Origin of the sequence: Mesorhizobium comanense (assembly GCF_005503535.1) — a bacterium.
Lineage (GTDB): Bacteria > Pseudomonadota > Alphaproteobacteria > Rhizobiales > Rhizobiaceae > Mesorhizobium > Mesorhizobium comanense.
In genome coordinates this window covers 114,314-158,845 of the sequence record NZ_SCNN01000015.1, presented here as the reverse complement: position 1 = coordinate 158,845, position 44,532 = coordinate 114,314, and the positions used below count along the sequence as shown (strand labels likewise).

47 protein-coding genes (1 of these 47 running past the window's edge) are annotated in these 44,532 nt (G+C 65.0%); 26 read left to right on the top strand and 21 right to left on the bottom strand.

What is annotated here, in order from left to right; all coding sequences use genetic code 11:
* From FFS37_RS23965 to FFS37_RS23955, 3 genes are all read right to left on the bottom strand, one after another.
* Positions 1 to 439, bottom strand: a 439-nt coding sequence (locus tag FFS37_RS23965; RefSeq protein ID WP_232375748.1) for an SH3 domain-containing protein, incomplete at its 3' end; no start/stop codon positions are given.
* Between the two features lie 512 nt (positions 440 to 951).
* Positions 952 to 1,710 carry a metallophosphoesterase family protein gene (locus FFS37_RS23960; RefSeq protein ID WP_137933440.1) on the bottom strand — a complete coding sequence of 253 codons (759 nt, stop codon included), beginning with the start codon at positions 1,708 to 1,710 and terminating at the stop codon, positions 952 to 954.
* 238 nt (positions 1,711 to 1,948) lie between these two features.
* Positions 1,949 to 2,305, bottom strand: a complete 357-nt coding sequence (locus tag FFS37_RS23955) for an ArsR/SmtB family transcription factor (protein WP_137933439.1) — start codon at positions 2,303 to 2,305, stop codon at positions 1,949 to 1,951.
* A gap of 208 nt (positions 2,306 to 2,513) precedes the next feature.
* Here FFS37_RS23955 and FFS37_RS23950 point away from each other — a divergent pair, with 208 nt between their 5' ends.
* On the top strand, positions 2,514 to 3,692 hold the full coding sequence (locus tag FFS37_RS23950; RefSeq protein ID WP_137933438.1) for an MFS transporter: 1,179 nt from the start codon (positions 2,514 to 2,516) through the stop codon (positions 3,690 to 3,692).
* Positions 3,693 to 3,838: 146 nt separating this feature from the next.
* Here the strand turns inward: FFS37_RS23950 and FFS37_RS23945 are convergent, their stop codons facing one another.
* On the bottom strand, positions 3,839 to 4,294 hold the full coding sequence (locus FFS37_RS23945; protein ID WP_137933437.1) for a MarR family winged helix-turn-helix transcriptional regulator: 456 nt from the start codon (positions 4,292 to 4,294) through the stop codon (positions 3,839 to 3,841).
* A 211-nt stretch (positions 4,295 to 4,505) separates the two neighbouring features.
* On the opposite strand from FFS37_RS23945, the gene FFS37_RS23940 reads away from it, so the two are divergent.
* A complete protein-coding gene (locus FFS37_RS23940) occupies positions 4,506 to 5,300 on the top strand; it encodes an SDR family NAD(P)-dependent oxidoreductase (RefSeq protein ID WP_137933436.1) in 795 nt (264 codons plus the stop codon).
* Between the two features lie 222 nt (positions 5,301 to 5,522).
* On the opposite strand, the gene FFS37_RS23935 is transcribed toward FFS37_RS23940, so the two are convergent.
* On the bottom strand, positions 5,523 to 6,122 hold the full coding sequence (locus FFS37_RS23935) for a LysE family translocator (RefSeq protein WP_137933435.1): 600 nt from the start codon (positions 6,120 to 6,122) through the stop codon (positions 5,523 to 5,525).
* Positions 6,123 to 6,179: 57 nt separating this feature from the next.
* Here FFS37_RS23935 and FFS37_RS23930 point away from each other — a divergent pair, with 57 nt between their 5' ends.
* Positions 6,180 to 7,088: a LysR substrate-binding domain-containing protein gene (locus FFS37_RS23930; RefSeq protein ID WP_171026386.1), complete on the top strand. Its 909-nt coding sequence runs from the start codon at positions 6,180 to 6,182 to the stop codon at positions 7,086 to 7,088.
* A gap of 48 nt (positions 7,089 to 7,136) precedes the next feature.
* Here the strand turns inward: FFS37_RS23930 and FFS37_RS23925 are convergent, their stop codons facing one another.
* Both FFS37_RS23925 and FFS37_RS23920 read right to left on the bottom strand, forming a co-directional pair.
* Positions 7,137 to 7,976, bottom strand: coding sequence for a protein-L-isoaspartate O-methyltransferase family protein (locus FFS37_RS23925; protein ID WP_137933434.1), 840 nt, complete (start codon positions 7,974 to 7,976; stop codon positions 7,137 to 7,139).
* A gap of 62 nt (positions 7,977 to 8,038) precedes the next feature.
* Complete coding sequence (locus FFS37_RS23920) at positions 8,039 to 9,403, bottom strand: Nramp family divalent metal transporter (protein WP_137933433.1); 1,365 nt, start codon at positions 9,401 to 9,403, stop codon at positions 8,039 to 8,041.
* 232 nt (positions 9,404 to 9,635) lie between these two features.
* Here FFS37_RS23920 and mntR point away from each other — a divergent pair, with 232 nt between their 5' ends.
* Together mntR and FFS37_RS23910 are read left to right on the top strand one after the other, a co-directional pair.
* Entirely contained in the window at positions 9,636 to 10,088 is a 453-nt protein-coding gene (mntR, locus tag FFS37_RS23915; RefSeq protein ID WP_137933432.1) for a manganese-binding transcriptional regulator MntR, read from the top strand.
* A 121-nt stretch (positions 10,089 to 10,209) separates the two neighbouring features.
* A complete protein-coding gene (locus tag FFS37_RS23910) occupies positions 10,210 to 10,398 on the top strand; it encodes a hypothetical protein (protein ID WP_137933431.1) in 189 nt (62 codons plus the stop codon).
* Positions 10,399 to 10,413: 15 nt separating this feature from the next.
* On the opposite strand, the gene FFS37_RS23905 is transcribed toward FFS37_RS23910, so the two are convergent.
* From FFS37_RS23905 to FFS37_RS23895, 3 genes are all read right to left on the bottom strand, one after another.
* Positions 10,414 to 11,301, bottom strand: a complete 888-nt coding sequence (locus tag FFS37_RS23905) for a polysaccharide deacetylase family protein (RefSeq protein ID WP_137933430.1) — start codon at positions 11,299 to 11,301, stop codon at positions 10,414 to 10,416.
* A gap of 139 nt (positions 11,302 to 11,440) precedes the next feature.
* Positions 11,441 to 12,079, bottom strand: coding sequence for a polysaccharide deacetylase family protein (locus FFS37_RS23900; protein WP_171026385.1), 639 nt, complete (start codon positions 12,077 to 12,079; stop codon positions 11,441 to 11,443).
* 174 nt (positions 12,080 to 12,253) lie between these two features.
* Complete coding sequence (locus tag FFS37_RS23895; protein WP_232375747.1) at positions 12,254 to 14,365, bottom strand: hypothetical protein; 2,112 nt, start codon at positions 14,363 to 14,365, stop codon at positions 12,254 to 12,256.
* 198 nt (positions 14,366 to 14,563) lie between these two features.
* Here FFS37_RS23895 and ypfJ point away from each other — a divergent pair, with 198 nt between their 5' ends.
* The 3 genes from ypfJ to FFS37_RS23880 all read left to right on the top strand — a co-directional run bounded on the left by ypfJ (position 14,564) and on the right by FFS37_RS23880 (position 17,983).
* Positions 14,564 to 15,502, top strand: a complete 939-nt coding sequence (gene ypfJ / locus FFS37_RS23890; protein WP_137933428.1) for a KPN_02809 family neutral zinc metallopeptidase — start codon at positions 14,564 to 14,566, stop codon at positions 15,500 to 15,502.
* A 298-nt stretch (positions 15,503 to 15,800) separates the two neighbouring features.
* On the top strand, positions 15,801 to 17,066 hold the full coding sequence (locus FFS37_RS23885; RefSeq protein ID WP_137933427.1) for a TCR/Tet family MFS transporter: 1,266 nt from the start codon (positions 15,801 to 15,803) through the stop codon (positions 17,064 to 17,066).
* Entirely contained in the window at positions 17,063 to 17,983 is a 921-nt protein-coding gene (locus FFS37_RS23880) for an aldo/keto reductase (RefSeq protein ID WP_137933426.1), read from the top strand. Before FFS37_RS23885 ends, FFS37_RS23880 begins: the two co-directional genes overlap by 4 nt.
* A 226-nt stretch (positions 17,984 to 18,209) precedes the next feature.
* On the opposite strand, the gene carA is transcribed toward FFS37_RS23880, so the two are convergent.
* Positions 18,210 to 19,415 (bottom strand): glutamine-hydrolyzing carbamoyl-phosphate synthase small subunit, encoded by a 1,206-nt coding sequence (gene carA / locus FFS37_RS23870; RefSeq protein ID WP_137933425.1) that lies wholly within the window; start codon positions 19,413 to 19,415, stop codon positions 18,210 to 18,212.
* Between the two features lie 282 nt (positions 19,416 to 19,697).
* Here carA and FFS37_RS23865 point away from each other — a divergent pair, with 282 nt between their 5' ends.
* From FFS37_RS23865 to FFS37_RS23850, 4 genes are all read left to right on the top strand, one after another.
* Positions 19,698 to 20,147 (top strand): GatB/YqeY domain-containing protein, encoded by a 450-nt coding sequence (locus tag FFS37_RS23865; protein WP_137933424.1) that lies wholly within the window; start codon positions 19,698 to 19,700, stop codon positions 20,145 to 20,147.
* A gap of 43 nt (positions 20,148 to 20,190) precedes the next feature.
* Complete coding sequence (locus FFS37_RS23860; RefSeq protein ID WP_171026384.1) at positions 20,191 to 20,973, top strand: helix-turn-helix domain-containing protein; 783 nt, start codon at positions 20,191 to 20,193, stop codon at positions 20,971 to 20,973.
* 76 nt (positions 20,974 to 21,049) lie between these two features.
* Positions 21,050 to 21,403: a VOC family protein gene (locus tag FFS37_RS23855; protein ID WP_137933422.1), complete on the top strand. Its 354-nt coding sequence runs from the start codon at positions 21,050 to 21,052 to the stop codon at positions 21,401 to 21,403.
* Positions 21,400 to 21,774: a DoxX family protein gene (locus FFS37_RS23850; protein ID WP_232375746.1), complete on the top strand. Its 375-nt coding sequence runs from the start codon at positions 21,400 to 21,402 to the stop codon at positions 21,772 to 21,774. Before FFS37_RS23855 ends, FFS37_RS23850 begins: the two co-directional genes overlap by 4 nt.
* A gap of 26 nt (positions 21,775 to 21,800) precedes the next feature.
* On the opposite strand, the gene FFS37_RS23845 is transcribed toward FFS37_RS23850, so the two are convergent.
* A complete protein-coding gene (locus FFS37_RS23845; RefSeq protein ID WP_137933421.1) occupies positions 21,801 to 22,397 on the bottom strand; it encodes a TetR/AcrR family transcriptional regulator in 597 nt (198 codons plus the stop codon).
* A gap of 134 nt (positions 22,398 to 22,531) precedes the next feature.
* On the opposite strand from FFS37_RS23845, the gene FFS37_RS23840 reads away from it, so the two are divergent.
* Positions 22,532 to 23,236: a DUF4336 domain-containing protein gene (locus FFS37_RS23840; RefSeq protein WP_137933420.1), complete on the top strand. Its 705-nt coding sequence runs from the start codon at positions 22,532 to 22,534 to the stop codon at positions 23,234 to 23,236.
* Between the two features lie 30 nt (positions 23,237 to 23,266).
* Here FFS37_RS23840 and FFS37_RS23835 read toward each other — a convergent pair whose 3' ends face one another.
* Positions 23,267 to 24,247 (bottom strand): hypothetical protein, encoded by a 981-nt coding sequence (locus FFS37_RS23835; RefSeq protein WP_137933419.1) that lies wholly within the window; start codon positions 24,245 to 24,247, stop codon positions 23,267 to 23,269.
* A gap of 381 nt (positions 24,248 to 24,628) precedes the next feature.
* On the opposite strand from FFS37_RS23835, the gene FFS37_RS23830 reads away from it, so the two are divergent.
* The 4 genes from FFS37_RS23830 (at position 24,629) to FFS37_RS23815 (ending at position 27,938) form a co-directional block, all read left to right on the top strand.
* Complete coding sequence (locus FFS37_RS23830; RefSeq protein WP_137933418.1) at positions 24,629 to 25,339, top strand: DNA helicase; 711 nt, start codon at positions 24,629 to 24,631, stop codon at positions 25,337 to 25,339.
* 136 nt (positions 25,340 to 25,475) lie between these two features.
* Positions 25,476 to 26,405, top strand: coding sequence for an AraC family transcriptional regulator (locus FFS37_RS23825; protein ID WP_137933417.1), 930 nt, complete (start codon positions 25,476 to 25,478; stop codon positions 26,403 to 26,405).
* 97 nt (positions 26,406 to 26,502) lie between these two features.
* A complete protein-coding gene (locus FFS37_RS23820) occupies positions 26,503 to 27,246 on the top strand; it encodes an SDR family oxidoreductase (protein ID WP_137933416.1) in 744 nt (247 codons plus the stop codon).
* Between the two features lie 134 nt (positions 27,247 to 27,380).
* On the top strand, positions 27,381 to 27,938 hold the full coding sequence (locus tag FFS37_RS23815) for a GNAT family N-acetyltransferase (protein WP_137933415.1): 558 nt from the start codon (positions 27,381 to 27,383) through the stop codon (positions 27,936 to 27,938).
* Between the two features lie 2 nt (positions 27,939 to 27,940).
* On the opposite strand, the gene FFS37_RS23810 is transcribed toward FFS37_RS23815, so the two are convergent.
* Complete coding sequence (locus tag FFS37_RS23810; protein ID WP_137933414.1) at positions 27,941 to 28,972, bottom strand: DmpA family aminopeptidase; 1,032 nt, start codon at positions 28,970 to 28,972, stop codon at positions 27,941 to 27,943.
* A 3-nt stretch (positions 28,973 to 28,975) separates the two neighbouring features.
* A complete protein-coding gene (locus tag FFS37_RS23805; RefSeq protein WP_137933413.1) occupies positions 28,976 to 29,392 on the bottom strand; it encodes a MerR family transcriptional regulator in 417 nt (138 codons plus the stop codon).
* A 109-nt stretch (positions 29,393 to 29,501) separates the two neighbouring features.
* On the opposite strand from FFS37_RS23805, the gene FFS37_RS23800 reads away from it, so the two are divergent.
* Positions 29,502 to 31,799: a heavy metal translocating P-type ATPase gene (locus tag FFS37_RS23800; RefSeq protein ID WP_137933412.1), complete on the top strand. Its 2,298-nt coding sequence runs from the start codon at positions 29,502 to 29,504 to the stop codon at positions 31,797 to 31,799.
* Between the two features lie 10 nt (positions 31,800 to 31,809).
* Here FFS37_RS23800 and FFS37_RS23795 read toward each other — a convergent pair whose 3' ends face one another.
* The 4 genes from FFS37_RS23795 to FFS37_RS23780 all read right to left on the bottom strand — a co-directional run bounded on the left by FFS37_RS23795 (position 31,810) and on the right by FFS37_RS23780 (position 35,538).
* On the bottom strand, positions 31,810 to 32,994 hold the full coding sequence (locus tag FFS37_RS23795; RefSeq protein WP_137933411.1) for an MFS transporter: 1,185 nt from the start codon (positions 32,992 to 32,994) through the stop codon (positions 31,810 to 31,812).
* A 98-nt stretch (positions 32,995 to 33,092) separates the two neighbouring features.
* Positions 33,093 to 33,302: a DUF2061 domain-containing protein gene (locus FFS37_RS23790; protein WP_137933410.1), complete on the bottom strand. Its 210-nt coding sequence runs from the start codon at positions 33,300 to 33,302 to the stop codon at positions 33,093 to 33,095.
* 277 nt (positions 33,303 to 33,579) lie between these two features.
* Positions 33,580 to 35,244, bottom strand: a complete 1,665-nt coding sequence (locus FFS37_RS23785) for a Na/Pi cotransporter family protein (protein ID WP_137933409.1) — start codon at positions 35,242 to 35,244, stop codon at positions 33,580 to 33,582.
* Positions 35,245 to 35,355: 111 nt separating this feature from the next.
* A complete protein-coding gene (locus FFS37_RS23780; RefSeq protein ID WP_137933408.1) occupies positions 35,356 to 35,538 on the bottom strand; it encodes a hypothetical protein in 183 nt (60 codons plus the stop codon).
* A gap of 84 nt (positions 35,539 to 35,622) precedes the next feature.
* On the opposite strand from FFS37_RS23780, the gene FFS37_RS23775 reads away from it, so the two are divergent.
* From FFS37_RS23775 to FFS37_RS23740, 8 genes are all read left to right on the top strand, one after another.
* A complete protein-coding gene (locus FFS37_RS23775; RefSeq protein WP_137933407.1) occupies positions 35,623 to 35,988 on the top strand; it encodes an RcnB family protein in 366 nt (121 codons plus the stop codon).
* A 144-nt stretch (positions 35,989 to 36,132) separates the two neighbouring features.
* Positions 36,133 to 38,073 (top strand): DNA primase, encoded by a 1,941-nt coding sequence (gene dnaG / locus FFS37_RS23770; RefSeq protein ID WP_137933406.1) that lies wholly within the window; start codon positions 36,133 to 36,135, stop codon positions 38,071 to 38,073.
* A gap of 433 nt (positions 38,074 to 38,506) precedes the next feature.
* Complete coding sequence (rpoD, locus tag FFS37_RS23765) at positions 38,507 to 40,534, top strand: RNA polymerase sigma factor RpoD (protein WP_137933405.1); 2,028 nt, start codon at positions 38,507 to 38,509, stop codon at positions 40,532 to 40,534.
* Between the two features lie 206 nt (positions 40,535 to 40,740).
* Complete coding sequence (locus FFS37_RS23760) at positions 40,741 to 41,034, top strand: GYD domain-containing protein (protein WP_137933404.1); 294 nt, start codon at positions 40,741 to 40,743, stop codon at positions 41,032 to 41,034.
* A gap of 108 nt (positions 41,035 to 41,142) precedes the next feature.
* Positions 41,143 to 41,412: a putative hemolysin gene (locus tag FFS37_RS23755; RefSeq protein ID WP_137933403.1), complete on the top strand. Its 270-nt coding sequence runs from the start codon at positions 41,143 to 41,145 to the stop codon at positions 41,410 to 41,412.
* A gap of 26 nt (positions 41,413 to 41,438) precedes the next feature.
* Positions 41,439 to 42,503 carry a DMT family transporter gene (locus tag FFS37_RS23750; RefSeq protein ID WP_137933402.1) on the top strand — a complete coding sequence of 355 codons (1,065 nt, stop codon included), beginning with the start codon at positions 41,439 to 41,441 and terminating at the stop codon, positions 42,501 to 42,503.
* Positions 42,504 to 42,872: a DCC1-like thiol-disulfide oxidoreductase family protein gene (locus FFS37_RS23745; RefSeq protein ID WP_137933401.1), complete on the top strand. Its 369-nt coding sequence runs from the start codon at positions 42,504 to 42,506 to the stop codon at positions 42,870 to 42,872. It abuts the gene before it with no gap.
* 163 nt (positions 42,873 to 43,035) lie between these two features.
* Positions 43,036 to 43,728, top strand: a complete 693-nt coding sequence (locus tag FFS37_RS23740; RefSeq protein WP_137933400.1) for a PadR family transcriptional regulator — start codon at positions 43,036 to 43,038, stop codon at positions 43,726 to 43,728.
* 88 nt (positions 43,729 to 43,816) lie between these two features.
* Here FFS37_RS23740 and FFS37_RS23735 read toward each other — a convergent pair whose 3' ends face one another.
* Together FFS37_RS23735 and FFS37_RS23730 are read right to left on the bottom strand one after the other, a co-directional pair.
* Entirely contained in the window at positions 43,817 to 44,077 is a 261-nt protein-coding gene (locus FFS37_RS23735; RefSeq protein ID WP_137933399.1) for a YiaA/YiaB family inner membrane protein, read from the bottom strand.
* Positions 44,078 to 44,132: 55 nt separating this feature from the next.
* Positions 44,133 to 44,532: the 3' portion of a PspA/IM30 family protein gene (locus tag FFS37_RS23730; RefSeq protein WP_137933398.1), read on the bottom strand. The gene runs 278 nt beyond the window's last position; 400 of the gene's 678 nt are visible here — the last part of the coding sequence; the start codon falls outside the window, past its right edge; it ends in the stop codon at positions 44,133 to 44,135.

Below are 44,532 nucleotides of genomic sequence, written 5' to 3'. Positions count from 1 at the left end.
GGCCATCGGCGGGGGGCGCGGCGTCCGGCTTGGGGCCGGGATCCGTTTTGGGGCCGGCATCCGCGACGGCAGCGGGCGCTTCCGCCGGCTGGTCGGTGCTGGATATCACGGCCGGGTTGACCGGATTGAGGTAGCGGGCAGGCGTCCAGCCGCTGGCCTTGGGATTGTCCGATTCGACCTTGCACCAGGAGTGCCCGTCGACATCGCCGCAGCCGAGATTCCTGACGCTGGCGCCGGCGGCCAGGCGCGCCTCGGTCTTGCCGATCGGCGAGGGCTTGGCGCGGACATTGAGCAGATCGTCGGGAGCAAGCCCGGTGACGATGGAGATGAAGGGGGTGTCCTCGGCATGGACCGGCAAGACGACCGGCCGGGCCGCCAGAATGAACGGCACGGCAATCAGCGCGCAAAGCGTTGTCCTGAGCGTAACTCGGCGCCTCATCACTCGGCCGTGGGCGATCAATTGCATTACCAATGGCACCGCCAGACCCAAAAACGCTGCCGCACGCGAAGCCGGTTTATAAGCTGGGCTGCCGCGCCATGTCCAGAAGCGAGATGATCGCCCGCGTCTCGGGGCCATCGCTTATGGCAGCGCCTACACCTCTGCGAGCGTTGCGCGGCCACCTCTCGCCCAAGAAAGTGACTAAGGTATGCCGCATCTCCAAGCATCTGGTCCTTGGCGACAGCGTGCATGGCGGCTCGGCGCATTCGTTGTCTCACGTTGCGCTGGTCGACCCCCACTCCGTCTCGGCTTCGGCGAGCCACCTCTCCCCCGATCGACGGGGGAGAGGAAAGGCGCCAGGCTTTTTTTGCGCTCAACGCTTGTCCAGAAAAGCTCCCTTCCTTTCCCTCCGGAGGGGGAAAGGTGGCGCTGCGAAGCAGCGACGGATTGGGGGAACCACATCGCAATCACGCCCCGCGCCGATCTGTCACGCCAGTCACATCTCGCTTTGCTCAGTCCGACATGAACCCCGTCCTCAGCGCGTGGGCCCATTCCGGACGTCCCGCCTGTTCGGCCTGGCGGGCCGCCGCCTCGTGGTCGTAGTCGACCGCGATCATCTCGAAGCGGTCGGGCTGGCCGCCATCGCCTAATGTGACGATGCCGTAGCGGGCATGCGCAGAGCCCTGTTCGGAGACATGCGCCGGCGGCGTGTCGTCGTCATAGGCGGGACAGCCGATGCTGCCCGGGTTGAAGATGACGGGACCATCGGGAAGGCGGACCAATTCGGGGCGATGGCTGTGGCCGCACAGCACGATGCGAGATTCTGCGTCCAGCCCGCCCAGCCGGCGGCGGATCGCGCCCAGCGGCGCGCGCACCAGACGGCCGTCGGCGACCGCGTCGAGCAGGTACTTCTCGTCATGATCGGGCCGGGCGTGGAAGGCGACGATGCCGGGCGCGATCTCCAGGGTGAGCGGCTGGGCGAAAAGCACCGCGCGCTGCGCTTTTGTCAACCGCTCCTGCGCGTAGACGTCGGACGCCCACATGGTCTCGTCGGCGCGGTCCACCGCGACGCGGCGATCATGGTTGCCGCGCACCGTCGGCAGGTTCAGCGCCTCCAGCCGCTCGAACGTCTCGCGCGGCCACAACGGCCCGGAAACGCTGTCGCCGAGATTGACGGTGAGATCGGCGCCACCACGCCACGCCAGGTCTTCGAGCACGGCATCCAGCGCCAGGACGTTGCCGTGGATGTCGGCGAGGACGGCGATGCGCATTTTTAGGGGCTCCGTGGATTGGCGAGCGACTGGTCGGAAGAGCGACCTTGGCAGGACTTGGGTTCCTCGCCCCCATGGAAATGGGGGAGAGGTGGCTCGGCGAAGCCGAGACGGAGAGGGGGCTGCGGAGACGGTGACCAGGTGGACGGTGTCCGCGCCTTACGAAGCCCCCTCTCCGACCGCTTCGCGGCCACCTCTCCCCCGCTTTGCGGGGGCGAGGAACCCAAGTCCTGTCAGGTCAGGCCGTCACTTCCAGATCATGCCCGCCGACCGCCGGCAAAGCGGGATCATCCGCCGACGCCGCGATGACGCTGTCGAGCAGGCCGGGGAAGCGGGCGTCGAGGTCGGCGCGGCGCAGCGTGATCATGCGGTTGGTGCCGACCACTTCGGCGCGGGTGACGCCGGCCTCGCGCAGCTTGGCGAGGTGGTAGCTGAGGTTGGTCTTGGAGCCGAGATCGAGGAACTGGCTGCAGTTCAGCGGCACGCCTTCCTTGCTGGCGAGATAGCGCACGATGGCGAGCCGCGTCGGGTCGCCGAGCACGCCGAGCACGATGGGCAGGCTGATCTGGTCCGTATTGGGGTGCGGTAACGTCATGGCACGAACCTAAGCACAGTTCCGGCCGATTTCAACGCATCCGGTCTCGCCTGCCGATGCACGCTCCGTCTCCCCTTCGCGAGCCGCCGCGACCGTTCGTGCTGACATAGGGCTGTCAGCATGGGTCAGCTATTTTCGCCTGGCTTCATTGACATCATGCCCTGTTATGTCCAATTGTTCAATAACTTTTGAACTAAGGACATTCCCCATGGACAAGCGGATCTACTGGCTTGCGCTCGGATCGTTCGCGATCTCGACCGAAGGCTTCGTCATCTCCAGCCTCCTGCCTGACATCGCCAGGGATGCTGGTATCTCCATTCCGCTCGCGGGCTCGCTGATCACCGCCTTCGCGATCGCCTATGCGCTGGGCACGCCAATCCTGGCGACACTGACCGGGGAGTGGGACCGGCGCCGCGTCATCCTGTGGACGCTGGTGTTCTTCGTCGTCGGCAATGTCGTGGCCGCGCTCAGTTCATCCTTCGAGGTGCTGCTTGCCGCCCGCATCATCATGGCGCTGTCCTCGGGCCTGTTCGCGGCGACCGCGCAGGGCACGGCAGTGGCGCTTGTCGATGACCACCACCGGGCGCGCGCCATCGCGGTCGTCGTCGGCGGCACCACCGTGGCTGTCGCGGTCGGCGCGCCGCTGGGCGCGCTGGTGGCGGCCTTCGCCGGCTGGCGCGGCACCTTCTACGCCATAGCCGGGCTTGGCGCGCTCGCCGGCGCGATCCTGTGGCACCGGTTGCCGCGCGGCATCGTCGGCACCCGGCTGCCGCTCCGGCGCCGGCTGGCGGCGGCCATGCGGCCGGGCGTGATGCCGATCCTGCTGACCACGCTGCTGGCGCTGACCGGCGCCTTCACCGTGTTTGCCTATGTCGCGCCGCTCGCCATCGAAGGCGCGGGGCTCGGCCAGATCGCGCTGCCCGGCATGCTGCTCGCCTTCGGCGTCGGCGCCGTCATCGGCAACATCGCCGGCGGCCAGGCGGCGGACCGTTTCGGCGCCACCCGCACCGTCGGCTGGTCGCTGGCGCTCAGCGCCGCCATGCTGGTGATGTTGTCGGTGGTGCCGACCTTCCTGCCGCAGCATATAGCCGGGCCGGCATTGATGGCGATGATGGTGCCGTGGGGCATTGTCGGCTGGGCGTTCCCGCCGGCGCAGGCCAGCCGCATCATCAAGCTGGCGCCCGACGCCGCGCCGATCGTGCTGTCGCTCAACGGTTCGGCGCTCTATCTGGGCGTGGCGCTGGGCGCCGTCGTCGGCGGCGAGGTGCTGCGCTACGGCGCGCCGGCCGATCTCGGCCTGATCGCCGCGGCCTTCCCGGTCATCGGACTGGGCATCGTGCTGGCCGGGCGGATGCTGGCGCGGCCAGTGGCGATGCCGGCGGAATAGTGTCATCAAGTGCAGTCGGCTGCTTCAGAGCGGTTCACCGTTTCATGGAAACGGCGAACCGCTCTGACTCGTTTTGACGCAATTCCCAAGGGAAAGCGCTTTGCGCTTTTCCCGGGAAAACCGCTGACACTTTTCCTGGAATTGCTCTAGGCAGCCGGCGGCAGATCGAAATCCAGCGCGGAAACGTCTTCCAGCGCCGCGCGCAGGCTTTGCGCCCGATCCTTGCCCACCACCTCCTCGAAGTGTTGCTGGGCAACGCGCCAGAGCTTCATCACCTCATCGAGCTTGACCTGCCCTTGTGGCGTCAGACGCACGCGCTTGATACGGCGATCAGCCGGGTCCGCGAAGGTCTCGACATAGCTGTCCCGGATCAGCGGTTTCAGCGTGTGGCCAAGCGCCGACAGGTCCATGATCAGGGCCGCAGCAATGGCCCCCATCGCCGGCTCGTTGCCGATGCTGATCTGATAGAGCAGGCCCTGCTGCGTGGCCTTCAGGCCCGAGGGGGCCAGCACGTCGTCATAGTATTGGCCGATCTTGCGCGTCGCGCGACGCAGCATCGCGTTGTTGCAAAGCGACAGTCCAGGCAGGGCCTCTTTCGACATGGTTGATCCCTCGCGGCGCAGGCATGATGTCCGGCTGCTGCCCTTCAAATAATCCCCGGAACGCTCATTGACAAGATAGTGGCATATGCCTACTTCATTAAAAGTGGTATATGCCACTAATTGAAATCAGGCGGCAAGCCGGCATGCTTGGCGCAAGCCCACGATGCCGCCGGCCGGGTCAGCAAGCAATTCAGACAGAAGGAACAGGACAATGAGTGGACAGACAAACAAGGGCACCGCAGTCGTCACCGGTGCGTCGTCGGGCATTGGCGCCGTCTATGCCGACCGGCTGGCAGGGCAGGGCTATGACCTGTTGCTGGTGGCGCGGCGCGCCGACCGGCTCGAGGAACTGGCCGAGAAGTTGCGCTATGCCTATGACCGCAAGGTCAGCTTCATCGCAGCCGATCTTTCCGATGACGACGACGTGCGCCGCGTCGAGCGGGTGATAGCAGCCGACGTGAGCGTGACGCTGCTGGTCAACAATGCCGGCCTCGGCGGCCAGCAGGTGGTGGCGACGGCCGACGCCGACGCCGCCGAGCGCATGATCAAGGTCAATGTCATCGCGCTGACCCGCCTGACCCGTGCCGTGCTTCCGGGGTTTTTGGCGCGCAACCAGGGCGCCATCGTCAACATCGCCTCGGTGCTCGCCTATGAAACCGGCTTCGGCGGCATCTACAGCGGCACCAAGGCCTATGTCGTCAACTTCACCGAAGCGCTGCAACGCGAGGTCGCCGGCACCAATGTGCAGGCGCAGGCGGTGCTGCCGGGCGCGACGCGGACCGATTTCTGGGAACTTGCCGGCAGCGATATTGACCAGCTTCCGAAGGAGATCGTCATGAGCGCCAACGACATGGTCGATGCGGCCCTTGTCGGTCTGGCCAGGGGTGAAGCCGTCACCGTGCCGGCACTCGTGGATCCGGCAAAACTCGATGTCTTCCTCGGCGCCCGGCAAGCCTTCTACGGCAGCCTGCACGCCGACAAGCCGGCGGCACGGTATGGGGTTTGAGGCTGGTTCGCTTTGCGAACCAGTACCCCCACCCCGCTGCTTCGCAGCGACCCTCCCCACAGGGGGGAGGGTAAGGAGGCGCCTTGTACGCCCATGCGAACTTTGGTCTCGTGGAGGTTCGAAAAGCCGGTCTCCCTACCTCCCCCTTGTGGGGAGGTCGGACCGAAGGTCCGGGTGGGGGTGCTGGCGTCCACGTGGAGGTGCTGGCGCTAACCTTGCAGGCTAAGCCGTTCGCCACATCGGGATGATGGACGCGGCCAGCACCAGGGCCAGCACGACGTTGAGGACGCGCCATTGCCATTCCGTCTTGAGCAGACGCGCCAGCACCATGCCGGCGATACACCAGACGGACAAAGAGATGGCGGCGGTGAGGCCGAAGGTCGAGCCGAGCAGCAGCGCCAGCTGTCCCGGGCCGTCGGCGAGGGCTGCGAAGGATGCCGCGGCGCCCAGGCCCATCGCCCAGCCCTTGGGGTTCATCCACTGGATGCCGGCGCCGCCGAAGAAGCTGTTGGGCCTGGCCATGGTGACATCGAGATTGGGCGGTCCGGCGCGGCCGATCCTGATGGCCAGCCAAAGGAGATAGGCCGAGCCGGCGACCTTCATGGCAAGTTGCAGCGAGGGCATGGCAAGCAGCAGGCCGGCAAGCCCGGCGGCGGCGGCGCCCGTGACCGTGGCGAGGCCGGCCGCACTTCCGGCCATCAGCGGCACGGAGCGGCGAAAGCCGAACTGCGCGCCCGAGGCGGTCGACAGAGTGGTGGCGATGCCGGGCGTGGCGGTGGCCACGAAGGCAAACAGGATCAGCGGCAGGATGGGCTGGAGCATGGGATGTCCTTGATATGAAGGGTCCATGGTAGGCCTTGCCTTGTATCAGTAAATGCAATGTTTGCGATGCCAGACATTAGCATCTATAATGCTGAGATGATCCGCAATCTCGATACCGCCCTGGTGCGCACCTTCGTCACCGTCGCCGACAGGGCCAGCATGACGGCGGCGGCCAATGCGCTGCATCTCACGCAGGGCGCCGTCAGCCAGCAGGTCAAGCGGCTGGAGGAGACGCTCGGCCGCAGCCTGTTCGAGCGTGACCGGCGCGGCTTACGGCTGACCCGTTCGGGTGAGCGCCTGCTCGACAAGGCCAGGCGCCTGCTCACCCTCAATGACGAAATCTGGGCCGACATTTCGGGCAGCACCGTCGACGGCCAGGTGCGGCTCGGCGTGCCCTATGATCTTGTCGGCACCTTGCTGGCGCCGGTGCTGAAGGCCTATGCAGAGACCTATCCGCAGGTCGAGATATCGCTGGTCTGCGCCTCGTCGCCGGAACTGGCCGCAGCACTTGCGGCGGGGACCATCGATCTTGCCGTCATCGAGGAGCGGGTCGGTCCGACAACAGGCGAATGCCTGGCTGTCGACCGGCTGGTCTGGGTCGGCGCCAGGGGCGGCGTCGCCCGCGCCAAACGGCCACTGCCGGTGTCGATCGTCGCCGACACCTGCGCCTTCCGGCCGGCGGTGCTGTCGGCGCTCGACGAACATGGGGTGGAATGGCGCACCGTGTTCGAAAACGGCAACATCGACGCGACGACGGCGACGGTGCGCTCGGACCTGGCCGTCACCACCTGGCTGGCGTCGACCGTGCCTGCGGATCTCGACATTTTGCCGTTCGACGCGGGACTGCCGCCGCTGCCGAATTTTTCGATCAACCTGCATCTGCCCAGGCATGGCGTCAGCCCCGCGGCGCGGGAATTCGCACGGCACATAAGGGATGGGCTGGCGCGAAGGGCGCAGGCGGCCTGAAGGTCACCCAGAAGAACCCGCAGCTGTCGGAGCAGGACCCGCGATGCGTCAATTGCCCGAGCCGGCGATGGGCTTCGACGAGAACCAGACATCGCCCAGGACAGCGGTGGCGGTGCGGTCGGGCGGCCGGTCCTCCAGCAGCCAGATGGAACGGCTGCGCGAGGCTTCCTGGCGTGTCGGGATCTTCGCCGCGTCGGGGATCGCGGACGCGCCGACGCAAGGGATGAACCAGGAGCGCATGAAGGGGTCGCAGGCAAAGCCTGTTGTGGTGCGTGTCACCAGCAGCGCCAGCGGGACCTGTTCGGCCGGACGCCAGGGGAAGACCATGCGGCCACCGGGGCGCAGCGCCTTGAGCCATTGGGCCGGAGGGGCGGCGACGCCGGCATTGACATAGATGATGTCGGACAGCGGCAGGCCTGATGTGACCGCGTCGGCGTGGACGACGCGGACGTTGTCGTAGGCCTTCAGATTCGTCCTGGCCCGCGCAGCAAGATCAGCCTCGATTTCAAAGGCGGTGACGGCGCCACCCGGCGCAACCAGTCTGGCCAGCAGGGCGGTGTAGTAGCCGGTGCCGGCACCGATATGCGAGACGATCTCGCCGGGCCTCGGCGCGAGTTTGCCGATCCACATGGCGTGCAGGAAAGGCTCGCCATTGTTGATGCCCTTGTCGGCATCGAGCGCCACCAGCACGTTCTGATAGAGGTGGATCGGGTCCGCGCCCGGCGTCGTGATCTTGCTGGTGCCGGCGATGACCGTCCACGGCCCCGGCCCGAGGAAGGCTTCGCGCGGGACTCCGGCGAAGATTTCCTCCAGGCGCGGATCGGCCGAGGCGGCATTGGCCGCCATCAGCCTGGCATAGAATCTCCTGGCGTCCTCGAGCGCGCTCATCACAGGGAAGATAGCGCGGATTGCCGGCCTGTCACCCGGCTCTGGACGCTTTCCAAATCACCCTAGCCGACCCCGAACATGGTGTCGTAGAGCAGCTTGAAATTGAGCACGAGGATGACCGCGGCGACCACCCAGGCAAGCACCGCCACGGTGCGCGGGATGGCGAAGCTGCCCATCTTCTCCTTGCTGGAGACGAACTGCACCAGCGGGATGACCGCGAAGGGCAGTTGCATCGACAACACCACCTGGCTGAAGATCAGCAACTGTCCGGTGCCCTTTTCACCATAGAGCGCGGTGACGACCACGACCGGGATGATGGCGAGGCCGCGCGTCAGCAGGCGACGCGCCCAGTTCGGGATGCGCAGGCGCAGGAAGCCTTCCATGATGATCTGGCCGGCGAGCGTCGCCGTCACCGTCGAATTGAGGCCGGAGGCGAGCAGCGCCACGGCGAACAGGATGGAGGCGATGCTAAGGCCGAGCAGCGGCGACAGCAGCTTGAAGGCGTCCTCGATCTCGGCGACGTCCTGGTGGCCGGTTTCGTGGAAGGCGACCGCCGCGACGATCAGGATGGCGGCGTTGACGAACAGCGCCAGCATGAGGGCGATGGTGGAGTCCGCCGTCGCCCATTTGATGGCGTCGCGCTTGCCTTTCTCGGTGCGCTCATAGGCGCGGGTCTGCACGATCGAGGAATGCAGATAGAGATTGTGCGGCATGACGGTGGCGCCGATGATGCCGATGGCGATGTAGAGCATCGCCGGATTGGTGACGATCTCGGAGGAGGGCACGAACATCGAATGCAGGATCGTGCCGGCCGGCGGCGCGGCGACGAAGATCTGGATGGCGAAGCAGCCGAAGATGATGATCAGGAGCGCGATGACGAAGGCTTCGAGATAGCGGAACCCCTTGTTCATCAAGAGCAGGACGAGGAAGGCGTCGAGCGCGGTGAGCATCGCGCCCCCGACCAGCGGAATGCCGAACAGAAGCTGCAGCGCGATCGCCGTGCCGATGACCTCGGCGAGGTCGCAGGCGATGATGGCCAGCTCGCAGGCGATCCACAGCACGAAGTTGACCGGGCGTGGATAATAGGCGCGGCAGGCCTGGGCGAGATCGCGGCCTGTCGCGATGCCGAGCCGCGCCGACAGCGCCTGCAGCAGGATCGCCATCAGGTTGGACAGCATGATGATGAACAGCAGCGTGTAGCCGAACTGCGCGCCACCGGCGAGGTCGGTCGCCCAGTTGCCCGGGTCCATATAGCCGACCGAAACCATGTAGCCGGGACCCATGAAGGCGAAGAGGCGGCGGAACCAGGCGCCTGAAGTCGGCACCGCGATGGAGGCATTGACCTCGCGCAGGCTGGGCTGGTCCTCCTCCTCCCGTCCGGCGAACCGCCATGCGGATCGGGTGGCTGTGGCTTCTGCTTCTGACATGGAACGGCTTTCTGGACTTCGGGAGGATGGTCGTAGCCTATGCCACGGCTCAACATTATGCAATAGGCTATATTTCATTGTCTGTGCTTTTTGCCGACTGCTCCGGCAGCGCGCGAAAGGGCTGATCGGAAACGCCGGTTGCGCCTGCCGCGGAATGCAAATAAACGGCCTTAAGAATCAGAGCCTGTGCTATGAAAGCAGGCACGGCCAACTCCCAAAGGAGGAGCGCGCATTGGCGCTGAAGAACAGACCGGTCCCGCGCGAAAAGCCGCTGCCTGACGCCGATGTCCATTCGGAAGGGTTCCGGCAGACGCGCGAAGCGCGCCGCAGCGCCCTGGTCGAGGACTATGTCGAGCTGATCGCGGACCTGATCGAGGATGGCAACGAGGCGCGCCAGGTCGATATCGCCGCCCGCCTCGGCGTTGCCCAGCCGACGGTTGCCAAGATGCTGACCAGGCTGTGCGCGGACGGGCTGGTTTCCAGAAAGCCCTATCGCGGCGTGTTCCTCACCGAAGCCGGCCGCAAGGTGGCCGAGGAAAGCCGAATCCGCCACCAGACGGTGGAGGCATTCCTGATCTCGCTCGGCGTCAGCGCCGAAACGGCAAGCATCGACGCCGAGGGCATCGAGCACCATGTCAGCGCCGAGACGCTGGAGGCTTTCCGCCGGGCGATGACGGGGCGCTGATGATTGGGCGCTGATAACTGGGCGCTGGGGCCCGAAGACGGCCTCGGCGAGGACATCGGAACCGCCAGACGTCACGCACGTTGCTCCTGACCGCGCGATTGTCGCGCCAAGGGAGGATGCAATGGGCGTCGAACAGGCACCGACCGCGAAGGGAAAGCAGGCAGCCAAAGGGCTGAAGCAGGCCGCTGAGCGGGACGAGCGCAAGACCGAGGCAGAGACCGGTCACCCGCTGAAGAAGGGAGCGGCGCGTTTCGAGGAACGGTCGAAAAGCTCCGACGGCAAGAGCGCCGGCGCTAAGCAAAAGGACTGAGCGCCTTGATCTACTCTAGCGGCCGTAGCCAAATGCCGTCTGCGTGGACGTGGTGACGGTGCTGGTGGTCAGCGACGACACAAGCTCGCGGCTGCCGTGCCCTGGCACCAGCCTTACCACCTTGTAGCCCTTGGCTTTCAGATCGGCCAGCAGGGCGGGCAGCATCTGGGCCGTGCGCGGGTGAATGTCGTGCATCAGGATGATGCCGGAGCCGCGCTGCGCGATCCGGGCCATGGTGCGCTTGCGCACCTGGTCCGGCGTCGACTGGAAGTAGTCCTTGGAATCGATGTCGGCATCGATGACGACGATGCCGCGCGCGGCGAGTTGTCGGCGAAGGGCGGCCGTCGAGGCGAGGTAAGGGAAGCGGAAGAAGGGCGCCACGCCGTGCATGGACGGCACCAGCGCGGCAGAGACGCTCTTGATGCCGCCGTCGATCTGCGCCTCGGCCGCAGCCGCGCTCAGATGCGCAAGGTTGGCGTGGCTCTGGGTGTGGGTGCCGATCGTGTGGCCACGCGCCGCGACTTCGCGCACGATGGCGGGATAGGAGCGGGCCATCTGGCCGACCATCATGAACGTCGCCTTGACGCCGGCATTGTCGAGCACCTTCAGGACGTTTTCGGTGCGGCCGGGCATCGGGCCGTCGTCGAAGGTCAGCACCACCTCATGGTAGCCGAGCTTGAGATCGGCAATGCTGTTGACGGTGACGCTGCGGCCGGCGAGGCCGCTGAAATTATGCGAGGAGAAGAAGCTGCTTGTGCCGCTTTCCCCGGGTTCCGCCGCGTAGGAAAGCTTGGCGCCCTTGGCATCGGTCGCCGGTTTCGTCGTCGTGCAACCCGTGGCCAGTGCGCCCAACGCGACAATACCCAACAGCTGCGCCAGACGGCGCCCGGACACAAAAGCCATGGCACAGAGATCCCCTTGAATCGCCTACGCTTTTATTCCTGACATGGTTAATGAAGGTTTACCGGGAGTCCCTCTTGCACGGGTCGTGCGCGCCCAACTCTGGGATCCAATGGCACGACACAGATGCAGTTGGGTGATTTCAGGAGGACATCGCCGACATGGGTGCGAGCAATGCGGCGGCAGGCACGAGGTGCGCAATGGTGAAGCCCCGGGCTCTGAGGTCGGCAAGCAGCTTCGGCAGCATGGCGACCGTGCGGGCATGGATGTCGTGCATCAGGACTACGCCGGAACCGCGCCGAAGGATCCGTCTCATGGCCTGACGGTAGAGTTGATGCGGCGACAGGTCGTTCTCGTCGCCGATGCTGATATCGACATCGAGCACGACAATGTCGCCCTTGGCCAGCTGCGCCCGCAGCAAAGCGGTGTCGGCAAGGTAGGGAAAGCGAAAAAGCGGCGCGGCGCGGTAGCGCGTCGGCTCGAGCGACGTTGCCACACTGTCCCTGCCTTTGTCGATTTCCGCCTTGGCGGATATCGGGTCGACTGCCCTGAGGTTGACATGGTGCTGGGTGTGGCTGCCGATCGTGTGGCCCTTTTCGGCAACCGCCCGCACAAGGGCAGGATGCGCGCTGGCTTGAGCGCCAATCATCATGAATGTCGCCTTGACGCCGGCGTCGTCCAGAGCCTTCAGGATGTCTTCGGTGAGCTGTGGCATCGGGCCGTCGTCGAAGGTCAGAACCAACTCGCGACGTTTCAGCTTGATGTCGGCAATGGCTCCCACCGCAATCGTGCGGCCAGAAAAACTACGGGCCGGCCGCGCAGCCCGAAGCAACGTCCACCACCCAGACGTAAAAGAAAACATGCAAATCCCACCGATTACCCCACAATATACTTACGGGGCTCGGTGCGGTGCGTCTACCGCGAGCCCGTGGATTTGCCGGTAGCAAGTCAAGTCTCATTCCCTCACGTCCTGCACCCAGCTTCTGGGATGGCCGTCGACGCGGAACTGGAAGATGAAATAGGGCGGGATGCAGGTGCCTTCGCCGGGCTTTGCTTCAGGCAGGTCGTCGTAGCCGGCGGTGCAGATATAGTCCTCCCGGCAGGGGTGGGCCTTGTCGCAGGCGCGCAGGCCGGCCGTCTTGGTGAATTCCTTGGTGCAGAATTTGTGGTCCTTGCCCGAGGCGATGCAGTCGTTGAAGCCGGTCTTGGCGAGCCGGCCGCAGCTTGCCTCCTCGGGCAGCCCTTCGCAGGTCGCCTTGCGCAACATGCCGCCGGGAAAACCGCCGGTCTTCTGCTCGGGATTGTCGTAGCGCTGACGCGCGGCGCCATAGCCGGCAAGCTTCACCACCGGCTTCTTGTCGCGCGCGGGGTCGATGGCGCAAGCCTTGGCGGTGGCCGGCGACAGGCGGCAATACTGGTCGTTGCCCCATGTCGACATCCTGATCTCGCCGAACTCGACGGGATCGCCGACCGCCGTGCCCTTTTCGCTGACGCAGGTGCCGAAGCCTGGATGGATGGCACTTTCGTGGACGCCGGCGCAGCGCAACCCGGCGCCGCAGGTCCAATCCTTGAAACTCGGGTCCTCGCCGCGATAGCAGATCGAGCCCCAGCCATTATAGAGGTCGGTGCCCTTCAGGGCCTCGGCGTATTTGCTGTCCGGGCGGGCGGCGAAGCCCCTGGTGAAATCGGGATGACCGCCGTCGGCGAATTCCTCGACGATGGCGCGCCGGCGCGGCAGGTCGGCGAAGAAGACGGCCGAGCCCGGTACGAAGACCGCGTTGCGGCGCGGCTCGCTCGCCGGGTCGGCACCGGTGTAGTGGAACCCGGCAATGCCGTGCGTCTGGTGGCAGCCGGTACAACTCATCTCGTTGAGCCGCAGGTTGAAGCCGGCCGTCGACTTGATGGTGGAAAGCGTGTTGCCTTTGGCCACATAGTCCTTCAGCGCCTTGTCGATGTCGGCGTCGTCGAGCAGCCCATAGACGATGTTGTTCTGCGACCGGGCAAGGCCGCCAGGCGCGACCGAGACGGCGCTCTTGGCCAGGAATTTCTCGTCGACCACCAGCCTGCCGTGGTCGAGATCATAGATGTTGCGGTCGGTCAGCAGCCATCTGGCGAAGGCAGGCTTGTCGGCCAGCACCGTCGCCCGGTCGATCTGGTTCTCCATCCTGGATTCATGGAAGCTGGCGGTGGCCGGATCCCATTTGAAGATCTTGAGCAGATATTCGGCGTGGCCGCCGAAATCGCGCCGCGTCGAGGCCGACAGGCGCAGCACCTGCATGTTGAGTTCCAGCCGCATGATCTGCGAGGAATTCAGCATGGCGCCCGACAGAGGGCCTTCGTCGGAGCGCAGCCAGGCGGCAAGCTGGTCAGGCGGCAGGTCCTTGCGCCCGGCAGCGAGCCACCGCTGGGCGACGTCGGCGCAGGACGCATCGGTCGCGCTGGGCAGATCCTTCGAGGCACGGGCCTGCGCCTTCCCCGGCCTGGCGTTGAAGACGAGGCTCATGGTCAGCGGCAGGCGCGAGGAGATGCGCTGCCCAGTCTTCTCCCCGATTGGCTTGCCCTTGGCCGGCTTCTCCGCCACCGAATAATGGAAACGGTAGATCAGCCGGATCTCGCCGCATTCGGTGTGGCCGAGATAGCCGCGGTCCATGCGGTTGACGACGCCGGTCAGGTCGAGCGTCGAGCCGTCGTCGTCGATGTATTTCGGATTGAATTTCTGGCTGGTGTCCTTCGACTTCACCATGGCCGCGACATAGGGGTCGGGGCTGGTCGCGGGCTCGCTGGCGATCTCGAGCTTGACGATGTCGCGCACCGTGGCCAGCGCCGGCACCGAGAACAGGCCGCGATTGTCGACGTCGCGAGTGAGGCCGAGCGCCGGGCCGAGCAGGCGACTGATCGACAGGCCGCCGCGTTCCAGCGCCTGCAAGGTGGCGGGATCGGTGACGGCGACGCTGGAATCGAGCGTCACCGCCCCGGCGGCGCCCTGGCCCAGGCAGCCCAAGCCCAGGCAACCCAAGCCCAGGCAACCCATGGCGAGCGCCAGCATCATTTGCACGATCAGTCGCAAAGCCCCCTCGCATGCTCCATCGCTGGCAATGCTACAGGCCTTCGGCATGATCGGCCAGAGCGGTGGCGCGGCGAGGCTGGCACCATGCCAGGAACGAAAAATGCTGTGACTTGCCGCAACCATTGGGATAATTGTTTGTTGGGTTGAGCCGGTCGAATGGCCGGCACAACGGGGAAGTTCGCAGCGCGAGGAGTTGCCATGCTCTGGAGAGGCCGTCGTCAGAGTGACAATATCGAGGACGACCGCAGCGACAGCGGTTCCGGTGGCGGATTGGGCGGCAGCCCCGGTCAGTTCCGCATCCCCATCGGCGGCAGTTCCGGCGGCGGCATGTCGCTTTCGGGTCTCATCATCTTCGCGGTCGTCGCGCTGATTGCCTGGGGTGTCTTCGGCATCAATCCGCTGCAACTTTTGAACGGCGACGGCGGTTCCTTGCTGCCGGGCGGCGGCGGCCAGATATCGGACAATAGCGGTGGCCAGAACAGCGGTACAACGCCCGCCAATGACGAGATGAAACAGTTCGTCGCCACGGTGCTGGCCGAAACCGAGGACACCTGGACCGGCATTTTCAAGTCGCAGGGCCTGACCTATGAGGATCCGAAGCTGGTGCTGTTTTCCGGTCAGGTCCGCTCCGCCTGCGGTTTTGCCTCGGCGGCGGCCGGGCCGTTCTATTGTCCAGGGGACCACAAGGTCTATCTCGACATGACCTTCTTCCAGCAGCTCGACCAGCAGTTCAGCGCTTCCGGCGAGTTCGCCCGCGCCTATGTGATCGCGCATGAGGTCGGCCATCACGTGCAGAACCTCACCGGCATCATGGGCAAGTTCAACCAGATGCGGCAAGGCATGAGCGAAGCCGACGCCAACCAGCTGTCGGTGCGCATCGAACTGCAGGCCGACTGCTTCGCGGGCGTGTGGGCGCACTACACCGCCCAGAAGGGCATATTGGAGCAGGGCGACATAGAGAGCGCGCTCAACGCCGCCAAGCAGATCGGCGACGACACACTGCAGAAGAAGATGCAGGGCTATGTGGTGCCGGAAAGCTTCAACCACGGCACCTCGCAGCAGCGGCAGACCTGGCTGGCGCGGGGCTACAAGAGCGGCAAGCTTTCCGACTGCAATACGATGAGCGGGCCTCTCTGACGAGACTGTTTGGAAATTCTACTCTGGCGGCCATCTGATGGCGCTTTCTGCGCTTCCGTTGCTCACGGACAAATGTCCGCTGCGCTACGGTTCTCGAAACCGCCACCATATGACTCACCAGAGCGAATTTCGAAACAGTCTCGGCTCGTGTCTACTGATGCTGATCTGACGGCGAAGTTGCCGTCAGGGAGTGTCAGGAACAAGCATTCCTGCCTGTTCCCTCATTGTTCCTTTTCGCCGGCTCGCCTATAAGGTGCGTCCGCCCATGCCCCGGGGCGGCCAGAGGAGCTTGACCCATATGATCGACCCCAAAACCGCCAGGCGGGGCCTCGCGCTGGTCTTCACCACGCTGCTGCTCGACATTATCGGCTTCGGCATCATCATGCCGGTGCTGCCGGCCTATCTGCAGGAGTTGAGCGGCGTCAGCATCAGCGGCGCGGCAATCGAGGGCGGCTGGCTGTTCTTCGTCTACGCGGCCATGCAGTTCTTTTTCGCGCCGATCATGGGCGGCCTGAGCGACCGGTTCGGCCGCCGGCCGATCCTGCTCGCGTCGGTGTTGACCTTCTCCATCGACAATCTGATCTGCGCCATTGCCTGGTCCTATCCGATGCTGTTCATCGGCCGTGTCCTGGCCGGCATTTCGGGCGCCAGCTACTCGACGACGTCGGCCTTCATCGCCGACATTTCCAACGACGAGAACCGGGCCAAGAATTTCGGTCTGCTCGGCATCGCCTTCGGCGTCGGCTTCGTCATCGGGCCGGTGCTGGGCGGATTGCTCGGCACGTTCGGACCGCGCGTGCCGTTCTATTTCGCCGCCGGGCTCGCCTTGGTCAATTTCCTGATCGCGCTGTTCTTGCTGCCCGAAACGCTCGATGAGAAGCATCGCCGCCGCTTCGAATGGAAGCGCGCCAACCCGGTCGGCACGCTCATGCAGATGCGCCAGTATCAGGGCATCGGCTGGATCGGGCTCGTCTTCTTCCTGATGACGCTCGGCCACATGATGTATCCGGCGGTGTGGTCGTTCGTCTCCAACTACCGCTATGGCTGGAGCGAGCAGCAGATCGGCTTTTCGCTCGGCGCCTTCGGCCTGTGCGGCGCCATCATCATGGGCACGGTGCTGCCGCGCGTGATCCCGAGACTCGGCGAATGGAAGACGGCGGTGATCGGCCTCAGTTTCACGGCAGCAAGCGCCTTCGGCTATGCCTTCGCCACCCAGGGCTGGATGGTTTACGCGGTGATCGTTATCGGTTGCCTGGAGGCGCTGGCCGACCCGCCGCTCCGAAGCCTCGCCGCCGCCAAGGTACCACCGTCGGCGCAGGGCGAACTGCAGGGCGCGATGACCTCGATCTTCTCGATCACCTCGATCATCACGCCGCTGCTCTATACCACGATCTTTTCGTGGTTCACGGGACCGAGCGCGCCAGTCACCTTCGGCGGTGCGCCCTATCTGGTCGGCGCCTGTTTCCTGCTTCTGGCCGTCATCGTCTTCGTCACCAAGGTGGCAAGGCCAGCCGGGGTCGGAAAAGCGGCCGTCGATGTGGCGCAGGATGGAGCACAGGCATGAGCCATGACAGCCGCATCACGCTGACGAGGGACGGGGTATCGCTGTCGCGACTGGTTTTCGGCGCCTGGCGGCTGCTCGATGGTCCCGTGCGGCCGGATGCCGATCAGGTCGCGCGGCTGATCGGCAGCGCCGTCGATCTCGGCCTGACCAGCTTCGACCATGCCGACATCTATGGAAACTACGAGGTGGAGGCGGCGTTTGGCGCCGGTCTTGCCTGCTGGAAGGGCAAGCGCGAGGCGATCGAACTGATCTCGAAATGCGACATCATGCTGGCCTCGGGCAACCGGCCGCGAAACCGGCTGAAGCATTACGACACCAGTGCCGACCACATAAACGCCTCGGTCGACCGCTCGCTCGGCAATCTCGGGACCGATTATCTCGACCTTCTCCTGTTGCACCGGCCGGACCCGCTGATGGATGCCGACGAGACGGCAGCCGCACTGGCCGGGCTGGTGAAGTCGGGCAAGGTGAGGGCGGTCGGCGTTTCCAATTTCACCCCGTCGCAATTCGATCTCCTGGCGTCGCGGCTGCCGTTCGCGCTCGCCACCAACCAGATCGAGATGTCGGTGCTCAAGACGTCCGCCCTGACCGACGGCGGCCTCGACCACGCGCAACGGCTGGGCTACGCGCCGATGGTCTGGTCGCCGCTCGGCGGTGGCTCGCTGTTCACCGGCAAGGAGCAGCGCGAGGCGCGGGTGCGCGCGGCATTGGCCGCGGTGGCCGCCGAAGTGGGGGCGGGCGATCTCGCCGCCGTCGCCATTGCCTGGCTGCTGCGCCATCCGGCCCGGCTGGTGCCGGTGCTGGGTTCTATGAAGCCGGAGCGGCTGGCGGCCATGGTCAAGGCGCTGGATATCCGCCTCGACCGCCAGCAATGGTTCGCTATCCTGGAGGCGAGCGAAGGCCGGCCGGTGGCTTAGGTACGGGGATTTGCGATGGGAGGTTGGGGGGCGTTTGCGCTGCCCCTCATTGCCCTACCGGGCATTTCTCCCCGTATAGTGACGGGGAGAAAGACGCTGCCATCGATGGTTTCGCCAATCGTTTGCGTTGCAAGAAGGGCGCAGAGGGTGCGGCTGTCCCTTCTCCCCGTCACTATACGGGGAGAAGATGCCGGCAGGCAGATGAGGGGCAGCGCCAACCGCCCGATCAAGCCCGCTCGGCCAGCAATTCCTCGCCGCGCTTCTGCCGGATCAGGTTGACGAAACGGCGGAACAGATAGTGTGAATCCTGTGGGCCGGGCGAGGCCTCGGGGTGATGCTGGACCGAGAACACCGGACGGCCGGTGAGCGTGATGCCGCAGTTCGAGCCGTCGAACAGCGAGACATGGGTTTCCTCGACGCCTGATGGCAGCGAGTCGGCATCGACGGCAAAGCCGTGGTTCATCGAGACGATCTCGACCTTGCCGGTGGTGTGGTCCTTGACCGGATGGTTGGCGCCGTGATGGCCCTGGTGCATCTTGGCGGTCCTGCCGCCCAGCGCCAGCGCCAGCATCTGGTGGCCGAGGCAGATGCCGAACACCGGAATATCCGTCTTCAAGAGGTCCTGGATCACCGGCACGGCGTATTCGCCTGTCGCTTCAGGGTCGCCGGGACCGTTGGAGAGGAAGATGCCGTCCGGCTGCATGGCCAGGATTTCCTCGGAACCGGTCTTGGCCGGAACCACGGTAACCTTGGCGCCGAGGCCGGCGAGCAGGCGCAGTATGTTGCGCTTGACGCCGTAGTCGATGGCCACGACGTGCAACGACGGATCAGTCTGTTCGCCAAAACCTTCGTTCCACACCCAGGGCGTCTCGCGCCAGACCGAGGACTGGCCCGACGTCACTTCCTTGGCAAGGTCTAGCCCGATCAGGCCGGACCATGCGGCGGCGCGGCGCTTCAGGTCGTCGAGATCGAAGACGCCGTCGGGCGCATGCGCGATGACGGCGTTGGGCATGCCCTTTTCGCGGATCAGCGCGGTCAGCGCCCTTGTGTCGATGCCCGACAGGGCGACGATGCCGCGCTTCTTCAGCCACTGGTCGAGATGGCCGGCGGCGCGGTAGTTGGAAGGGTTGGTGACATCGGCCTTGAACACGGCGCCGACAGCGCCGGCGCGGGCGGCGGGGTTCAGATCCTCGATGTCCTCGTCGTTGGTGCCGATGTTGCCGATATGGGGAAAGGTGAAGGTGACGATCTGGCCGGCATAGGAGGGGTCGGTTAGGATTTCCTCATAGCCGGTCAGCGCGGTGTTGAAGCAGACTTCGGCGACGGCCGAACCCGCGGCGCCGAGACCGCGACCCTCGATGACGGTGCCGTCGGCCAGCACCAGCAGGGCGGTCGGCTTTTCGGTGGTCCAGGCGGGCGTCATCTCGGCCATGGCGGCGCTCCTAAAAAGGTTGCTTGCCGATCGTCCCGGCAGTGGGACAATTTGCGCAGCAAACGGCGCGCAGCAGCGATTTCTCGAGCCTTGGCGCGCCAACTCATTGTCTTATGCAAGGCCGAGTACATAGGGGAAGGCGCCGGAACGGTCAATGATGCCGCCACCGACCGGCATTGATTTATTTCGTCGAACAATATCAGTGATTTGCCTTGCGTGGTCGGAATTTGCCTTGAACCTGCGGCAAGGTTATGGTCCGCGCCGATCGAAGGAGACACAACAATGCGCGCGAAAATCGCCGAATCCCTGAAGAGCGCGATGAAGGCGCAGGATAAGCACCGGCTGCCGACATTGCGGCTCATCCAGGCCGCCATCCACGACCGCGACATCGCCAATCGCGGTTCGGCCAAGGACCCCGCCAGCGACGAGGAAATCCTGCAGATCCTGGCCAAGATGGTGAAGCAGCGCGAGGAATCGGCCAAGGCGTTCGAGGACGGCAAGCGGCCGGAACTGGCCGCGCAGGAGCGCGGCGAGATGGAAATCATACGCGATTTCCTGCCGACGCAGCTCGACGATGCGGCGATCACGGCGGCGGCGCGAGAGGCGATCGCGGCCACCGGCGCGGCCAGCCAGAAGGACATGGGCAAGGTGATCGCGGCGCTCAAGCAGAAATATGCCGGCCAGATGGATTTCGGCAAGGCGAGCGGCATCGTCAAGGGCCTGCTGCAGTAGGCCTGCCGCAAAGCTTCCCGTCACGACAGCAGGGAATGCGCGGGTGGAGACCAGGGCAAAGACGGTTCTTGCCGGTTGCGTCGGGCGATATTCGGAAGCGGCGCCCGTGCCCGCCCTGCGCGAGCACTTTCTGTGCGTGTGGAAACATTCCATCCCGGATGATCATGCGGGCAGTATCGCCGTCGTTCCCGATGGCTGTGTCGATCTTCTCTGGCATGATGGCCGCCTTGTCGCCGTCGGTCCCGACATCACGGCCGCCAACCCCGATCTGAGGCCGGGTTCAACCGTGCTGGGCATGCGCTTCCGGCCAGGTGCGGCAGCCCGCTGGCTCGGCCTGTCGATGACGGAGATCGTCGGCAGCGAGGTCGACATGCGCGATATCTGGGGTGCGCGGGCGAGCGATGTCTTCGGGAGATTGCAAGACGTATCGGGCTTCCATGGGCAGGCCGGATTGCTGCAAAACCTGCTGGCCGGGATGGCCCCGTCGGTCGAAGCGCCTTTTCGCGACGGAGCCGCGATATTCTCCATCCTTCAGGACAATGCCGGCTATCAGGGAGAGGGCATGTCGCGCCTGGTGAGCCGGCTCGGTCTCAGCGAGCGGACGCTGCGTCGCAGGAGCCGCGACCTGTTCGGCTACGGCCCCAAGACGCTCGAACGCATCCTGCGCTTTCAACGGTTCCAGGCGCTGGCGCGGCGTTCCCCGCATGCCGGCCTGGCGGACATGGCCTATGCGACCGGCTATGCCGACCAGGCCCATCTCAGCCGTGAGATCCAGACGCTTAGCGGCATGACGGCGCGTGCGTTCGTTCGCCAACTGGCGGGTTGAGTGGCCGTTTTCTTCAAGACCGCCGGCGGCCCCGGCGGCATCCTTCCCCAGACATGCAACGATGAAAGGATTTGCCATGGGCACCGCAGGCAATGATCGCCGGATCGACAACATCGAATTCAACGTCAGCGATATCGCGCGCTCGCGCGAATTCTACGCCAAGGCATTCGGCTGGACATTCACCGACTATGGTCCGACCTATTGCGAATTCACTGACGGCCGCCTGACCGGCGGACTTACGACGGGCGGCGCGATCAAGCCGGGCGGGCCGCTGGTTATTCTTTATGCGGATGATCTCGGTGTGACGCAGAAGCGGATCGAGCAAGCCGGCGGCAGGATCGTCAAGCCGGTCTTCGAATTTCCGGGCGGCCGCCGTTTTCATTTCGAGGATCCGGACGGATATGAACTCGCCGTCTGGTCGGTGAATTGAGACGCGCCGTGGTCGGGCTGATCCACATGCTTGGCTTCGTATTGCTTGGCGGTGTTTTCGCCTGGGCCGGAGCCGGGCATTTCCTGAAGTTCAGGACGATCGCAGGACAGTTGGCGGAGCGGCGGTTGCCCTTCCCGGCGGTCCTGCTTGCCGCGGGGTCGAGCGTCGAGATCGTCGCCGGCCTTTGCCTCGCAACCGGCATGGCCCGGCCCTATGCGGCGCTGGCGCTTGTCGTGTTCACGGTTGTCGCAAGCGTGATGATGCTCGACTTCTGGCATTATTCCGGACCGGAGCGGCAAGGCCTGCGCTCCGCCTTCACCATCAACATCGCCGTCATCGGCGGCTTGCTGCTCGCATCCAGCCCGCATTGAGGGCTTGAAGGCAAGGCGGGTAACCGTCAGGGTTTGCCGCTTCGGTTCTGCGAACGTTCGCCGATCCCTTCGACGACGATGCGGATCAGGTGCCTGGTCTCGCCCTCGCCGAACGACCCGCCGGAGAGCGCCGAAAGCATCGCCTGGCCATAGATGCCGAGCAGCACCAGCGCCATGAAGTCGGCGTCGTCGTCGCGGCGGATGACGCCTTGCCGCTGGCCGAGCACCAGAATATCCCGCACCAGGCCTTGGAAGGATGGGCGGTCGGGGGGCGGCCGCAGGGACGGCCGTTCCGCCGGGGCCAGAGCGAGCCGGGCAAGGGAAGGATTGGCCAGGCACCAGTGCGCACTGTCGGTGAGCACGATCTCCAGCAATTTGAGCACGTCCTCGTTCGCTGCCATGCGGGCGCGATAGGCACTGTCGTCCGCCTCGACGCGAGCTATGAGCCGCAGCGCGATCTCTTCTTTCGAACTGAACAGATTGTAGACGGTCTTGCGGGTCAGCCCCGCGCGCGTCGCTATTTCCTCGACAGACACGTTGACGAATCCAAGCTCCCGGAACGCCCGATCGGCGGCATCGAGGATGAGGGTTCGCGACCGGTCGGTCCGCTTTGGGGTTGTCATTTTTATACCATAGTGTAAATTTACACTTATGTAAAATATGGGTTCATCGCCGCCATATCAGCCATTCGCCCGGGCCGAACGGTCGGCCGTGGCGTCCGGGAATTCAAGCGGGTCAATCGGAAGCGTTGTGCAAAATGGTTGATAATCTCAGGGAATTCGGGGCTGGCATCTGGATCGCCGACGGTCCGGCGGTGACGGCGGCGGCCGGCTTCCATTATCCGACCCGCATGGCCGTCATCCGTCTGTCGGCCGGCGGCCTTTTCATCTGGTCGCCGGTCGCGCTGACGGATGCGCTTCGCGCCGAGGTCAATGCCATGGGCGAGGTGCGCTTCCTGATCGCGCCCAACTCGCTTCATCATGTGTTCCTCGCCGGCTGGCAGAGCGGCTATCCCGACGCCAGGGTGTATGCGGCTGCGGGCCTGCGCGAAAAGCGCCGGGACATCCGCTTCGACGGCGATCTCTGCGATACGCCTGTCGCGGATTGGGCTGATGATCTCGACCAGGTCGTGATGCTCGGCAACCGGATCACGACCGAGGTCGTCTTCTTTCATCGCCGCAGCAACACGGTGCTGTTCACCGATCTCATCCAGCATTTCCCGCCCGGATGGTTCAAGGGCTGGCGGGCGCTGGTTGCCCGGCTGGACCTGATGGTGGCCGACGAGCCATCGGTGCCGCGAAAGTTCCGCGCCGCCTTCACCGACCGGCCCGTGGCGCGCGCCGCCATCCGGCGGGTGCTGGCCTGGCCGGCGGAAAAGGTGCTGATGGCGCATGGCGAACCGATCACCACGGATGGCCAGGCATTTCTGCGGCGCGCCTTTCGCTGGCTGGTTCGTTCGTGATCCCAAGGCCAGCGCCGGCTGACGCGAAGCTCACGGCTCCTTGCAGATCGGCAGGGGCTGGGGCGGGGGCGCCGGATGGTCCTTCCTGTATTGGGCGATCATCGGCTCCAGGGTTTTGCGTGGCCAGAATTTCGGCGCGCCGATCTCCTTCAGGCAGGAAGCGTTCCAGTAGGCGCCCGACGAATGGCCGCTCGCCACGGCGGCGATATCGCGTGATTCCGGGTAGATGTAGAGCGTGGTCGGATTGTCCTTGACCATCGAGATGAGCTGCTGCGCATCCGCCGGCGACCAGCTGGTGCAGCCATTGCTGCGGCCGCCGGCATAGTCCACCAGCTTGCCGAACGGCACCATGCCGTCATGGTCGGCGTAGGAGCTCTTCGGGCTCTTGCGCATGCACATGGTGCGCAGCACTTGCGCCGCATGGCCGCCGATCACGCGCTGCCGGGCGTTGGCGGCTTCGCCTTCGCCGTCGAACTGGATGAAGGTGCGCACGAAGGCCGCATCCTGTTTGGTGGCCGTGCGGTAGTAACCCTTGAACGAAGTCTTGGTCTCGCGCGTCATATAGGCGCCGCCGGCGGTCAGCTCGGAATCCATGGCATTGCCGAAGTTCTTGACGCAGCGCCGGCCGTTCGAGAAATCGACGGTGCCCTTGAGATTGCGGCCGCCGCCATGACCGGAAGAAATGGCGCGAAACGACTGGCTGGCCTCGCACACGATATAGTAGCGGCGCCCGAGCACGCTGTTGCCGAGATCGCCCGGACGCGTGGCATCCATGGCGAAGTAGCAGGGATTGCGGACAGCGCCCTCGGCCACTTTCTTCTGGTAAAGCGCCCGCGCTCGCTCCAGCACCACTTGCGAAATCTGGCCGTCGGCGTCACCGACATGGGCCTGCAGCCATGCCGGAACGGCCGAAGGCGCGGCAAAGGACCGCGCCGACACCGTCAGGGCAATGACCGCAACGAGAAGGCCGAGGGTGGCAACAGCCGCCAAAGGAACAGATCTCAACCGCACCGGACCTATTCTCCTGTCGAGGGCGTTTCGTTATTCCGCGCCGGTGAATCACCTGGCGCAGATCATAAAATGCCTCGCATCTCCAGGCGAAACACTTCTTGGTCAGCGCGGCGGCGGACAGGCCCAAAAATCCGCACCGGCGCGGGCCACCCATACTCCGGGATGCTGGCTCAAGGCTTGCGGCTGATGCCTCCATGCGCCGCGACCCCCGATTTTCGATCCACCGGGATTGCGCTATGATCTGATTCTGGCGTGGCCCACGCCTCCTCCCTCCGCCGGGAAAGCATCAGTCATGCCGGGCCATCCAATCACCGAACCGACTGTTCGAGCACCAGGCATGAGGAGGGGTTGCGCAGACTGCTCGCATCAGGAGGTTTTGTGATGAGACTGTCCGCGCCTGTCTACCGACTGAAGCGTCAAGCCAGGCTGCTGTCCCGCAAGGACGGCATACCGCTGCACGAAGCACTCGACCGCATCGCGGCCCAAGAGGGCTTTGTGAGCTGGGCGTTGCTTGCGGCGAGGGACGCCGAAACCAGCCCCGCCGGCAGATTATTTGCCCGACTGGCACCCGGCGACCTCGTGCTGGTCGGCGCGCGGCCGGGCCACGGCAAGACGCTGATGAGCCTCGAACTGGCGATTGAAGCCATGCGATGCGGCCGGCGCAGCGTGTTCTTTACGCTGGAATACACGCAGGCCGACATTCTCGGCAGATTTCGCGCGATCGGGGTCGAGCCGGCGCAATTCGAGGGCCGGTTCGACTTCGACAATTCCGACGCCATCTGTGCCGGATACATGATGGAACGACTGGCCACGGCCGCCCCCGGCACGCTGGTGGTGATCGACTATCTGCAACTGCTCGACCAGAGGCGGGAAAATCCGGACCTGATGACGCAGGTGCGCCGCCTGCGGTCGTTCGCGCGTGAAAGAGGTCTCATCCTGGTCTTCATTTCACAGATCGACCGTTCCTATGAGCTGTCGTCGAAGCCTGTCCCTGATGTGGGCGATATCAGGCTGCCCAACCCGCTCGACCTGTCGCTGTTCAGCAAGACCTGCTTTCTGAACAAGGGCGAAATCCGCTTCCAGCCGACTTGAACATGGCGGCATGTCCGCTGGCGACGCTCCGGCCGGGCACAGTCGCTTTGCCAGAGCCTTGCGACGTACCGGGTCTGTACACCGTCCTGCGACGCTCTAGAATGAATACGGCTTTAATAATTACCGGTCGTCTTGAATGGACCCGCTCAGCGACGTCATCGCTCTTCTTCAACCCAGCACCGCGATCTCGAAACCCATCAAGGGACGCGGCCGGTGGGGCGTGCGTTACGCCGCATATGACGCACCTGGTTTCACAATCATCGTCGAGGGCGAGTGCTGGATCGCTTTCGAGGGGCAGCAGCCTGTGAGGCTGGAGAAGGGGGATTTCCTCCTTTTGCCCTCCACGCCACCCTTTTCGCTGAGCAGCCATCCGGGGGCCGAGTGCGAGCTTCGGCAGCCGATGGATATTGCCGTCCAGTATGGCGACCGGGACGGGGAGGCCGATTTCGTCGCGCTCGGCGGGACGTTCCGGATCGAGCCGGTCAACGCCGCGCTGTTGCTGGCACTGCTTCCGCGCGTCGTCCACGTGCCGGCTTCGCAAGGTCGCGCCGGGAGACTCGGCAAGACCATCGAGCTGATCATGGAAGAGTGCGAGAATGAAGAGCCCGGCAAGGAGATGGTCCTGCAGCGACTGCTCGAGGTGCTGCTCGTCGAGGCGCTGCGATGGCGCGGCATGGATGGCGGCGTGGCAGGCCTGCTCAACGGGATGCGCGATCCCATGCTGGCGCGAGTGCTTCGCGCCATGCATGCGGATGTCCGGGCCGGTTGGACGGTCGCGGAACTCGCCGGAATTGCCGGCCTCTCGCGCTCGGCCTTCGCGGCGCGTTTCGGCGACGTGCTTGGATGCGGGCCGATAGAGTATCTGGCGCGATGGCGCATGGCGCTCGCCAAGGATGCGTTGATGCGAGGTTCCAAGACGCTGGACAGGATAGCCGACGAGATCGGCTACGAATCCGCGAGCGCTTTCAGTACAGCCTTCAGGAAACGGCTCGGCTGTTCTCCCGGCAAGTTCGCCCGTGGCGGGGCCGGCAGCGCAAACGAGGGCGTGAGCAGAGGTTCGATCTGATTTTTGGACGATTGGAAATAAAATAAGGACAGTTAATTATGGATCGTCTGTCTGGGCAAGCCTAACAAGGTTTCATCGAAACCAAAGGAGCTTACCCATGCAAACGATCCTGATCACCGGCTGTTCTTCCGGCTATGGCCTGGAGACGGCCCGCCATTTCCTCGCCGGCGGGTGGAATGTCATTGCCACCATGCGGTCGCCGCGACAGGATATCCTGCCGCGCTCCGAGCGCCTGCGGATCCTGCCGCTGGACGTCACCAGCCAGCAAAGCATCGCTGCAACGATCGAAGCCGCCGGTCCGATCGATGCTCTCGTCAACAATGCAGGCATCGGGGTCGTCGGCGCCTTCGAGGCGACACCCATCCCGCACATCCGACACGTCTTCGAAACCAATACGCTTGGCGTGATGGCAATGACGCAGGCGGTGATCCCGCAGATGCGCGAGCGCCGCGCGGGCGTGATCGTCAACGTCACCTCCAGCGCCACACTGGCGGCCATGCCGCTGGCGGCCGCCTACACCGCGAGCAAGCAGGCGATCGAGGGTTTCACCGGGTCTCTGGCGCACGAGCTCGGTTATTTCAACGTCCGCGCCAAGCTGGTCGAGCCCGGATACGCGCCGACGACGCGGTTCGCCCACAACACCTCGCTGCGTGTCGAGGACCTGATACCGCAAGCCTATGCCGACTTCGCGGCGCCGATCTTCGCGAACTTCGCCCGGCCCGCGATGACGACCAGGGAAACCGACGTCGCCGAGGCTGTCTGGGCGGCCGTGCGGGACACCGGTGGCCGGTTGCGGTTTCCGGCCGGCGCGGATGCGGTCGCGCTGGCGAATGCAGGGTGAATTTCCCGATCCTGGGCTGCCGTGCCCGGGATCGCAACCGCTCCGATAGCCCGGCTGGCCCGGCATGCGTCGAGCGGTGCCGGCTTGAGCGCCGTGGCGGTGATGGCTATGCCTGCTGACGAGGAGCAGGCATCATGGTCGAGATCGTCAAACCCGCGCTGGAACACCTGCCGTCCTACAAGGCGGCGCTCGAGCGCGGCTGGTCGCCCGACAATGTGCGGCTGGAGGTGGCCACGCGCGAGGAGCTTGGGGCGATCGAGAAGGATCCGCTGGCTTTCCTGGCCAGCCTCGACGATCCCGAGGCCAGGGGTCGCCCGATCACCTTGCCCGATGGCACCAGCGTGCCGCGCCTCCCGGGGTTCCGCCGCTGGATCTGGGACGGCGAAGCTTCGGGCTCGATCGGCTTTCGCTGGCAGAAGGGCACGGCCGAACTGCCGCCGCATGTGCTTGGCCATATCGGCTATGCCGTCGTGCCGTGGAAGCGGCGGCGCGGCTATGCGACCGAGGCCCTGAGGCTGATGCTCGTCGAGGCGAGAGCGGTCGGGCTCGCCTATGTCGAGCTGACCGCCGATCCCGGCAATCCCGCCTCGCAAAAGGTTATCCTGGCCAATGGCGGCAGGCTGATCGGGAATTTCCTCAAGGAAGCGGCCTATGGCGGCGAGGAGAGCCTGCGCTTCCGGATCGACCTGTAGCATTATCGGCCCCGGTCGCGGAGCCAGTCGGCGAGCGAGGCGCGATGCGTGCCGCCCCTGCCGGTAAAGGCTTCGGCGGACAGCATCGAGTTAAGCACCGCCTCCTGCGTCGCCTCCACTGCCGCCCGGAAGAGCATGTCTATACGCGCTTCATTGAGTGCGAGCAGCGGCACCAGATCGCGGCTCTCGTCGTGATCGACCCGATTGCCGGTGCTGAAGGCGATGGCGATATCGCCGCTGCCATGGCCCCAGAAGGTGCCCAGCCTGGCGATGCCGGCCCCGGCGCGTCGCGCCACCCTGTCGAGCTGGCGGTGTTCGAGCGGCAAATCGGTGGCGAGCACGATCATGATCGAACCGCGTTCGGCCTCCACCGCTTGCCTGGGGTCGGGCCGGCGCCCGTCCGGCAAGATGAGGTCGCCACGCCTGCCGAAATTCGACAGCACGAGAACGCCAAGGTGGTGGTCGCCGCCGAGCGCGATCTTTCGGGAGGCCGAGCCGATGCCGCCCTTGAAGCCGAAGCAGCTCATGCCGGTTCCGGCCCCGACATTGCCCTGTTCGACATCGCCGTCATGCGCGTCGGCCAGCGCGGCAAGAGCATGCTCCTCCGATACCGCCAGGGCCTGGATATCGTTCAGCGGGCCATCATTGCACTCGCCGACCACCGGATTGACGGTTCCGGTGGTGCGGCCGATATCGGGATTGCGGCGGATGGCGTCCCGGATGAGCGCGGTGGCGCAGGTGCCGACCGAAAGCGTGTTGGTGAGCAGGACCGGCGTCTCCATGGTGCCGAGTTCCTGCACCTGCATCAGTCCGACCGTCTTGCCGAAACCGTTGATGACATGGGCGGCCGCCGCCACCTTGTCGCGGAACAGATTACCGCCATGCGGCAGGATCGCGGTCACCCCGGTGTTGATGTCGCCGTCGCGTAGCGTGCAGTGGCCGACGCGCACGCCGGGCACGTCGGTGATCGCATTGCGCGTGCCCGTGGGCAAGGTGCCGCAGGTCAGGCCGAAATCGGCGACGGTCCTGGCCATTGCTCAGACATGCTCGTCGGCGCAGAGCGCGTGGTCCGACAGCGCGCGGATGACATAGCAGTCGCCGACCGTCCTGCCGTCGCAGCAGGTGGCGATGCGTTCGAGTTCGGCCTCCAGCCGTTTCAATTGCGCGATCTTCTCGCGGACCGAAAGCAGCTGTTCCTGCGCGATCTTGTCGGCATGGCCGCAGGGCTGCTCGGGATGGCCGCTGAGGTCGATCAGCGCGCGGATGTCCTCGACGGCGAAACCGAGGTCGCGGGCGTGGCGGATGAAGGCCAGCCGTTCCAGCTCCTGCCTGGAGTAGCGGCGCTGGTTGCCTTCCGAGCGCTCGGGCGCCGCGACCAGGCCCATTTGCTCGTAATAGCGGATGGTCGGCACCTTGACCCCGGTGCGACGGGAGAGATCACCGATCGAAAACATGCATTTTACCTCTTGAAGCTCTAGTGACTAGAGGAATTACATCTGATGGCATCAAGGTTCAAGACCCATGCGGCGGCGCGCCGCACGGGCGAAAAAGACAGGTGATGCGATGACGACAGCGCTGCGGCAGACACGATTCAAGATCGGCGGCATGGACTGCGCTTCCTGCGCGGCCAAGATCGACACGGCGGTGCGCCGGCTCGACGGGGTCGACGATGTCTCGGTCTCGGTGACCGGCGCCTCGATGACCGTCAGCCATGGCGGCCCGCTCGACGACGACAAGGTGCTCAAGCAAGTGGCGCGCCTGGGCTACGGCATCGTCAGGGCGCAGGCGAGGGGCGAGGCGTCCGCTCCATCGGCGAGCGCGCAGGACCATGCCGATCACGACCATGAAGGCCACGACCACGATCACGAGGGACATGACCATGAAGGCCACGATCACGCTGGTCATGATCACGCCGGCCATGATCATGACCGCGGCAGCGCGCGAGGTGCAAAGCAGCAGCCGGAGGGGTCATCCCATCTCCACAGCCACGCCGAGCCCGGACAGGCATGGTGGCGCACGCGCCGCGCGGCGCTGACGCTGGCCTGCGCGGCGGCCCTGGGTGCGGCCTACGGCATCGGCCATCTCTTCCCCGCCGCCGAGCGCTGGGTCTTCCTGGCGGCGCTGCTTGTGGGTCTGGTGCCGATTGCGCGGCGTGCGCTGATGGCGGCTCTGGCCGGCACGCCGTTCTCGATCGAGATGCTGATGACCATCGCGGCGGTCGGCGCGGTGATGATCAACGCCACGGAAGAGGCCGCCGCCGTGGTGGTGCTGTTCCTGATCGGCGAATTGCTGGAAGGCGTCGCGGCGGGCCGCGCGCGGGCCAGCATCCAGGGCCTGGCCGATCTGGTGCCGAAGACGGCCCTTGTCGAGCGGGCGGGCGGCACCTCTGAAGTGCCCGCCGAACGGCTTGGCGTCGGCGACGTCATCGTGGTTCGGCCCGGGGACCGCATCCCGGCGGATGGCGACATTGTCGAGGGCTCGAGCGACATCGACGAGGCGCCGGTGACCGGCGAGAGCACACCCAAGCGCAAGAGCGTCGGCGAGCCCGTCTTTGCCGGCACCATCAACAGCGATGGCGTGCTGAAGGTGCGGGTGACGGCTGCGGCTTCCGACAACACCATCGCCCGCGTCGTGCGGCTGGTGGAGGAGGCCCAGGAAGCCAAGGCGCCGACGGAGCGCTTCATCGACCGCTTCTCGCGCTATTATACGCCCGGCGTGCTGGCCGTGGGCGCGCTGGTGGCGGTGCTGCCGCCGCTCGTGGCCGGCGGCGACTGGAACGAATGGATCTACAAGGGCCTGGCCATCCTGTTGATCGGTTGCCCCTGCGCCCTGGTGATCTCGACGCCGGCGGCTATCGCCGCCGGTCTGGCGACCGGTGCGCGGCGCGGCCTGCTGATGAAAGGCGGCGCGGTGCTGGAAGGCTTTCGCCGCATCAACGCTGTCGCCTTCGACAAGACCGGTACGCTGACCGCGGGCAAGCCCGTCGTCACCGACATCGTTGCCTATGGCCGCGATGAATCCACCGTGCTTGGGCTGGCGGCGGCTCTCGAGCAGGGCTCCAGTCATCCGCTGGCGGTGGCGATCCTCGACCGGGCCAAGGCCGAAAAAACGCAGGTGCCGTCGGCTGTGGCCGCCAAGGCGATTTCGGGCAAGGGCGTCGAAGGCAGTGTCGGCGGCGTGGCTGTCTTCCTGGGATCAGGCCCGGCGGCGGGCGAGCGTGCCGACATGACACAAGCGCAGCGCCTTGCCATTGACAGCCTCAACGGCCAGGGCAAGACCGTGTCGGTGCTGGTGGCCGACGGCCTGGTGACCGGGCTGATCGCCATGCGCGACGAGCCGCGGCCGGACGCCGCGGCCGGCATCGCGGCGCTGAAGGGCGAAGGCATCCGCGCGGTGATGCTGACCGGCGATAACAGGCGCACGGCCGAAGCCATCGCCGCCTCGCTCGGCATCGAGGCACGGGCGGAGCTCTTGCCGCAGGACAAGCAGCGCATCGTCGGCGAGTTGCAGGGCGAGGGACTGACGGTCGCCAAGGTCGGCGACGGCATCAACGATGCGCCCGCACTTGCCGCCGCCGATATCGGCATCGCCATGGGTGGCGGCACCGATGTGGCGCTGGAGACAGCGGACGCCGCGATCCTGCACGGCCGCGTCGCGGATGTGGCGCGCATGGTGCGGCTGTCGCGGGCGGTGATGGCCAATATCGGCCAGAACATCACCGTGGCGCTGGGGCTGAAGGCGGTATTCCTGGTCACCACCATCGCCGGGATCACCGGCCTGTGGCCGGCCATTCTGGCCGATACCGGCGCCACGGTGCTGGTCACCGCCAATGCCATGCGCCTGCTGCGCTGGCGCGGCTGAGGCGCTGGCCCTATTCGGCCGCCGCCGGCAGCGGCGGCCGGGCATCGACGCGGCGCTCCCAGATGTATGAGGCGAGCGCGACGATGACGGCGACCAGCATGGCCAAGGCGCCGACCACCGGCAGGCTGCGATAGCCGTAGCCGGCGGTCAGCATGGCGGCGCCCAGCGATGCGGCGAGCGCGATGCCGATGTTGAAGCCGGACGGGATCAGCGAGGCGGCCAGACCCGAAGCATCGGCCGTCCAGGACAGGATGCGGGTCTGAATCGGCGTGCCGATGGCGAAATTCAGGCCACCCCAGATGATGATCGCGACAACCATCGGCAGGGGATAGGGGCTTACGGCGTAGATGACCGCCAGCGTCACTGCCTGCAGCGCGAGCATGGTGATCAGCGACGGCATCAGCTTCCAGTCGGACAGCTTGCCGCCGAGAAAAACGCCAAGCGTGGCGCCGACGCCATTGAGCAGCAGCACCCAGGGTACGAGATTCTCATCGAGGCCGGTCACCTCGAGCAGGGTCGGCGTGATGTAGGTGAACAGGCAGAACTGGCCGAGCATCAGCATCAGCATGAGGATAAGCGAGGTCCACACCTGCTGACGCGCCAGCGCGCGGACCTCGCTGGCAAAGCTCGCCGATTTGGTCTGATGGCCGGTGGTGCGCGGCAGCAGGGCCGCCATGGCAAGGGTTGCCGCGACGCCCAGCACGCACATCACCCAGAAGGTGGCGCGCCAGCCCCAGACGTTGCCGATCGCGGTGCCGGCGGGCACGCCGATGACATTGGACACGGTGAGGCCCGACAGGATGACGGCGACCGCCATGCCGCGCTGGTCCTCGCGCACCAGGCCGACCGCGACCACCATGGCGACGCCGAAATAGGCGCCATGCGCGACCGCGACAGTGATGCGCAGGAGCAGCATCGAGGTGAAGTCCGGCGCCAGCGCGCAGGCGGCCTGGCCGATGGTGAAGGCGATCGCGAGACCGAGCAGCAGGGTCTTGCGCGACAGGCCCTTGGTGGCGAGCGCCAGCAACGGCCCGCCAATGGCGATGCCGCAGGCATAGCCGGTGACGAGATAGCCCGAGGTGGGCACCGAGACGCCGAGCCCCTCCGCCACTTGCGGCAGGACCCCGGCGATGACGAACTCGGTGGTGCCGAAGGCGAACGCGGCGAAGAACAGGGCAATGAGCGGCAGCGACATAAACGGAAACCCTCGAAATGGAGGGCTCAGATCATGGATAGCCATGGCTGGCAATCCAGAATTTTTTGTCGTGACTTTAGGTTTTCTTGAGTGATGGTCTAAGCTGGTGTCTTGCGCCCGTAAGGAACCTTCAGCCAAGCCCGCTCATGGAAATAGTAGAGCAGAGACTTGGTGAAGACCTCCGTGACGCCGATTGCGGCCGCCAGCTTGATGCTGCCGGTCACCACCAGTGAGATGATCATCGTATCGATGGTGCCTGTCACGCGCCAGGAAAGCGCCTTGGCGAAACTGCGCGAATGAGTGTCCATCGATTTTCCTCCCGGTGGAGGCTGATGCTTAGCCCGGGCGATGGAAGCCGGGCAACGACAATTTTGCGGCCGAAACAGTGAAGCGATATCGTTTCCGAGGGGCGCAGCGCCCTTCCTTCTCCCCTTGTGGGAGAAGGTGGCCTCGCGAAGCGAGGTCGGATGAGGGGTGTTCCAGAGAACGCGATCGTCTCACTCCGCTGGAACACCCCTCATCCGTCTTACCGCTTCGCGGCAATCCACCTTCTCCCACAGGGGGAGAAGGAAGAACTGCGGGTGCTCAGCTCGCCTTCAAGCGCGATCCGCCGAGCAGGCCGCGCTCTTCCAGGACGGGATAAGCCATTGAGGCCAGCAGCGAGTTGATCTGCTTGAGGTCGCGGATGGTGTCGAGGTGGATTGAACTGGTCTCGATGCTCTTGGCGGTGCCTTCGCGCAGCCGCAGGAAATGGCTGGCGCTGGTTTCCTTCTCGCGGTCGCGCAACTGGTCCTTCTCCAGCACCAGTTGGCGCGCCGTTTCGGGATCGCGCGACACCAGCACGTTGAAGGCGAGACGTGCATTGGCCAGCACCGAGGCGTGGAAGGCGCACAGTTCGCGCCAGCCCTCGGGGGTGAATTCCAGGCCGTGTTCGAGCTTCTTCTTCACATGCACCAGCATGTTTCGCACGATGATGTCGCCGACCTGTTCCAGCTTGACGCAGGCGCCGATCAGTTCCTGGCAGCGCAGCGCCTCGTCCTCGGTCAGCGGGTTCTTGGTGACCTTGGCGAGGTAGAGTTTTATCGCCGCGTGCCTGCGGTCGACACGGTCGTCCAGGGCGGCCAGCGCCTTGATCCTGTCCGTGTCGGCGCTCTCGTAGAGTTCGATGATGCGCTTGAGCATGATCTCGACCGTCTCGCAGACCCGCACCACTTCGCGCGTGGCGTTGGCCAGCGCCTGGCTCGGCACATCGAGCGCGCTCTCGTTGAGCGCCGACAGCTCGACGACGTCAAGCGAGGCCGCCGGCACCGGCTTGGCGCCCAGCGTGACGATCTTTTCCGAGGCGCGGTAGACCAGCCCGGCCAGCGGCAGGCCGGCGAGCAGGATGATGACGTTGAACAGGATGTGGGCATTGACGATCTGGCTTGCCGCCGTGGCGCCGAGGAAGCCGACATGCGGCTTGAAGATCATGAACAGGATCAGCATCACCAGCGAGCCAAGGCCGCGCATCAAGAGGTTGCCGATCGGTACGACCCGGACTTCAGGACTGGCCGAGCGCGTCAGCATTGGCGCGATGATCGAGGAGCCGAGATTGACGCCGAGGATGAGCACGACGCCGAGTTCCGGGCTGATCAGGCCGCGTCCCGCCAGCGTCGCCATCAAAAGCACCGCCGCGATGCTCGACTGGAACAGCCAGGTGATCAGTGCCGCCAGCAGGTAGGCGGTGATGGAATCGGTGGAGAAGTAGTTGATGATGACCGGCATGAGCTGGCTGTTGCGCAGCGGCTCGGACGCCTGCCCGATCATTTCCAGCGACAGGATCAAAAGGCCGATGCCGACGAGGATACGGCCTGTCTGGCGCCAGTCGCGCCGCTCGGTGGCCATGAACATCACCGTGCCGGTGATCAGGCAGAGCGGCACAAGGAGCGTGAGATCGAAGGTCAGCAGCTTGACCACGAGCGCGGAGCCGATTTCGGCGCCGCGCACGGCGAGCTGGCCGGCGGCGCCCGAGACGATGCCGGAACCGGCGAAGGAACCTACAAGCAGGGTGACGGCGGTGGAGCTCTGCAGGGCGATGGCCAGGCCGGTGCCCGCCAGCACCGCCATGATCGGGTTGCGCATGGTGGCGCGCAGGCGATGGCGCAGCACGTCGCCATAGGCGCGCTCGACGCCGGTCTTGACCATGCGGGTGGCAAACAGCATCAGCGCGACCGCGCCCGCCAGGTGCAGGAGGACGACGGAACCGCTCATTTCGGGGCCTGCATGCGGGCAGGCCGCGCGCCGGGGAGGGCACGAGGATCGGGGGTAAAAACGAGGATGCGAATCATGGTCATGGCAGCCTTGAACTTTAACCGGAATATTTTAGCCGGATAATAAAAATTTGTCGATTTCAAGGGCCGTCGCATGGCGACAGCGCCTGTCGGAAAATGGATTGGCCCGCAGATGCTCGCCCGGCGGCGCCACGCCCCGCCGTGGTTTGGCGCGCAGCATGCCGCCCGAGTTTGCAAAGATATTCAAATTCCCGAAATAACCACAGGATTTCATTACATAATTGTAATGGTCGTGTTCAGTTTCAGTTCATCCGCCAGCCGCTACTCCTCAGGCATCGACAACCAAGGAGACTTCCTCATGAAACGCATCATTCTCTCCGGCCTCGCTGTCTCGATGCTGGCCGCCAGTTCGCTCGCCGGGCAGGCCGCGCCGATGAATGCGCCGGTGGCGCCGCAGTCGAATTACTCGAAGGTCGACTGGCAGAAGCCCGGCAGGCACGTCGACAAGCGTGTCGTGGTGAAGAAGAAGGTGGTGGTGAAGCGCAATCACTGGCGCAACGGCCAGAAATACGGGAACTGGAAGCGCCACCAGCCGATCCGCGACTATGGCCGCTACGGCCTGCATCGTCCTGGCCGCGGCCAGGAATGGATCCGCGTCGGCAACGACTATGTGCTGGTCGGCATTCTCTCCGGCGTCATTTTTGGGGCCATCGCGGCACATTAAGTCTCCCGCGACAGCACGAGACCGAAAGGAGGGCGGCCCGCAATGGCCGCCTTTCTTTTTGCCCTGTGGAAACCGGGCATGGCCTGCATTAGGGGTCGTCGGATTTCTCCGGCATGATTATATGGTGGGAAAACGAGTTCCCCAATGCGCTTTCCGCCCGCCTTTCTCGACGAGATCCGCGACCGCGTGCCGATTTCACAGGTTATCGGCCAGCGCGTCGCGTGGGATCGCAAGAAGACCAATACGTCGCGCGGCGACTACTGGGCCTGTTGCCCCTTTCATGGCGAGAAGAGCCCGTCCTTCCACTGCGAGGACAAGAAGGGCCGCTACCACTGTTTCGGCTGCTCGGTCTCGGGCGACCATTTCAAGTTCCTCACCGAACTCGAAGGGCTGAGCTTTCCCGAGGCGGTCGAAAAGATCGCCGACATGGCGGGCGTGCCGATGCCGGTGCGCGACGAACGCGAGGAACGGCGCGAGAAGGAGCGCGCCAGCCTCACCGACGTCATGGAGATGTCGACCGTCTTCTTCCAGGAGCGGCTGCAGGGGCCCGAGGGAGCCAAGGCCCGCGCCTATCTCAGGGATCGCGGGCTGACGCCGGCGACGCAGCAGTCGTTCCGCCTGGGCTTCGCGCCCGACAGCCGCAACGCTCTTAAGGAGCATCTGGCGGCAAAGGGCGTGCCGAAGGCCGACATCGAGGCCTGCGGGCTGGTGCGCCATGGCGACGACATTCCGGTCTCCTATGACTGGTTCCGCGACCGCATCATGTTCCCGATTCCGGATTCGCGCGGCAAGATCATCGCCTTCGGCGGCCGGGCGCTGGCGCCGGACGCGCTCGCCAAATACATGAACTCACCCGACACCGAGCTCTTCCACAAGGGCAATGTGCTCTACAATTTCGCCCGTGCCCGTAAAGCGCTGGCCAAGGGCGGCACGGTGATCGCCGTCGAAGGCTATATGGACGTGATCGCGCTGGCGCAGGCCGGCTTCGAGAATGTGGTTGCGCCACTCGGTACCGCACTCACCGAAAACCAGCTGGAACTCTTGTGGCGCATGGCGCCGGAACCGATGCTGTGCTTCGACGGCGACAAGGCTGGCCTGAAGGCGGCCTGGCGGGCCGCGGATATCGCCCTGCCGTCGGTCCAGGCGGGGCGCTCGGCGCGTTTTGCGCTGCTGCCGGAAGGCAAGGATCCCGACGACCTGGTCAAGGCCGAGGGGCCGGACGCGTTCCGCGCGGTGCTCTCGGAGGCACGGCCGCTGGTCGACCTGTTGTGGATGCGCGAGACCTCGGGCGGCGTCTTCGACACGCCGGAACGGCGGGCCGAGCTCGAAAAGACGCTGCGCGAGCTGACCAGCCGCATCCGCGACGAAAGCCTGCGCTATCACTATCAGCAGGAAATGCGCGAGCGGGTGCTGAGCTTCTTCGGCTCCCAGCGCGGCGGCCCGCAAGGTCCGCGAGGCGGCCGCCAGGACGGACGCCCGGGCCAGCCCAAGGCGCCGGGCGGACAGTTCGCCAAGGGCGGCGGCGGCCGTATCGCGATCACAGAGAGCCTCGGCCAGTCGGCCCTGGTCAAGCGCGGCAGCGAGGGGATGTCGGTGCGCGAGGCGACGATCATCGTCGCCCTGATCAATCATCCGGCGCTGATCGACGAGAATTTCGCCCATGTCGAGTTTCTCGACCTTGCCAATTCGGACCTGAGGCGGCTGCACGCCGCCATTCTCGACGCGATGGCGCACGACACGGCCGATGACCGCCATGCCGTGGTGGCGACGGTGGAGCGCGCCGGCTGTGGCGAGATCTGGGGCCGGGCCGTCGACCTGATCAGGCGGGCGCGGCAATGGCCAGCACTGGAGACGGCGGCCCTCGAGGATGCCCGCGACGCTCTCAACCAGGCGCTGCACTTGCAGCGCAGCGCGCGCACATTACATAAGGAGCTTAGAGCGGCGGAAGCGGCGATGGATGCGGATCCTTCGGACGAAAACTTCCGCCACCTGATCGAAATTCAGGCGCAATTTCAGGATGTACAAGCGACGGAAGCGCTGATCGAAGGATTCGGCGTGTCGTCGGGCAGGGCCGGGCGAGCCTAAGTGCGGATGCGTACAGGAATGAAAGCGTGGCGACGCTCCCCCAGGGAGCGGGGCGCGCTAAGTCGGGTAATTGATTCGCTTTTTTCATGCGAATCATGCCAGAGGCGCTTGACCTTCCGACAGAATGGCGGAATCAGGACGATTCGAAACGTTAACCCGCACCCGCTTGGACGGGAAATGCTGCGATACGAGGTGCTGGTCACTGGACAGGCAGGCAGCCTGCCACAGATATCAGGGTTAATCTGGACTTAATGCATGTCGCCCAAGAGTGGTCGCACAGGAGTGGAACCGGTTTTGGGACAACGGCATGCACCAAACAAGACGGTGAAGTTGGTGGCCCGGTGAAGCGCGTCTGAAGACAAGCCTATCCGATTTTGAATGGTCCGAAAGCTTACGCGGCCCGATGCCCGGCCGCTAGGAGAAGATAAAAATTATGGCGACTAAGGAAAAGGAAGAGGTCGAGACCGAACGCGAAGGCGCCACCGATGGCCCTCTGCTCGACCTTTCCGATGATGCTGTCAAGAAGATGATCAAGGCCGCCAAGAAGCGCGGCTATGTCACGATGGACGAGCTGAATTCGGTGCTGCCTTCCGAGGAAGTGACCTCCGAGCAGATCGAGGACACGATGGCGATGCTGTCCGACATGGGCATCAACGTCGTCGAGGATGACGAGCAGGGCGAGGAGGCCGAGGCCGGCGACAACGCGGCGGACGCCGAGGAAGACGCCAACGAACTGGCCGAGCAGACCGGCACCGCCGTTGCCGCCACCACGACCAAGAAAGAGCCGACCGACCGCACCGACGATCCGGTGCGCATGTATCTGCGCGAAATGGGCTCTGTCGAGCTTTTGTCGCGCGAGGGCGAAATCGCCATCGCCAAGCGCATCGAGGCCGGCCGCGAGACGATGATCGCGGGTCTGTGCGAAAGCCCGCTGACCTTCCAGGCCATCATCATCTGGCGCGACGAGCTCAACGAATCCAAGATCCTGCTGCGCGAGATCATCGACCTCGAAGCCACCTATGCCGGCCCCGAGGCCAAGCAGGCGCCCGTGGTCGAGCGTGTCGAGGAAGCGCCCAAGGTCGAGGAAAAGCCCCGGCGTGGTGCCGCGCGCGACGAGGAAGACGACATCACCAATGTCGGCGCCGACACGCGCGGGCTGGAGGATGACGAGGACGACGAGGACGAGGCTAGCCTGTCGCTGGCGGCGATGGAAGCGGAACTGCGTCCGCAGGTGATGGAGACGCTCGACGTCATCGCCGATACCTACAAGAAGCTGCGCAAGCTGCAGGACCAGCAGGTCGAGAACCGTCTCGCCGCCGCCGGCACGCTGTCGCCCAGCCAGGACCGCCGGCTGAAGGAGCTGAAGGATCAGCTGATCAAGGCGGTGAAGTCGCTGTCGCTCAACACGGCGCGCATCGAGGCGCTGGTCGAGCAGCTCTACGACATCAACAAGCGGCTGGTGCAGAACGAGGGCAAGCTGTTGCGGCTGGCCGAAAGCTATGGCGTGCGCCGTGAGGAGTTCCTGAAGGAATATCAGGGCTCCGAGCTCGACCCCAACTGGACGCGCTCGATCGCCAACCTGACCTCGCGCGGCTGGAAGGAGTTCACCAAGAACGAGAAGGACGCGATCAAGGATCTGCGCGCCGAGATCCAGCATCTGGCGACAGAAACCGCGATTTCGATCCTGGAATTCCGCAAGATCGTCAACCAGGTGCAGAAAGGCGAGCGCGAAGCCGCGATCGCCAAGAAGGAAATGGTCGAGGCCAATCTGCGCCTCGTCATCTCCATCGCCAAGAAGTACACCAACCGCGGCCTGCAGTTCCTCGACCTGATCCAGGAAGGCAATATCGGCCTGATGAAGGCGGTCGACAAGTTCGAATACCGCCGCGGTTACAAGTTCTCGACCTACGCGACATGGTGGATCCGGCAGGCGATCACGCGTTCGATCGCCGACCAGGCCCGCACCATCCGCATCCCAGTGCACATGATCGAGACGATCAACAAGATCGTGCGCACCTCGCGCCAGATGCTGCACGAGATCGGCCGCGAGCCGACGCCGGAGGAACTGGCCGAAAAGCTCGCCATGCCGCTCGAAAAAGTGCGCAAGGTGCTGAAGATCGCCAAGGAGCCGATCTCGCTCGAAACCCCCGTGGGTGACGAGGAGGATTCGCATCTGGGCGATTTCATCGAGGACAAGATGGCGATCCTGCCGATCGACGCGGCGATCCAGGCCAATCTGCGCGAGACCACCACGCGGGTTCTCGCCTCGCTGACGCCGCGCGAGGAGCGCGTGCTGCGCATGCGCTTCGGCATCGGCATGAACACCGACCACACGCTGGAAGAAGTCGGCCAGCAGTTCTCGGTCACGCGCGAGCGTATCCGCCAGATCGAGGCCAAGGCGCTGCGCAAGCTCAAGCACCCGAGCCGGAGCCGCAAGCTGCGCAGCTTCCTCGACAGCTGAGTTTGACCTGTTGTATTGAAGATCAAGGGCGCCGACGGCGCCCTTTTTCGTTGTGCAACCGCCTTGCGGCCCATCTCCTTCGGGAGGATAATTTCGCGTCGGATGCATTTTCTGGGCGACAACCCCGGAAGCCCGCCCCGGTCGCGGCCATGTAGACATACCCATGGCATGAGTGCCGTGCTCCGTGGCCCCGGAGGGAGGCGTAGATGACGACTTACATCGTGCTGATGAACTGGACCGAGCAGGGCGCGAAGACCGTGCGCGACTCGCCCAAGCGCCTCGATGCCGCCAGGAAGCAACTGGGCGAGATGGGTGGATCGTTCAAGTCGTTCTACCTGACCATGGGTGAATTCGACATGGTGGCGGTGGTCGAGGCGCCCGATGACGCGGTGCTCGCCCGCTTTGCGTTGATGCTGGGCTCGGGCGGCAGCGTCAGGACGCGCACGCTCAAGGCCTTCCCGGAGTTTGCTTACCGCGAGATCATCTCTTCGCTTGGATGACGCGATAGGCAGGGTTTTCGAAGTCGATGATCGGGTGCCGGCCTGGCGATGCCTTGCCGTGAGACAGGACGCTTCGCCGTGGTAGGATGCGGCGAGGGGAGAATCGTGATGAAGAAAGTTTCGATTTTGGCCGCGGGCCTTGCCGCACTGTCATCGATGCTTTTGGATGCGGGTTTCGCTGGGCAAAAACCGGTCGGCATGGCCAATCCGGCATCGGTCCATTGCGGCGCGATCGGCGGACGTTTCGTGGTCAGGAAGGACAAGGCCGGCAACGAATACGGGTTCTGCCGGTTGCCGAACGGGCGCCTGTGCGAAGAGTGGGCGCTGTTCCGGGACAACAAATGCGTCGGCCCGAAGACGGCGATGCGGCATAAGTGATACGCCCGTTGTGATAGGGTGAGATCATGTCCGAAGCGCATTCCCATTCCCATCTGTGGCCCGGCGTGCCGCTCGCCCTGGGCTCCGCCGCGCTGTTTGGCGCCACGCCGCCGCTGTCCAAGCTGCTGCTTGTCAGCGTCGATCCCTTCATGCTGGCTGGCCTGCTCTATCTCGGTGCCGGGCTCGGCTTGACTTTGTATCGCCTGCTGCGTGGTGCGGCCGCCGCTGCCGGCGAAGCGCAACTGACCACCAGGGATCTGCCATGGCTGGCGCTGGCCATTGGTATGGGTGGCGTCGTTGGGCCGGTGCTGTTGATGTTCGGCCTCACTCTCAACACAGCGTCCAGTTCGGCGTTGCTGCTCAACCTGGAAGGGTTGGCGACCATGGCGATCGCCTGGCTCGTCTACCGCGAGAATGTCGACCGGCGCCTGCTTTTTGGCGCTTTTGCCATTCTTGCCGGCGCCCTGTTGTTGTCGTGGCAAGGCGAGGGCGTTGCCTTCAACCTTGGTGCGCTGCTCGTCGCCGGGGCGTGCTTGGCGTGGGGGCTGGACAATAATTTTACACGCCGCATCTCTGCCACCGACCCCGTGGTGATCGCCATGTTGAAGGGGCTGGTCGCGGGCGTCGCCAATATCGGACTGGGATTTGCTGCCGGCGCTTCATTTCCTGCCATGCCGACCATCGCGGCGACGGCCGCTGTCGGGTTCTTCGGCATCGGTGTCAGCCTGGTGATGTTCATTCTCGCGTTGCGCCATCTCGGCACGGCACGCACGGGAGCCTATTACTCGCTGGCCCCCTTTATAGGTGCCTTGCTGGCGATCCTGATGCTGGGCGAGCCTGTCACGCTGAAGCTGGCGATCGCGGGATTTTTGATGGGCATCGGCCTTTGGCTGCATCTGTCGGAACGCCATGAGCATGAGCACGACCACGAGGCGCTGGAACACGAGCACAGCCATGTGCATGACGACCATCACCAGCACGATCATGACGGACCGGTGAACGAGCCGCACTCGCATTGGCACCGGCATGCACCGATGCGTCATCGCCATCCGCATTATCCGGATCTGCACCACAGGCATGGCCACGGGTAAGTGCTCACCGTCTGGTACAACACGCGTTGTCCGGTCTGCGATGCGGGCATTGCCCGGCAGAAGCGGCGGCTGATCGAAGCGGTCAGGGCCGGGCGCATCGCGTTCCGCGACATCAATCTGGAGCCGGCGGCACTTGCCCGATTTGGCGCCACGCTGGAAGACATCCGCCGCCGGCTGCATGCCACCGACGCGGATGGCCGGCTGCTGGTCGGCGCCGACGTTGCCGTCGCCGTCTGGGCCGCGACGCCGGGCGAGGGCTGGCTGGCGACACTGTTCGGCAACCGGCTGATCCTGCCGCTGACGCGCTTTGCCTATGACCGGTTCGCCGACCTGCTCTACGCCTGGAACCGGCGCAACGGCCGCTGGTAGCCCCCTTTCGCAACGCCTGATCTGAGGTGGCGCGTCCGGTTCTCCGTCGGCGGTGCGAATGCCGCTTGGCCTTCCTTCAGATACATCGTAAGATATATCTTGACTCAAGCGGCCGGCATGCCTAATTAAGATATATCGTAAGATACAACTTAAGGAGCAATCAATGCACAAGCACAATTTTGGCAATCATTTCGGCGACCGCGCCGAGCGCATGTTCATGCATATGGCCGGCAAGTTCGGCGGCCGTGGCGGTGGCGGCGGTTTCGGGCCGTTCGGGGGCAGGGGCGGTGGCGGACGCGGCGGCCCGGGCGACTTCTTCCGCGCCGGGCGCATGCTGGCCGACGGCGATCTCAAGCTGATCACGCTGTCGCTGCTGGCCGAGGCACCCCGCCACGGCTACGACATCATCAAGGCGCTGGAAGAACGCACCAGCGGCATCTACAGCCCGAGCCCGGGCGTGGTCTACCCGACGCTGACCTTCCTGGAAGAGGCCGGCTATGCCGTCTCGTCGAGCGAGGGCAACAAGAAGGTGTTTTCAATCACCGAGGCCGGGCAGGCGCATCTGAGCGACAACCGCGAGATGATCGACGGCGTGCTGGAACACCTCGAACGCTTCGGCCGCAAGATGGCCAAGGCGCGCGACTGGTTCGGCTGGAACGACGATGGCGAAGACCGCCGCGGCGGCCGGGGCGGGCGCGGCGAGCGCTCGGAAACGCGTGACGAATTCCGCGCCATTCGCCATCGGCTGCGCGCCGCGCTCAGCGATATCGTCGACGCGCCAGAGGAAAAGCAGGCCGAAGCCATGAGCATCCTGGAAGCCGCGGCCGACGCGCTGGAGGCGCTGTCGCACCGCTGACCGGGCGACCCAAGTTCCGCAAGGAGTCGCGCTGCAAGACAAAAAAGCCCGGGGCGACCCGGGCTTTCTTGCGTTAGGCAGGCCGGCATCATTCCTTGCCGACATACTCGCTGATCAGCTTCTCGTTGCGGGCCTTTTCGATCTTGGCGGTGGTCTCGGCCGAGATGCGCGCGTCGGTGCGGTACTTGACGAGGTTCACCAGGCTGCCTGTGAGCAAAAGGATGCCCATGCCCCAATAGCCCTTGGTCGAGAGGTCGACCGGTGCCAGCCACAGTGACAGGCCAAGCATGAAGTAGGCCGCACCGACAGAGATGGTGTTGAACATGATGTAGGTCTGATTGCCGTTCATTGGAGTTCTCCGTTGATTTGATGATCTATGGATGGAAATCGGGGTCTGGGCGTCTTCAGTTGATGGTCTTCAGGCGCTCGAGCACGTCCTTGGCGCGGATTTTCACCGCCGGACCGTGGCCGGCGTCGGCAAGGCGGTCGCGGATCGCCTCGTGGCGCAGTTCGCCATCGATCTCGTCGAGAATGCCGGCTTCCTCGAACGGGTCGGCGGCGCCCTTGATGCGGGCCAGCAGCTCTTCGGCGTCGTTGATGCTCGCCGAGTGCCCGATCGATCTGACCAGCCGTGACTGCGCCTTGCGCTCGGCATCGATGGCGCGGGCGGAAATCATGCCCTGGTTCAAGTCGATGATGCGGCGGTGCGCCCGCTCGACCGACACCCGCATGCGCAATATCTTCTCGCCAAGGCTCTGCACGGTGGCGCGGCGGACCTCGCGTTCATTCTCCAGTTCGGCGATG

What these genes read in the sequence shown, in the direction of transcription:
- FFS37_RS23810 (WP_137933414.1), bottom strand. Translation starts at nt 28,972, where the DNA reads ATGGCCAGGACCGTCGCCGATTTCGGCCTGACCTGCGGCACCTTGCCC.
- FFS37_RS23795 (WP_137933411.1), bottom strand. Translation starts at nt 32,994, where the DNA reads ATGTCGCTGCCGCTCATTGCCCTGTTCTTCGCCGCGTTCGCCTTCGGC.
- FFS37_RS23760 (WP_137933404.1), top strand. Translation starts at nt 40,741, where the DNA reads ATGACGACTTACATCGTGCTGATGAACTGGACCGAGCAGGGCGCGAAG.
- rpoD (WP_137933405.1), top strand. Translation starts at nt 38,507, where the DNA reads ATGGCGACTAAGGAAAAGGAAGAGGTCGAGACCGAACGCGAAGGCGCC.
- FFS37_RS23935 (WP_137933435.1), bottom strand. Translation starts at nt 6,122, where the DNA reads ATGCTCCAGCCCATCCTGCCGCTGATCCTGTTTGCCTTCGTGGCCACC.
- FFS37_RS23905 (WP_137933430.1), bottom strand. Translation starts at nt 11,301, where the DNA reads ATGGCTTTTGTGTCCGGGCGCCGTCTGGCGCAGCTGTTGGGTATTGTC.
- FFS37_RS23755 (WP_137933403.1), top strand. Translation starts at nt 41,143, where the DNA reads ATGAAGAAAGTTTCGATTTTGGCCGCGGGCCTTGCCGCACTGTCATCG.
- FFS37_RS23865 (WP_137933424.1), top strand. Translation starts at nt 19,698, where the DNA reads ATGCGCGCGAAAATCGCCGAATCCCTGAAGAGCGCGATGAAGGCGCAG.
- FFS37_RS23790 (WP_137933410.1), bottom strand. Translation starts at nt 33,302, where the DNA reads ATGGACACTCATTCGCGCAGTTTCGCCAAGGCGCTTTCCTGGCGCGTG.
- FFS37_RS23845 (WP_137933421.1), bottom strand. Translation starts at nt 22,397, where the DNA reads ATGACAACCCCAAAGCGGACCGACCGGTCGCGAACCCTCATCCTCGAT.
- FFS37_RS23960 (WP_137933440.1), bottom strand. Translation starts at nt 1,710, where the DNA reads ATGCGCATCGCCGTCCTCGCCGACATCCACGGCAACGTCCTGGCGCTG.
- FFS37_RS23825 (WP_137933417.1), top strand. Translation starts at nt 25,476, where the DNA reads ATGGACCCGCTCAGCGACGTCATCGCTCTTCTTCAACCCAGCACCGCG.
- FFS37_RS23920 (WP_137933433.1), bottom strand. Translation starts at nt 9,403, where the DNA reads ATGTCAGAAGCAGAAGCCACAGCCACCCGATCCGCATGGCGGTTCGCC.
- FFS37_RS23930 (WP_171026386.1), top strand. Translation starts at nt 6,180, where the DNA reads ATGTTTGCGATGCCAGACATTAGCATCTATAATGCTGAGATGATCCGC.
- FFS37_RS23800 (WP_137933412.1), top strand. Translation starts at nt 29,502, where the DNA reads ATGACGACAGCGCTGCGGCAGACACGATTCAAGATCGGCGGCATGGAC.
- FFS37_RS23740 (WP_137933400.1), top strand. Translation starts at nt 43,036, where the DNA reads ATGCACAAGCACAATTTTGGCAATCATTTCGGCGACCGCGCCGAGCGC.
- FFS37_RS23880 (WP_137933426.1), top strand. Translation starts at nt 17,063, where the DNA reads ATGAGCCATGACAGCCGCATCACGCTGACGAGGGACGGGGTATCGCTG.
- FFS37_RS23925 (WP_137933434.1), bottom strand. Translation starts at nt 7,976, where the DNA reads ATGAGCGCGCTCGAGGACGCCAGGAGATTCTATGCCAGGCTGATGGCG.
- FFS37_RS23940 (WP_137933436.1), top strand. Translation starts at nt 4,506, where the DNA reads ATGAGTGGACAGACAAACAAGGGCACCGCAGTCGTCACCGGTGCGTCG.
- FFS37_RS23955 (WP_137933439.1), bottom strand. Translation starts at nt 2,305, where the DNA reads ATGACGTTACCGCACCCCAATACGGACCAGATCAGCCTGCCCATCGTG.
- dnaG (WP_137933406.1), top strand. Translation starts at nt 36,133, where the DNA reads ATGCGCTTTCCGCCCGCCTTTCTCGACGAGATCCGCGACCGCGTGCCG.
- FFS37_RS23950 (WP_137933438.1), top strand. Translation starts at nt 2,514, where the DNA reads ATGGACAAGCGGATCTACTGGCTTGCGCTCGGATCGTTCGCGATCTCG.
- FFS37_RS23735 (WP_137933399.1), bottom strand. Translation starts at nt 44,077, where the DNA reads ATGAACGGCAATCAGACCTACATCATGTTCAACACCATCTCTGTCGGT.
- FFS37_RS23945 (WP_137933437.1), bottom strand. Translation starts at nt 4,294, where the DNA reads ATGTCGAAAGAGGCCCTGCCTGGACTGTCGCTTTGCAACAACGCGATG.
- FFS37_RS23910 (WP_137933431.1), top strand. Translation starts at nt 10,210, where the DNA reads ATGGGCGTCGAACAGGCACCGACCGCGAAGGGAAAGCAGGCAGCCAAA.
- FFS37_RS23840 (WP_137933420.1), top strand. Translation starts at nt 22,532, where the DNA reads ATGGTTGATAATCTCAGGGAATTCGGGGCTGGCATCTGGATCGCCGAC.
- carA (WP_137933425.1), bottom strand. Translation starts at nt 19,415, where the DNA reads ATGGCCGAGATGACGCCCGCCTGGACCACCGAAAAGCCGACCGCCCTG.
- FFS37_RS23885 (WP_137933427.1), top strand. Translation starts at nt 15,801, where the DNA reads ATGATCGACCCCAAAACCGCCAGGCGGGGCCTCGCGCTGGTCTTCACC.
- FFS37_RS23855 (WP_137933422.1), top strand. Translation starts at nt 21,050, where the DNA reads ATGGGCACCGCAGGCAATGATCGCCGGATCGACAACATCGAATTCAAC.
- FFS37_RS23820 (WP_137933416.1), top strand. Translation starts at nt 26,503, where the DNA reads ATGCAAACGATCCTGATCACCGGCTGTTCTTCCGGCTATGGCCTGGAG.
- FFS37_RS23785 (WP_137933409.1), bottom strand. Translation starts at nt 35,244, where the DNA reads ATGAGCGGTTCCGTCGTCCTCCTGCACCTGGCGGGCGCGGTCGCGCTG.
- FFS37_RS23805 (WP_137933413.1), bottom strand. Translation starts at nt 29,392, where the DNA reads ATGTTTTCGATCGGTGATCTCTCCCGTCGCACCGGGGTCAAGGTGCCG.
- FFS37_RS23775 (WP_137933407.1), top strand. Translation starts at nt 35,623, where the DNA reads ATGAAACGCATCATTCTCTCCGGCCTCGCTGTCTCGATGCTGGCCGCC.
- FFS37_RS23780 (WP_137933408.1), bottom strand. Translation starts at nt 35,538, where the DNA reads ATGAAATCCTGTGGTTATTTCGGGAATTTGAATATCTTTGCAAACTCG.
- FFS37_RS23750 (WP_137933402.1), top strand. Translation starts at nt 41,439, where the DNA reads ATGTCCGAAGCGCATTCCCATTCCCATCTGTGGCCCGGCGTGCCGCTC.
- ypfJ (WP_137933428.1), top strand. Translation starts at nt 14,564, where the DNA reads ATGCTCTGGAGAGGCCGTCGTCAGAGTGACAATATCGAGGACGACCGC.
- FFS37_RS23830 (WP_137933418.1), top strand. Translation starts at nt 24,629, where the DNA reads ATGAGACTGTCCGCGCCTGTCTACCGACTGAAGCGTCAAGCCAGGCTG.
- FFS37_RS23815 (WP_137933415.1), top strand. Translation starts at nt 27,381, where the DNA reads ATGGTCGAGATCGTCAAACCCGCGCTGGAACACCTGCCGTCCTACAAG.